We start from the raw sequence: 57,330 nt of genomic DNA, 5'->3' as shown, positions 1-57,330 counted from the left end.
GAGGTCTTCCCCGAGGGCGTGCTGTCCGTGCCGATGCGGGTCTACCTGGCGGTGGGCCGGTGACGCGGGGGAAGGTTTGAAGCGGGGGAGGGCCTCGGAGGAGAAGACGGTCAGGCGCCGGCCCGGGCGCAGGCCGGGCTCCGCCGACACGCGGGGCGAGATCCTGGCGGCGGCCAGGAAGGTGTTCGCGGAGAAGGGCTTCGACAAGGCGACCGTACGCGGCATCGCCAGGGAGGCGGGGGTCGACCCGGCCCTGGTGCATCACTATTTCGACACCAAGGAAGGCATGTTCGCGGCGGCCATGCAGCTGCCGATCACGCCGGAGGTGGTCGTCCCCCTGCTGCTCGCCGGCCCGCGCGAGGAGCTCGGCGAGCGCCTCGTCAGGATGCTCCTGGAGGTGACCGCCACGCCGGAGACCCGCGAGCCGATGGTGGCGCTCATCCGCTCGGCCATGACCAACGACCGGGTGCGGGTGATGTTCCGTGAGTTCATCTCGAACGCGCTGCTCCACCAGGTGGCCGACCGTCTCCAGGTGCCGCATCTGCGGATCGAGGCGGCCTTCGCCCAGATGTTCGGCGTGATCATGGGGCGCTATGTGATCGGGCTGGAGCCGCTGGCGAGCGCGAGTCATGACGAGCTGGTCGAGTTGCTGGCGCCGACGATCCAGAGGTACTTCACAGGGTAGAGCATTGTTCTGTCAGCGGCGGTGACCATAGGGTATGTCGCGTACCACGGCAATGTTACCCGTGGGTAGGATCGCAGTGGAGGGCTGCGAGGCGAGTGACCGTACGCTGACAGCCAACGTCGTCTGTGGGAGGACCCCGTGCTCTGGGTAGCCATCATCGGGCTTGTCATGACCGTCCTGGCGGTGGCCGTCGCCGGCCGCAGGGTGCTGTTCCTGTACAAGCTCGCGACCGTGGGGCCACCTGCGCCCGAGCGCGTCGAGTACGCCAGGACGCACGTGGCCGACGAGATCAAGGCGCAGCTCGTCGAGGTGTTCGGTCAGCGCAAGCTGCTCAAGTGGACCGCGTCGGGCGTCGCCCACTTCTTCGTCATGTGGGCGTTCTTCATCCTGCTGACCGTCTACATCGAGGCGTACGGCGCGATCATCCAGGGGGCGATCACCGGCACGCCCGACTTCCACATCCCGCTCATCGGCACGTGGGGCGCGCTCGGCTTCCTGCAGGACTTCATCGCGGTGGCCTGCCTGCTCGGCCTGGTCGCCTTCGCGGCCATCAGGATCAAGAACTCCCCGAAGGCGCTCGGCCGCCGGTCCCGTTTCTCCGGGTCCCACCTGGGCGGCGCGTGGCTCGTCCTGTTCATGATCTTCAACATCATCTGGACGCTCTTCCTGGCCCGCGGCGCGGCCGCCGCCAACGGCAACTTCCCCTACTCCTCGGGGGCGTTCGTCTCGCTCGCGCTCGGCGACGTGCTGCCGCGCAGCACGCTGCTGGAGGAGATCGGCCTTCTCCTGCACATCGGCTTCATGCTGGTGTTCCTGGTCATCGTGGTGAACTCCAAGCATTTGCACATCTTCACCGCGCCGCTCAACGTGCTCTTCTCCCGGCGTCCCGACGCCATGGGCGCGGCGGTCGAGATGCGCGTCGACGGCAAGCCGGTCGACTTCGAGGACGAGGACCTCGACCCCGAGCGGCTCGGCCGCGGCAAGATCGCCGACACCACGTGGAAGGGTTTCCTCGACTTCTACTCCTGTACGGAGTGCGGCCGCTGCCAGTCGCAGTGCCCCGCCTGGAACACCGACAAGCCGCTGTCGCCGAAGATGCTCATCCTCGACCAGCGCGACCACGCCTTCGCGGCGGCCCCCTACCTGATGGCCGCCGAGGCCGAGCAGCAGCACAAGGACACCGACGTGCTGGCGCTGCTGGAGAAGCCGCTGGTGGGCGAGGAGGGTGTGATCCACCCCGACGTGATCTGGTCGTGCACCAACTGCGGCGCCTGCGTCGAGCAGTGCCCCGTGGACATCGAGCACATCGACCACATCCTCGACATGCGCCGCTACCAGGTGATGGTCGAGTCGTCGTTCCCGTCCGAGGCGGGGGTGATGGTGAAGAACCTGGAGAACAAGGGCAACCCGTGGGGCATGTCCGAGATGAAGCGGGCCGACTGGATCGAGGAGCTCGACTTCGAGGTCGAGGTGGTAGAGGACACGATGCCCGCCGACGCCGAATACCTGTTCTGGGTGGGCTGCGCGGGCGCGCTCGAGGACCGCGCCAAGAAGACCACCAAGGCCGTGGCGGAGCTGCTGCACATCGCGGGCGTGAAATTCGCGGTGCTCGGCCCGATGGAGGCGTGCACCGGCGACCCGGCCCGGCGCCTCGGCATGGAATATCTGTTCAACATGCTCGCCCAGCAGAACATCGAGACGCTCAACGACGCGGGTGTGAAGAAGATCGTGGCGACCTGTCCCCACTGCTTCAACACCCTGGCCAACGAATATCCGCAACTGGGCGGCACGTACGAGGTCGTGCACCACACGCAGCTGCTGGCGAAGCTGGTGGACGAGGGCCTGCTCACCCCCGTCACGCCCATCGAGGAGAAGATCACTTACCACGACCCGTGCTTCCTCGGCCGCCACAACAAGGTCTATTCACAACCCCGCGACATCATGGCGAAGGTGCCGGGCGTCAAGACGCAGGAGATGCACCGCCACAAGGACCGCGGCTTCTGCTGCGGCGCCGGCGGCGCCCGCATGTGGATGGAGGAGCGGATCGGCAAGCGCATCAACACCGAGCGCGTCGACGAGGCTCTGACCACCGATCCTGACACCGTCTCGACCGCGTGCCCGTTCTGCATGGTGATGCTCGGCGACGCCATCAGCGAGAAGAAGAACAGTGGTGAAGCCAAGGAATCGCTCGAAGTCGTGGACGTCGCCCAGCTGTTGATCAAATCGGTCAAGGGCGCTTCCTGACCACCCCAAGTCGGACTCCTCCACAGCCCTTGTGGAGGAGTTCTGCACGTCAATAGGGGTGGGGAACAGCAAATCTGGCATCCACATAACGGGAAAATCACGGTAACCTCAACGTCGCATGGCTCTATTCGACGGGGAGGGGGCTCGTGATGGGCGTCGTGGTGACGGACGCCGAAGTCACTCTGGCCGACGTTCTCTCTCTCCGGCTTGCCATCGACGAACCACTGCAGGACGGCACCGAACTGGTGTTGAGGCACCGCACCACGGGGGTGGAACGCGACGTGCTGCTCGGCACACCAGGCGCGCGGGCACGCGAGGCCACGCTCGCGGTCTCGCTCGCGCCGCTGGAGCTCAGCGCCGGACGCTGGGACGCCTATCTGCGCCACGACGGCAAACGGGTCAGGCTCCGCAGCGTCGATCCCGGCTTCTCCCTCGACCATCTCGACGCGTACGCGCTGTGCAGGCGCACCCTCGCCTACCGCTCCTACCGCACCCGCAACGGCTACCTGGCGCTGAAGATCTCCGAGGCGGAGCCGGTGGCCGAGGTGCGGGCCATCTGGTTCAGGGAAGGCCGCTTCGAGGTGATGGGCCTGCTGGCCTACACCGGGCTGGAGGACGACGACTGCCGCCACGAGGCGATGCTGACCCTCGACCGCAGGCAGACGAGCGCCCGGGTGTCGGCCACGGCCACCGTGCAGGGCGTGCGCTTCCACGCGGCCGTCTCGCTCGTCGACGTCCTGGCGGCCGACCACCAGGAGGGGGAGGATCCCGCGAGCTTCGGCTCGTGGGAACCGGCGCTCCGGGTGGAGGGAGTGGCCACGCCGATGAAGCTGGGGGCGCGGCTCGACGACGTCGACGGAAAACGACGGCGGCTGCACTATCCGTCGGCCACGGTCGACGGCGTGCCGATCAGACCCTGCTACACCTCTGACGACGAGCTGCGGATCGAGGTGGGCGGATGAAGGTCAGCCTGGTCCTCACGTCCGCGTACGGCATGCGCGGCGACGTGCGCGCCACGCTCAACCTCGCCACCGCCCTCGCCGAACGCCACGACGTCGAGGTGATCAGCGTCAGGCGGCAGAAGGAGAAACCGTTCTTCCCCGTCGGCCCCGGCGTGTCCATGCGCAGCGTGATCGACGCCAGACCGGGGGTCAGGCATCTGCTGCCGCGCGGCCAGGTGCGCACCGAGGTGGCGCTCTGGCGGATGTTGCGCAATCTCAGGACCGACATCCTCATCACCACCAGGCCGGGGCTGAGCGTGCAGGCCGCCAAGCACGCGCCGCGCGAGATCCTCAAGATCGCCAGGGAGTGGGGGAGGCCGGCCGTGCCGGGCCCCGTCCAACGCTTCTACCCGCGCCTCAACGCCGTCGTGACGGCCACGGACTCCGCCCAGGAGGAGTGGGCGAAGCTCCTCAGCGGAGGGCCGCCCGTGCACGCCCTGCTGGACGCGCTGCCCGCCGGGCCGTGGCCGCGCTCGCGGATGGACAACAGGATCGTTGCGACCGGCGGGCGCCTGGTGGCGGTCAAGGCGTACGACCGGCTCATCAGGGCGTTCGCCATCATCGTGGACAAGCGGCCCGACTGGGCGCTGCGGCTCTACGGCGGCGGCCCTGAGGAGCGGCGGCTGCGCGCGCTCGTCAGCGAACTCGGCCTGCACAACCACGTCTACTTCATGGGCACGACCCCCGACCTGGCCGGCGAGTTCGCCAAGGCGTCGATCGTGGCCAGCGCCTCGCGCGGAGACGATCTCGGCATGACGGTGCTGGAGGCCATGGGCTGCGGGGTGCCCGTGGTGGCGCTCGAAGGGGCCAGGGGGGCGAAGGAGTTCGTCGCGACGGGCTATAACGGCGTGCTGGTGCCCGACGTCGAGGCCGACCCGCAGCCGTTCGCGGTGGCGCTGCTGGCGTTGATCGACGACGAGCGCAGGCGGCGTTCCCTCGCCGCGGGCGCGCTCGACACCGCGGTGCGCCACGCGGCCGACGAGGTCGCCGACCAGTGGGAGAAGCTGATCGCCGGCCTCAGGTGAGGTTCGCGGCGCGGCCCGGCTATACGGGTTACGGGTACCGTAGAAGCATGCATGGGTACAGCGGAGACAAGCAGGCCTATCTGACGCGACTCAGGCGGATCGAGGGGCAGATCCGGGGCCTGCAGCGCATGGTGGACGACGACGCCTACTGCATCGACGTGCTCACCCAGGTCTCCGCGGCCACGCGCGCGCTGCAGGCGGTGGCGCTGGGGCTGCTGGAGGAGCACATCTCCCACTGCGTGGCCGACGCGATCAACAACGGCGGCCCGGAGGCCGAGGCGAAGGTGAAGGAGGCCTCGGCGGCGATCGCCCGCCTCGTCCGCTCGTAGGGACCGATGGAGGCTAGTCCGTACGTAATGGGGACCTCGTCCGTACGTAGGAGACGGGTGGCGGGATGACTAGTTATGTGAAACCCCGGAAACCATCGTCCTGGACTCGGAGGAGTCAGGAACCCGGTTCCCGGGGCCAGAAATTAAATGATCTTTACTAGTGACTCGCTGAAGTCCGCAATCCGAGCGCGTCGTCGAGTTCGTCCAAGGTCAGCCGCCGTTCACTGACTGCCACGGCGGTGAGCACCTCGGCGTAGAGCGCAATCTCGTCCAACGCGACACGGTCGTGGACCCGAGAGTCCAGGTCGTTGTGCCCCACCGCGTCGTCCTTTCCTTCCGCAGCCCACACCCTCTTCGAGGTTACGGCGAAGACCCTTCAGGCGACATGGCCCATCGGGGTCATTCCTTTCCGCGCCATGGGGGCCCCAGGGGGATCATTTCCCGAGGCGCAGATCACAATTCAGCGAATTTCCTGTTATCGCAAGTGATGGAACGATATAGGCGGAGTTAGGGTGAAATATCGGTATTAGTGCTTTACGTGTGACCTGTGTGACGATCATCGCGTTGGTGAATGATCTTACGCACGAGTGCCGCCTGTCCCGCCAGCCCCCGCTCCGGCAGCTTGGCCCCCGTCAGCCTGCTCCACGCCAGCCCCATGGCGTACGCGGCCCCCAGCACCGCCGCCGTGCTCCCGCGGTCGGGCGGCGCGATCTCGGCCACCGGCGCGGGCGCCGTCGACACCCCGCCGGGCCGCCCCTGCACGGGGAAGCCGTCGGGCTCGGTCTGCTCCCTCGCCGAGGTGCCGGTGAGCCCGGCCCGCGCCAGTTCGTCGTACGCCATCCTGAGCCGGTGGTCCAGCAGCGCGGGCAGCACTCCCTGGGAGTCGGACAGGTCGGCGAGGAGTGTCGCCGCGGCCGCCGGCGGGCGGGGCGTGAACCGCAGCGTGTCCACGAGGTCGTAGACCGAGTGCGAGAAGTGCGCCGCGGGGTCGCTCTCCACGAGCGTCGCCCGGGCCAGCCGCGCGGGGCGGCGCCGCAACCACGCCTGGCGCAGGGTCTCCTCGTCCACGTGTGCGTCGTCGATGCCCTGGTGGCGCAGCATGGGCTCGACCATCGTGAGCAGGGCGAGCGCCCGCGGCCTGAACCGGGTGTCGGAGAGCAGGATCTGGGCCGTGTCGGCCATCACGGCCGCCAGCCTGAGCGCGGCCTTCGGCCGGCCCGCCCGCAGCCGTTCGGCCACGAGGGTGGTGAGGTCGAGCAGCGGCGGCGCGGGCAGCCAGCGCACCCACTCGTCCCCGGGCAGCGGGCGGCACAGATATTCGCCGAACACCGTGATGAGCCGCTCGTTGCCGTCGAACGCCGGCGCGTACGCGCACCACATGATCGTGCCCCAGACGGCGGCGACGGTGCTCGGCACGTCGGAGGCGAAGATCTCGCCGAAGGCGGTCAGCGGGTAGTCGAGCTCTGACTTGCGCCCGCCGGCCCGCAGCAGCACCCGCACCCGTTCCGTGAGGCTCTCGGACACGTCCGGGCCGATGAACGCCTGGGTCGAGCCCGGCTCCGCGTGGAAGTCGGAGCCCTCCGGGATCACCTCGTCGGGCAGCACCGCCGCGGGATGGCCCACCTGACGCGCCCGCGTGCCGCGCGGCGGCGGCGCGAGGAGCCAGCGGCCGTCGGCGGGATCGTGCAGGTGCCACCGGGCGTGGGCGCCGAACAGCCACCTGTCGCCGTCGGGGGTCACGAGGATCCTGGCCGCCAGGACGTGAGCGCGGTCGGGCGGCGAAAGCGCCTGCCAGCGTGGGTCTGCGACCATCGCCCGGATCTCGGCCTCCGCGGAGGTGAACACATCCCAAGGTCGCACGGCCGTCATCGTACTGGCCGTACCCGGCTTATCCATCGGCTTTTCACGGCAGAATGTTCCAGTATGAGGGCGAAGGTAGCAGGGGTGCTGGCGATCGTAGGCGTGCTCTCCGGTTGCGGCACGGGCGCGGCGGCGCCGCCGTCGCCGACCGGGCCCGGCGTGCTCACGCTGGAGAACGCCACGCCGCCGGCGCCCGGCGGTGAGGTGGGCGAGGCCACGACGGAGTTCAACGACGCCGCCGACCTGTCGATGTGGACCAAGCTGAGCAAGACCGAGAAGGACATCGACCGGATCGCCAAGCTCGACGTCGACAAGACCGCGAAGGGCTCGCTCTACATGGAGCCCAAGACCTCGGCCTGGTTCGACGGCTTCCGCGGCCCCTTCGTCTACCAGGAGCTGGCCGGCGACATCGTCATGCACGCCAGGGTCAAGGTCGAGGGCAAGGCGGGCGGCCGGCCGAAGCGCAAGTTCTCGCTCGGCGGCCTGATGGCCCGCCAGCCCGGCTCGTACGCCAAGCCCAACTGGGTGTCGATCACCACCGGCACCGTCGAGAAGCCCGGCCAGATCGAGGTGAAGTACACCAAGGACGGCAGCTCCAAGCCGGAGGAGCTGGCCGTCAAGGACGGTTGGGTCGAGCTCGTGCTGGCCCGGGTCGGCCGCGTGTTCGTCGCGCTCTACAAGGAGGAGAAGGGCACGTGGAAGGTGGGGCAGCGCTGGCCGTCCACCCTCCCCGACGTGCTGCAGTGGGGCATCACCGGCTACACCGACTGGGACAGCTACAACACGCTGAAGAAGGACGCGGACAAGGGCAACGCCAAGCAGGTCACGGGTCAGCCCGACCTCAAGCTGACCGTCGACTATGTGCGTTTCCTGCGGCCGGAGCTGCCCGACTACGCCGACCCGCTGAACAACGCGTCGGTGACGGACGAGGTGCTGATCAAAGCGATGACGCCGTCCGGTGCCTGAGTGCCTTGGCCGCGTAGTTGTCCGGCGTGCGGGCGAAGGAGTCGCGGTCGCCGTCGGTGAGCTCGCGCACGATCTTCCCCGGCACGCCGGCGACCAGCACGCCCGAGGGGATCTTCTTGCCGGGCCCGACCAGCGCCCCCGCCGCCACGAGGGTGCCCGCTCCGACGCGGGCGCCGCCCAGCACGATCGCGCCGATGCCGATCAGCGCGCCCGACTCGACGTGAGCGCCGTGGACCATGGCCTTGTGGCCGAGGCTCACCCGGTCTTCGAGGATCGCCGGCTCACCCGGGTCGGCGTGCAGGCAACACAGATCCTGTACGTTGCACTTTTCGCCGATTTCGATCCGCTCGTCGTCACCCCGGAGAACGGAGCCGTACCAGATGCTGGACGCTCGGCCCACCCGCACGCTGCCCACGACCACGGCACCAGGCGCGATGTACGCCTCGGGATGAATGTCCGGAGCTGCCCCGTTATCCAACGCTGCTATGTACATCCGTCACATCGTAATTCCTGCTCCGGGTATGGCGTTCGGGTTGCGGACGTGGGCAGATGGCAGGAAAGTCGTTTCCTGACGTCTCGTTGCCGAACCCTCACAACCCGCAGTTTTCCCCCGCCTCACGCAAACCACCCTTAGGTAACCCCCATGACAAACCAGCACGAGAGCCTCCCCGATCTGATGCAAGAGGACACCTTCGAAGTCGTGATGCGCGGCTACAACCGCCGTCAGGTTCACGACTACATGGTCCGTGTCCGAAACCAGGTACGTGATCTTGAAGAGCGGCTGGCGCGCGCGATCGATCAGGCCGAGCAGGGCCGTATCGAGCTGGCGGAGGCCAGGCGCCGCATGGTCGAGACGCCACAGAGTTATGAGGACCTCAGCCCTCGCCTCGCGCAGATCCTGCGGCTGGGCGAGGAGGAGGCCGCGGCCAAGCGTGAAGACGCCGAGGCCGAGGCCGCCAGCGTGCGCGACGCGGCCAAGTCGGAGTCCGAGCGCCTGGTGACGACGTCCCGCGAAACCGCCGACAAGATCCTTTCCTCCGCCCAGGCCGAGGCCGAGCGGCGGGTGAACGAGGCCACGCAGTCGGCGGAGCGGATGCTGGCCCAGGCGGGCGCCGACGCGGAGGAGCAGCTCACGGCGGCCCGCAACGAGGCGGAAGAGGCGCTCAGAGAGGCCAAGGCCGAGTCGGAACGGGTGCTCGCGGCGGCCCAGACACAGTCGGACCAGCTGCTGCAGAACGCCAACGCGCAGGCCGAGCAGCTGGTGACGGGCGCACGCGAGGAAGCCGACTCGATGCTGGAGTCGGCCAGGCAGCGCACCGCCACGCTCGACGAGCAGGCGGGCCGCCGGGTCGAATATCTGACCAACACGCACACCGAGGTCGTGCGGCGGCTGACCGAGGTCAGCACCGTGCTCGGCGACCTCATGCGCAGCGAGTCGGCCGCCGGGCCGCTGATCCCCGACAACGCGATGCCGCCCGCGCCGGCGTCCGGCGCGATGCCTGCCCCGGCGTCCGGCACCACGCCCGCGCCGGCTCCTGCGCCGGCTCCCGCTGGGCCGCAGGAGGACGTGCGGGTCGTCGTCGACGAGGACGACTCGGACAAGACCCAGAAGGTCAAGGTGTCCGACGACACCGAGGTGAACGTCATCCGTCTGTCCGAGGTGAACAAGTAGGGCCGCTGCCCGCCGTGGCGGGGAGACGACGGTGCTGAGCGGAAGCCTCCGCCCCCGATAGGGTCGGAGGCTTCCGCGTTCGTGGCCCCTCCGTGCCTGTGGTGGCCCGGTGCCGGGGCCGCCGAGACGCTGGACCCGGCACCGGGCTGCTCGTGGTGGCGCCGGTCGCTGTCGGCCGGCGTCAGGGAGGTGCGGGGCCGGCCCGCCACGAGTGCTGCTCGCCGGCCCTTCTCTCCTGGTCCCGGAGCTGGTCGCGCAGGCCCTCCGGGTCGTCCGCGTCGATGGTCATCGCGCATCCGGCCTCGCGCTGCGCCGCGCTGATCGGATGGTGTCTCGTGGCCCACCAGCGGCCCGCATCGCTCCGCCAGATGGTCCAGTGAGGGAATTCCCGGGCTATTTCGGCAAGATGTCGGTCAAAGGACATCTCCGTCCACCTTTCCCGGGCCCCCAGGCGAGGTTCCATCTCCTTAGAAGATGCTCCACCTCTCTAGAGAATTCTATGATCGTGACGGTCAGGTCAACCTTCCCGCTTGACAGATCACCTTGACCTAGGCATCGAAGTCGTACTGGAGTACGTACGCGGCGGAGTCCAGCACCATCTCGTTGACCTCGACGGGCAACCCTCCCGACGTGTACGCCGTGCGGGCGATCACGATCACCGGCGTGCCCCCCGGCAGGTCCAGCATGGCGCTCTCGCGCGGCGCCGGCATGCGGGCGCGCACCTCCTCGGTGAAGTGGGCGGGCGGCACGCCGAGGTCGCCCAGCCTGGCGTAGGCCCCGCCCGGGCCGGTGTGGGGAAGGGTGATCGCGCTGCCCTCCACCAGGTGGGCGGGGAAGAAGGAGGTGGACAGTTGCACGGGCCTGCCGTCGACGGAGTAGCGCCGCCTGCGCACCCAGACCTCCAGGCTGTCGAGTACGCTCGCCACCTCGTCGGACGCCTGCTCCAGCACCACCTCCACCCGGTCGACGTCGAAGGGACGGCCGCGCGCGTCGGCGTCCCAGATGGCCCGTCCCTGACCCCACTGCTCGCGTGACAGCCGGCGTGAGCCGTGCCTGCGGATCGGTTTGAACAGTCGCACGTAAACCCCCGAACCTCGTTTGGGTACTGCCAACCCTTCATTGATCAGTACGGCAAGCGCTTGCCTGGCGGTCGCCCGTGCGATTGCGTATTCGGCCATCAGCGCGTTCTCGCCCGGTAGTCGGTCCCCGTCGCGCAGTTCGCCGGACAGGATCCGGGCGCGGAGGCCGTCGGCGATGCGGCGATAGATAGGGGGCTCGTGGGGTACCGGGGATTCAGACACGTTTGATCACCCTCTGTCACCAACCAGGTTGTGGCGTCTCCAGAGAACTTGCCCCGTCTTGTCCACGATCGCACAGATACACAGGTGCGGTCGCGAGCTTCTTTTGAGCGGATCGTGCCCGTGTGGTGAATTCCGCGATGTTTTAGCGGTCCGTTACCGCGAAATGGTCACGGCCGGTACTCGACCGGCCCACCAGCGGCGAGTAACCAAAGCGAAGATCACAGCGCCCGTCGTGTTGAGGATGACGTCGTCCACAGAGGAGAAACGGCCCAGCCGCAGGGCGTACTGGAGCACCTCGACGAGGACCGAAAAGCCCGCGGCGACGGCCGCAACGCGGGTTGTCGAGGACATCGCCCGGCTGCGCACCGGCAGCAGCGCCCCGAGCGCCGCGAAGACCAGCAGATTGCCCCCGACCTGGACCAACACCGCCTGCCACGGTGCCCGGGTCAGGTCCGCGAGGTCGGTGAACGGGACGAGACTGAAACCCGTCTGACCTGTGGACGGAGTGAGGATCATCCAGATCCACGGCGTGGTCCCGGTCACGATGCCGACGTCGGCGACGGAGGTGCGCAGGGCCGTGTGATGCCCGGCCCTGGTGCGGTGGCGGAAGAGAAGCAAGCTTGCTAGCAAGGCCAGGGGGAGCGCAAATGTACCAGCAATAATGACTGGTCCCCACAATTCCCACGTCCGCGCCATCCGACCATGATCGCGGGCGATCAAGGGGTACCGGAAGATGTCCATCCGGACAGGGTCATCCACCGAGACGATGCGATCGAAGGCTCCGTGTCCCCGGGCCACCCGTGGTCCATCGACCGCACAGCGATCTATACAGAGAGATGGAGGAGAGTGTTGTGCTGACCCATTTCATCGGTGGCCTGCCGGTGGCCGCGGGCAATCCGTTCCCCGTCCATGATCCCGTGACGGGCGCGGTGGTGCGGCAGGCGCACGAGGCCGACCCGGAGGTGGTCGACCGTGCGGTCCGGGCGGCCAGGGAGGCGGCGCGCGACTGGGCGGCGCTGCCCGTCGGCGAGCGCGCCGGATGGATGCGCCGCCTGGCCGACGGCATCGAGTCCCGCTTCGACGACCTGGTGGCGGCCGAGGTCGCCGACACCGGCAAACCGTACGAACAGACCCGCACGCTCGAAGTCCCTCGCGGCATCGCGAACTTCCGCGCCTTCGCCGAGATCGCCGCCCAGCGCCCCGACGAGGCCTTCCACCTGTCCGGCGTGCTCAGTTACACCGTGCGCAGGCCGCTCGGGGTCGTCGCCGTGATCGTGCCGTGGAACCTGCCGTTCCTGCTCATGACCTGGAAACTGGCCCCCGCGCTCGTCGCGGGCAACACAGTGGTGGTCAAGCCCTCGGAGGCAACACCGGGTTCGGCGGCGGTGTTCGCCGACATCTGCGCGGAGGCCGGCCTGCCGCCGGGCGTGGTCAACGTCATCTTCGGCTATGGTGCGTCGGGTCAGCTCCTCGTCGAGCACCCCGGGGTCGACGGCGTGACGTTCACCGGCTCGACCAGGACGGCCGCCACGATCATGAAGACGGTGGCCGACCGGGTCAAGCCGATCTCGTTCGAGCTGGGCGGCAAGAACGCCGGGCTGGTCTTCGACGACTGCGACCTCGACCGGGCGGTCGACGGCGCCGTGGAGTCGGTCTTCACCAACGGCGGCCAGGTCTGCCTGTGCACCGAGCGGCTCTACGTGCAGCGCTCGATCTTCGAGGAGTTCTGCGCCAGGCTGGCGAGCCGGGCCCAGGAGGTCGAGCCGCAGCCGATGATCTCGCTGGAGCACCGCGACAAGGTGCTCTCCTACTACGCCCTGGCCCGCTCGGAGGGAGCCAAGGTGCACACCGGAGGCGGCGTCCCCGCGTTCAACGACCACCGCGATTCCGGATATTTCGTGGAACCGACGGTTGTGACAGGTTTGTCGGAATGGTCGAGGTTCAATAGGGAAGAGATCTTCGGGCCCGTCTGCCACGTCGCGCCCTTCGACAGCGAGACCGAGGCGATCGACCTGGCCAACAGCAGCGACTACGGACTGGCGGCCACGCTCTGGACCACTGGTCTCGACCGGGCCCACCGGGTGGCGCAGCGCCTGGAGGCCGGGCTCGTCTGGGTCAACACCTGGTATCTGCGCGACCTGCGCACCCCGTTCGGCGGCGTGAAGCTGTCGGGCATCGGCCGGGAGGGCGGCACCCAGTCGCTCGACTTCTACTCTGAACCCACCACGATCACCATCAAACTGGAGCAACCCGATGTATGACGAATGGTCACAGGCCGTGGACGCACGCTCCCAGGCCGCCGACCGGCTGCTGGAGGCCGCGCGTACGGGCAAGCCGTGCCCGCCCATCAGGGACCTGGTCAGTACGGCCGCCGACGGCTACGCCGTACAGGAGATCAACACCCGGCGGGCGCTCGACGAGGGGCGGCGGCTCACGGGCAGGAAGATCGGCCTGACCAACAAGGTGCTGCAACAGCGCATGGGCATCGACCAGCCCGACTTCGGCATGCTGTTCGCCGACGCGTCCTACTGCGACGGGCTGCCCGTACCCGTGAGCAGGTTCGTGCAGCCGCGCGCCGAGGCCGAGGTCGCGCTGGTGCTCGGCCGTGACCTGAGTGGCGGGCCGTTCACGGTGGCCGACGTGATCAGGGCGGTGGAGTTCGCGCTGCCCGCGATCGAGATCGCCGACTCCCGCATCGCCGACTGGGACATCACCCTGGCCGACACGATCGCCGACAACGCCTCCGCCGGGGCGTACGTGCTGGGAGGCACGCCCGTCCCCCTGAAAGGGGTCGACCTGCGTGCGGCCGGGATGACCATGACCAGGGGCGGCGAGGAGGTGTCGACCGGCTCCGGCGCCGACTGCCTGGGCCACCCGCTCAACGCCGCCGTCTGGCTGGCCACCCGGCTGGGCCGCACGGAGTACGCGCTGCGCGCCGGCGACGTCGTGCTGACCGGCGCGCTCGGCCCCGTGGTGCCCGTCGAGGCCGGGGACGAGTTCGAGGCCCGCATCGACGGGCTCGGCTCCGTGCGCGGGGTGTTCACGGCGTGAGCCCGCACGACCAGGCCGTCTCGCGTGAACCTGTCGTTCCGCCCGGTCCGGCGATCTCGCGTGAGCAGTGCGTCGCGCTCGACGCCGGCGACCCGCTGCGGCGCTTCAGGGACGAGTTCGTGTTGCCCGAAGGGGTCGTCTACCTCGTCGGCAACTCGCTGGGCGCGCTGCCCCGTCGCGTCGCCGAGCGGGTGCGCCGCGCGGTCGAGGAAGAGTGGGGCGGGCAACTCGTCGGCGGCTGGAACCACTCGGGGTGGTTCGAGCAGCCGGTGACGGTCGGCGACCGGCTGGCCCCGCTGATCGGCGCCGGCCCCGGGCAGGTCGTGGTGGGCAACACCACCTCCATCGCGGTCTTCCAGGCGGTCGCGGCGGCGCTGCGGCTGCGCCCCGACCGCCGCGTGATCGTCTCCGACGTACGGAACTTCCCCACCGACCACTACATGGTGCAGGGGCTGGCCGGGCTGCTCGGCGGCTACGAGCTGCGCGACGTCGCGGAAGGGCGCTTCGACGACGCGGCCGTGGTGCTGCTGGCGGAGGTCGACTACCGCACCGGCGCCCGCCACGACGTGCCCGCGGTCACCGCCGAGGTGCAGGCGGCGGGGGCGCTCATGGTGTGGGACGTGTGCCACAGCGTGGGCGCCATGGAGGTGGACGTGTCGGCTGCCGACTTCGCGCTCGGGTGCACGTACAAGTATCTGAACGCCGGGCCGGGCGCGCCCGCCTTCCTCTACGTCAACCCGCGCCACCACGCCGCCGCCGAGAACGTGTTGTCCGGCTGGAACGGCCACGCCGAGCCGTTCGCGTTCGAGTCCGGCTACCGCCCGGCCGAGGGCGTCAGGCGGTTCGCGGTGGGCACCCCGCACGTGTTGTCGCTCGCCGCCCTCGACGCCGCGCTCGACCTGTGGGAGGAGGTGCCGATGGCGCAGGTGCGGGCCAAGAGCATGGCGCTGACCTCTCTCTTCGTGGACCTCGTCGGCGACGCGCTGAAGCTCGTCTCACCGGCGTACGCCGCCGCGCGCGGCAGCCAGGTGAGCTTCCACCACCCCGACGGCTATCCGGTGATGCGGGCGCTGATCGACCACGGCGTGCACGGCGACTTCCGTGCCCCCGACCTCCTCAGGTTCGGCTTCGCGCCGCTCTACGTCGGCTACGCCGACGTCCACGACGCCGCCGTCACGCTGCTGGAGGTGCTGGACAAGAAGTTGTGGCTGGACGAGAGGTACGCCAGGCGGCTGGCCGTCACCTAGCCTCGTCGAGCTGCTTGACCGCGCGTTCGGGGGCGATCGCCCGGTAGCTCTCCTCCACCCAGTCGAGCAGCACCTCGGTCTCCGGCAGCTCCGACAGGAACGGCACGGTCACCCAGCCCGCCCTGCCGAGCCCGTAGCCGCTGGGCTGCGCCCCCTCGACGGTCAGCGCGTGGCCGTGCGCCTCCGACAGCAGCTTCACGCCGAACGTCGGGTCCCACTTCTCGGTCTGCTCCTCCAAGCCGAGGAAGAGGAACACCTTCTTGTTCACCTTGATCACCGTCTCGCCCCACGGGTGGGCCTCGTGGCTCTCGGGCAGCCCGAGGGCGAACGCGCGCAGCTCCTCACGTACGTCATGCCAGTCGCTCATGTCCGCACGTTACCCCGGAACTCGTCGAGCCTGTGTTCGATGCGCTCCCTGACCAGGTCTCGCGCCTCCATTCGGGGCACGCCGGACATCAGCAGCCGGTCGTAGTCGGTGTCGAGATGCCGGATGGAGGCGATCACCGCGAGCGTGATGGCGCTCTCGTCGAGCGCTCTGGCCGCCGCCGACCGGCCGACCCGGCCGCTGCCACGCTGGCCGGCGTGCTCGGCGATCTCCCGCGCCCGCGGCTCGGGGCAGTGGGGGAACAACCTGGCGATTTCGGCCGCCATCCTGGCCTGGAACTCGACGTCCTGCTCCGCCCTGCGTACGCGGTCGCGTTCCCTGCGGCGCAGGCGTACCTCCTCGTCGGCCAGGCAGCGCTCCTCGGCGGCGGCCAGCGCGGCCTCCTCCACCAGCAGCCCCATGCGCTGGTAGACCTTGCGCCGCCGGTTGTAGCGGACGACCACCGCGGACAGGCCGCTGCCCTGCTTGGCCCGGCGGCTGAGGGCCGCGTCGCCCGACGGCAGGAACATCAGGTGGTCGAGGTCGGTGCAGGTGAGGCAGTGCGGCCGGTCGTCCTCCATGATCAGGTAGGGGCCGGTGTCGCCGCAGGCCGCGCACGTCCAGTCGTCGAGCGGGGCCACCGCCACCAGGTCGGGCGGTTTGCTCCGCGCCTCGATGAGCCGCCGCACGCGGGCCTCGCTGAGATCGGGCGAGAGCCAGTGCACGCGGAACGTGTCCTGCCCGTCCTTCGAGGTGAAACGCAGCTCGCGGCGGTCGCGGGTGCCGGCCGCGTACGGCATGTCGACCGGCCGCAGCCCCTTGGCCGTGGCCCACTCCCGCAGCAGGACGGCGGCGGTGAGCAGGCGGTCCTCGTCGACGGCGGCCAGCTCGGCCAGCGTGGCCGCCCTGCCCTGCCGCCAGACGTCGACGTGCCTGGTGTGCAGCCAGCGCAGGCCCGTCACCACGTCGATGAAGGTCACGTATTTCCTGGCGGTCAGCGCGATCTCGGCCGCGTCGGCGACCCTGCGCGCCAGCTTCGGCCTGCTCGCCCCATCGGTTCGACTCACGTACCCCAGTGTCCCGCGCCCTTTGTCGTGAGATGGCGAGAGCCGCAGCATTCCTTTTCGCCATAACGGCAAGTAACCCCTTCGGACCTGGCCCTGGAGGAGAATGTGCGTTCGATCTGGCCCGCCCTGTTCATGCTGGCCACCTCGTGTGGCGTGGCGGAAGAGGGCATGCAGCCCGTCGTCACGGGCTCGTTCGGCAGCAAACCGGTCGTCGCCATCCCGGAGGGGAACCCGGGCCACACGCCGCGCATCGTGGTGTTGTCGGTGGGCAGCGGCCGGCGCACGGTCCCGGGTGACGTGGTGCTCGCAGACGTCGACATCCGGCGCTGGTCGGGCAACGAGCCCTACCTCAGCACCCACGATGGACACCAGCCCACCACTGTGGTCTTCGACGGCAGGCAGGTGTCGGAGACGTGGCGGCAGTCGCTCATCGGCCGGCCGGCCGGCAGCAGGGTCATGCTGATCAGCCCCGCCGCCGACGCTCTCGGCCCCGACCTGCCGCTGACCGGCTTGGCCCCGGCGGACACGCTGGTGCTGGTCTTCGACATCCTGGGCGGCTACCCGCCCGACGCCCGGCTCGTCGGGCGTACCCTGCCGGTCGTGCCCGCCGACCTGACGCCGGCCGCGAGGCCGCGCGTCCTCATCGACGGATCAGGCCCGCAGGTCGTGGCGGGCGCGAGAATCGTGGTCCAGTACGTCGCCGCCTCCTGGCCGTCGCGTACGGTCGTCGACTCGTCGTTCCGCAGGGGTGGGCCCAGCGCGTTCACCCTGGAGGAGGGCTCCGTGCCCGCGGGCTGGACGGACGCGCTGGACGGCCTGCGCGTCGGCAGCCGGGTGGCCGTGCCGTCCCCTGGGCCCGCGCCCATGGTCTACGTCGTCGACGTGGTCGACACGATCGCGCAGGCGTAGGCCGGGCGGCGCGCCACCGCCCGGCCCGGTCCTAGTCGCAGTGTTCCCAGGGGCTGTCGTACTTGACGCCGCCGGCCGAGCCGCCCCACTTGACGCAGGTGCTGGGCGCGGACGCGGTCACCGGCCCCGCGTAGTAGGAGAAGTTGCCCGAGTCGGTCTTCCTCGCACTGCCCTGCACCTCCAGGTAGGCGCTGGTCGCCGTGGCGGAACCCAGCGACTTCGACTTCAGCGTGACCACGCAGTTGCTGCGGTTGCCGCTGTTGTAGAGCAGGTAGACGGTGCCGTTGCCGCCGAGCCCGGCCGAGTCGATCACGTTGAAGCCCGAGCCGCAGACCTCCTGCGGTGAGTACGGGTTGCTGGAGCCGCCGCAGTTCTTGCTGGCCAGCGTCTGCTGTGGGTAGCCGAAGGTCTTCCCGTCGAAGACGGCCCGCTGAATGTTGGCCGGGTAGCTGCTTCCCTTGCGTACCTCGTAGTGGAGGTGAGGCTTGATGTTGTTGCCCGGCTTGCTGGTGTTGCCCACCGTGCCGATCTTCTGGCCCTGGGAGACGGACTGTCCCTGGCTGACCGATCGCGCGTTCAGATGGGCGTAGTACGTGGACCAGCCGGATCCGTGGTCGATCTTGACAAGGTTGCCGAAGCCGTTCGTCGAGCCCTGGTGTGCCGAGATCACCACGGTGCCGGCCGCGGCGGCCACCACAGTGTCGCCGAGGTCGGCGTCCGCGGTGCTGCCGCGGTTGAAGTCGATCTCGTACGAGCGGTGCGCGCTGCTGGCGCTGGAGTTGCCCGTCCAGGACTGGCCGCAGGGGAACGGCAGCTGGAAGTTGGTCGCCAGGATCTGCGCCTCCTCCGACTCCGGCGCCGGGTCGGCTGCGGCGGCCGACGTCGTTGCAAGGCTGAATAACAGCGCGATGCCCGCGACCATTGCTCCGCTGAGCTTCATGGGGTGATCCTTTCCCGTGGGATCTCTGAGACAAGGGTCTGCATTGGCCGCACATAAATCGTCCAAAACCAATACAAGGGCTGTCAGGCCTCTGTAGAGGAGCTGCTGCGGATGTCGATCACCTTCCACGTGCTCGGGCCGCTCGAGGTCCGGTCCGCCGGACGTCCCGTCCGGATCTCCGGCAGGAAACCCCGCCTGCTGCTCGCCACACTGCTGCTGGACGCGGGCCGGGTGGTCGGCGCCGACCAGCTCGTCGAGGTGCTCTGGCCGCATCGCCCGCCGCGTTCGGCGCAGGCCAACGTGCGTACCTATGTGAGCGCTCTCAGGTCGGAGCTGGGTCGCGGGCACTTACGCGCCGACGGCTGCGGCTACGCGATCGACGTGGCCGACGGCGCGCTCGACCTGCTGGCCTTCGAGAAGCTGGTGGACCGGGGCGAGTACGCGCAGGCGCTCGCGCTCTGGCGTGGAGCGCCGCTGTGCGACCTGCCGGGCAGCCCCGTCTGGGACCGCCGTCTCGAACTCCTCCACCAGGGACGCCTGCGCGCCGCGGAGGCCCTGATCGACCGCCGGTTGGAGCGCGGCGACCACGACGGCGCGATCTCCGAGCTGCGCGGGCTGCTGGCCGAGCACCCCTACCGGGAGGACCTGTGGCGCCGCCTGGTGCTCACCCTGCACAGGGGCGGCAGGAAGGCCGAGGCCCTGCGCGTTTACGCCACCGTCAGGGGCCGGCTCGTGGACGAGCTCGGCGTCGAGCCGGGCGCGGAGCTGCGCGGGGCGTACGAGCTGATCCTGGCGGACGACACGCTGCCCGCCACACCCCGGCAGCTTCCGCCCGATCTGCCCGACTTCACCGGCAGGGCGGCCGCCATGGCCGAGCTGGCCGGGCCGTTCTCCGTCGCGGTGATCTCCGGGCCGCCCGGCGCGGGCAAGTCGGCGCTGGCCGTGCACGCCGCGCACACGCTGTGCCCGTCCTTTCCCGACGGGCAGCTCTACCTGGAGCTGGACGGCAGGGATCCGGGCGACCTACTGGCCGAGGCGCTCAGAGCCCTCGGCGTTGAGGCCGCGCCGCCCACCGTACGGGAACGTTCGGCTCTGTTCAGGTCGCTGCTGGCCGAGCGGCCCATGCTGGTGGTCCTGGACGACGCCCGCGACGCCCACCAGGTGCGGCCGCTGCTGCCCGGCAACGGCAGCGCGGTGATCGTCACGAGCAGGCGCCGCATCACCGAACTGCCGGGCGCGGTACGGATCCAGCTCGGCCGGCTCGGCCAGGAAGAGGCGCTGTCGCTGCTCGGCGACATCGCAGGCGAGGACCGGGTGGCCCGCGAGCGGGAGGCCGCGCAGGCGATCGTGGCCGCCTGCGAGTGGCTGCCGCTGGCCGTCAGGAACGCCGGCGCGCGGCTGGCCGGCCGGCCCGGCTGGTCGCTGGCGGTGCTGAGGCAGCGGCTGGAGGACGACTGCCTCGGCGAACTGCGGGACGTGCGGGCCACCCTCGACCACGGCTACACGCGCCTGCCCGACGAGGCCGCCCGCATTCTCGGCACGCTCGGCCGGCTCGGCGAGCCCGCCCAGCCGGGGTGGGTGATCGAGGCCGCGCTCGGCAGGCACGGCGCGCACGACGTCACCGACCTGCTGGTGGACGTCAACCTGCTCGACCTGGTCGGCACCGACCCCGTGGGCCAGCCGCGCTACCGGGTGCCCGGCCTCATCGGCGGGCACGCGCTCAAGCGCGGCGGCGCGACGTCCGGCGTACGGGGTGAACCCGGCGGGCTCGACGCCCTGTCCAGGGTGCTGGCCGCGTGGACGGCGATCACCGAGCACGCCATGGCGCGGCTGCCGACCACCGTGTTCACCCTCACCGCGGCCAGGGCGCCGCGCTGGCGGCTTCCGGAGCGCACGCTCGAACGGCTGACCACCGACCCGGTCGCCTGGTTCGAGGCCGAGCACGAGGCGCTGGCGGGCGCGGTGGACGTGGCTGCCGAACTGGGCCTCGCGGAGTCGGCGTGGGCGCTGGCCGCGGCCATGGTGCCCTGCCTCGACCTGCGCTGCCACCTCGGCACGTGGCGGCGTACGCACACCTCCGCGCTGGCCGCCGCCCGCGCCGCCGGCGACGCGTACGGCGAGGCCGCCATGCTGAGAGGGCTGGCCCAGGTCAGCCTCTACCAGGACCGGTACGAGGAGTCCGCCGAAGGCTTCACCCGGTCCCTCCAGATATTCCACGACCTGGGCGACAGCCGGGCCGAGGCCACCTCCCTCTGCGGCCTTGGCGCGGTCAGCCAGTTCCGCGGCCGGCACGCCCGCTCCCTCTCCCACTTCCGGCACGCCCTGGCCATCTTCCTCGCCACCGGCGACAGGCAGGGCGAGGCGTACACCCGCCAGGCCATCGGCCGGGTCTGCCTCAAGTCCGGCGACCTGGCCCAGGCGTCGGAGTCGCTGGACCAGGCCATGCGGCTGGCCCAGGAACTCGGAGATGCCCACCGGGAAGGCTGTGTGTGCGTCCAGATGGGGCACTTGCACCGCGCGATGTCGTTCCACCGGCACGCGCTGGAGATCTTCGAGTCGCTGGGGGACCGGCACTGCGGGGCGTACGCGCTGCAGAGCCTGGCCGGGCTCCAGGCCGAACGCGGGGACCTGGCACGGGCCTCCACCGGGCTCGAACGCTCGCTGGAGATCTTCCAGGAGCTCGGCGACCGCAGCGGCGAGGCCTCGACCACCGAACTGCTCGGCGAGCTGCACCGTTCGGCGGGGCGTACGGGGCTGGCCCTCGACTACCTCCGGCACGCCAGGGCCCTCCGCCGCGACCTTCCCGCCTGAACCGCCTGCTTGAAGCCCTCCGGCCGGGGTGCGGGGTCAGGGAGGGCAGGTCGTCCTCTTCGCCGGGGACGCAGGCTGATGGTCATGATCGGGACACTATGCGACGTACGAGACGTCTGAACCGTGATTCCTGCGGCGGCGAGGCGTCCAGGGCGGCGAGCGCCTCGGCGGCGGACGGCCGCTTGGCGGGGGAGTGGTCGAGCATCCGGCGCACCACCTCGGGCACGTCGGGCCCGTGGGCGTCGGCGCTGGTCGGGAGCTGGCCGGTGAGGAGCTGGTAGGCGATGGCTCCGGCGGCGTAGACGTCGGAGGCGGTCGTCATCCGGTCGGGGCGTTCCTGGCACTCCGGCGCCACGTAGTGGGCGTCGAGCACGTTGCCCAGTTCGTGGGCCACGGTGTAGTCGCGCGGCCCCGGCTTGGCGTAGTCGAACCCGGTCAGCACCGCGTGCCCGTCGTCGGTGACCAGCACGGACGCGGGCGTCAGCGCCCGGTGCACGACGCCGTTGGCGTGCGCGTGCGCCAGCCCGCGCAGCAGATCCCTGATCACGCCGAGTCTGGCGCCCCGGCCCAGCGACAGGTGCAGGGCCTCGCCGTGCACGTCGTCGAGCACCAGCACGAACCGGCTCTCGTCGTCGATGGCGAAGAAGTCGCGCGGGCGCACCACGCACGGGTGCGGCGGGATGCGGGCCAGGGTCTGGTAGGCGTTGGCGATGCGCTGCCGCTCGGCCGCCCGCGCCTCGTGGTCGGCCAGCGGATCGGCCTGGTAGACCCGGAGCAGCACGGTCTCACTGCCGGGCAGTGTCACGTTGAAGGCCCGGTATTCGGTGATCTTCGCGTCGCCGCCGAGCTGCTCCTCGACCTCCCAGTTGCCGTATCTCGGCGGGGCGGTGCTGCGGCGCACGGTCTGGTTGAGCGCGTCGAGGATCGCCGTCATGTACGGCCTCGCGTCGGGGCTGCACCCGCGCCTGACCCGCGAGGCGTCGCTCAAGGTGGCCAGCAGCCCCGGCAGGTCGGTGACGTTGACCGCGTCGCGCCCGGCCGGATCGACCAGCTCGGCGTCGGGCGAGGTGAGCACGACCAGGCAGTCGACGTAGACTCGCTCCAGCTGCGTGGCCTGCGACACCAGCAGCCCTTTCAGCGCCTTCGCGGTGCCGCGCAGCTTGGCCACGGGGGAGCCGAACGCCTCCCTGCGCGGCGGGAACCAGCGCGTGCCGGACACCTCGATGCGCCCCCGGGTGCCCTTGACGTCGACGACGACCAGCGAGTGGCCGGTCAGTACGATCAGGTCCACCTCGAAGACGTCGTGGCCGCGCGACAGCTCGATGTTGTGCAGCAGCAACCAGTCGGCGGGTGCGTGATCTCGCAGATAGGCGATCACCCGCCGTTCGGCGTCGTTGACTGGACGTCCCCCGCCGACGATCTCTGCCATGCGGTCCATCCTCGCACGGGAAGCAATTGACAGCATACTGTCCTAATGCCAATATGCTGTCATGAAACCCGTCATTCACCACGCCGTGTACGGCACCTTCGCCGACTGGGAGACCGGGCACGCCACCGCCCACCTGCGCAGCGAGCGTTTCCACCGCGAGCCCGGCGGCTACGCGGTCGTCACGGTCGGCCCGTCCACCGACCCCGTGGTCAGCATGGGTGGGCTGCGCGTCGCGCCCGACCTCGCACTCGACCGCCTCACCCCCGAGGGCAGCGGGCTCCTCATCCTGCCCGGCGCGGACCTGTGGGACTCCGGCGACGAGCTGGCGCCGTTCGCGCGCAAGGCCAGGGAGTTCCTCGACGCGGGCGTGCCGGTCGCCGCCATCTGCGGCGCCACCGCCGGTCTCGCCCGCGAGGGGCTGCTGGACGATCGCCGCCACACCAGCGCCGCGGTGCGGTATCTGCAGGGTCAGCCGGGTTATGCGGGCGCCCGGCACTACCTCGACCGGGACGCGGTGCTCGACGGCGGCCTCATCACGGCCGGCCCCACGGAGCCGGTGGCCTTCGCCAGGGAGATCCTCCGTCGGCTCGACACCTGCCGGCCCGAGGTGCTCGACGCGTGGTTCCGGCTCTTCGGCAGGAGCGACGCCTCGGCGTTCGAGGTCTTGATGGCCGCATGAACGGCTCTGCCGATCTCCTGTCGGGGCTGGCACTTGAGACGTTCCGCCTCAACGGCCAGTTCCTCCAGGTGGCCGAGGGGCTCGCCCGGCCGGCGGGGATGACGGCGGCGTGGTGGCAGGTGCTGGGAGCCGTGCTGCGCGAGCCGCTGCCCGTCGCCGGGATAGCCCGGGTCATGGGGATGAGCAGGCAGGGTGTGCAGCGCATCGCCGACCTGCTGGTGGAACGGGGCCTCGCCGAATACCGGCCCAACCCCGCGCATCGCCGGGCCAAGCTGCTCCAGCCGACGGCGGCCGGCCGCGAGTCCATCGACAAGATCACACCCGCCCACCAGCAACTCGCCGACCGCCTCGTGGCCGAACTGGGCGCCGAAACCGCCCACGAATGCCTGGCGGCTCTCCGCCGGCTCTCCGCCGCCCTCGACGACCTTGACACCTCCTCGTAACGGCTCTTGGTCCGCCCCGAGCTGGCGGACCACCTCACCGGTACTCGTGACCTGCGGTCGCAGGCGGACTCGCCCGGAGCGTCCAGCGCGGTTTGAACACCGACAACACCGTCGAGACGACGAGCATGACGCACTGCGCGACCAGCGCGGCCGTCTGGCCCCACTGGGCCGGGGCGGCGGCCGCCGCGCCCCCCTCGGTGGCGGCCGCCATTCCTTCGGGATCGAACACGAACATGCCGATGCAGATCACCGCCACGAGCAGCCCCAGCTTGACCGTCACCCAGTAATAGCGAAACAGCCCCCAATGGCTGCTCAGGCCCAGCGTGATGCCGGTGGCCAAGGCGATGAGGCTGAGCGGTATGCCGCCCGCGAACACCAGGTTCGGCATCAACCGGTAGGCGGCGTGCGCCAGTGCGGGATCGTTTGTCAGCGCCGCCGCGCCATTCAGCACCACCAGCCCCCACACCTCGCCGAGGAGGGCGACCGACGCGATGATGTGGACGGTCAGGACCGTCCTGCGGATAGGTGGCCGCATGGATCTCACCTGCCTCGGGATTCGGCAACTCGACGACCATCGTCACCGCTCCGCCCGCGCCGTACGTCCCTCCTGGGGAGGTGATCGGGGTACGCCCGGCGGCGTACCCCGAGTCCCAAGTTTCGGGTGATCCTTCCCTAAACAGGAGTGAACGAAAGGACCATCGGCCACGCGGGCAGCCAAAACGAATATCCATGCGTGGTCTGCCGGCGGCGTATATATGTGGCGCGTCGGCGAAGAGCGGGAAAATCCGACGCCAAGAAACCCGGGTTTCCCCTTGACCTCCGGGAGGGCATTCCGAGTTGCGGTTTCCGCTGCCTGCCGCGATCGTTATGGGCGGCACCTCACAGCCCTGCAAAAACGACTATGGCGCCGGAAATTCCGCGCCTATCCATGGAGGAAACCAATCATGATCCGTCGCATTCTGGCAGGTGCAGCAATCGCGGCCGCCGCGTTCGGCTTCTCCGCCGCCGGAGCTTCCGCCGACGTTCCCAACCCCCACAATGAGGGGCAGAACATTCTCAGCCAGCTGAGCGCCCTCGACGACCTGACCGCGCTGAACGACGTGCTGAACGACTCGGTCAAGTACGTCGACGTCCTCACCCTGCTCCACCTGAACGACATCGACGCCAGCGTTCTGAGCAACCAGAAGAACGTCGGCGACGACAACTGACGGTTCCTCACGCGCGTAGGCAGGAAGCCGATCGGCGACTCCCGTTCCGCATGAGGGGAGCCCGCCCGGCCAAGGTCGGCCTTCCCTGACGCCCTGAGGCGAACCGGAAGAACGGGTCGTGGATATTCGCGAGTCCACGGCACGGGCTTGGTGGCCACCAGGCTTTCAGCGCCGCGCGGCTCGGGTCGATCACTGCAGGACGACCCGGGCCGCGCGGCCGCTCATGACGTTCACTCGTGTTCCGCGCCGGCGAGGTTGGCGGCGCTCTCGCTCGGCCGCACGATCCCGAGGAAGGTCCGCCGGTCGAGCGGATCGATCCGTACGAAGGCGCCGGTGTACGGCGCGTGCACCATCCGCGTCGCGTCCACCGCCAGGGCCACGTGCTCCGGCCCGGCGCTGCTCCGGTCACTGTCGTAGAAGACCAGGTCACCGGGTTGCACGTCCTGCCTGGCGATCCGTACGCCCGACCGCCGCTGCTCGGACGTGGTCGTGCCGATCAGCACGCCGGCCCGCGCCCACGCGTACTCGGTGAGCCCCGAGCAGTCGAATCCCCTGACCCCTGCCCCTCTCCCGACGCCGTGGCCGGGCCCGCGCACACCGCCGCCGCCCCACGAGTACGGGACCCCGATCATCTCGATCGCCGCCCGCACCGCGATGGCGCCGGCCGGCGAACGCGCGGCGACGATGTCCGCAGCAGTGCGGCAATGGCCCTGCGAATGTCCGCCGCATCTTCGGGCGGCCAGCGCGGGTGCGGAATGCATGGTGCCCAGAATGGTCAGGGCCAGCGTGATCGGCAGCGGTGGCGGTGTTCTTTTCATGGCATATTCAGTGCTCCCGTGACTCGTCGGCGTGCGGCCCACGCCAGGACGTTTCCGCCGGGAGCATTCCGCCATTCCTGTGGGGACGAAACGCCCTTGGGACATGCGGGGTGCACGTATGGCGATAAGATGAAAAATCGCGTGCGTTCCACTCCGGATAAATCGGGACAGGTCCAGATGTACCCGAACGGGCCGTGAACGGCGGCCAAGGAAACGGGGCACGCATTTGACTTTGACTTAGCTAAGCCCGGTTGCGGCGTGCCGGTGGGCGCGAGATTGTTATTCACGAAAACTCGCGGCCCCTGTGCGAGCGAATCCGAAGACGCGCATTCCGCGCCGATTCCGACGAAGGAGAAGTAGAGAAATGATGCGTCGCATTCTTGCCGGTGCAGCCATCGCGGGCTTCATGCTGGGCTTCTCGGCCACGAGCGCCTCGGCGGACGTTCCCAACCCCTACAACAAGGGCAAGCAGATCCTGAGCCAGCTGAGCCTCGCGGACGACCTCACCCTGCTCAACGACGTCGGCAACGACTCCGTGAAGTACATCGACGTCCTGACCGCGGGTCACCTGCAGGACATCGACCTCAGCCTCCTCAGCAACCAGGAGAACGTCGGCGACGACAACTGAGCCGTCCGAGGTGGCGGCGGTTCCCGCGTACGCCCTGACCTGGGGCCGCACCGGTAGCCACGAAGCCGTGGCGGCACCTTACCGGCGCCAAGCCCCTGGACGGCGCGGTGCGAGAGAGAACTCCCGCCCACCTCGTCGCCTCCGGACGGGCCGGTCCGTCATGCCCGCAGCCGGCGCGGGCACGCCCGGCCTGTCCGGAAAGCGTTAACCGTCATAATATCCCCGCGATTCGGTGTTTTTACATTGATATTTACATAGCCCCACAAACCTCGTGTAGCCTTGGTTCTGGTCAACCGCCAGACGTTCCTGGTGGTCATACCCTGCAGGGAGCATTTCGGCATACAACCCCCGAGTTCGTGTTGGGGGGTGCGGGGAGTGTGAGCGGCGTCGAAGAGCTGCTGCTTTATCAGGATGAGCAGCTGAGCATCGTGGTGCGCAGGGCGCCAGGAGCGCCGGACGTCTCGCTGGTCGGTGAGATCGACGCAACCAACAGCTCCGCCGTGGCCGGCGCCCTGGCCCGCTGCCGCCGAGGCTCTTATGTCGTCGTCGACACCGGCGAACTCACCTTCATCGACGTCTCAGGCCTGCGCGTGCTCGTCATGCCGACCCTGCCGCCCTCGCAACGGTGGATCCGGCTGCACAACGTCACGCCGTACCAGCAGCGGCTGATGCGCATGATGGGATGGTATTACCAGCCGCGCATCCACGTCCCCACCTAACCCCGGCCGGCGGTGACGACGGCCGCCGAGGTGCCGAGCCCTGTGGGGCCGCCCAGCCGCCACCGCGGCGGCGCCTTGTGCCGGCGCAGCGTCTTCTCGTCGTAGCGGAAACATCCGCGATGCCAGTTGAGGATGGCGGCCAGCCAGTCGTGCAGCTCGGCCACGAACCCGTCGAGATCCCGTCTGGCCTCCGCGTCGAGCCCGAAGTCCTCGCACACGAGCGGCAGCTCGTGCTCCACGATGTGCTCGAACTGCCGCACCCGCGAGGCCATCAGATCGTTGACGATGGCCACCGCCGCCGGGTAGTCGCAGTCGAAGAAGTTCTGCACCACCAGGACGCAGTTGTGCACCTCGCCCTCGAACTCGATCTCCTTCTGGTACGAGAAGATGTCGTTGAGCAGGCAGCCCGCGTCCATCATGGCGTTCGCCAGCGCCACCATCGGCCCGCTGGCATAGACCTCCTCCGGGATGCCCTTGCTGTGCCGCAGCCGGCACAGGCTCATCGTCAGGTCGGAGCCGAAGGTCAGCCTGCGCATCTCGATGTAGTCGACCGGGTCGGGGATGTGGTGGGCCAGCTCGTTGGCCAGCTCCCACAACCAGCCGTCGCACATGTCCTCGATCGCCTTACGCAGCTTGCGGCGGTCGGCGAGCGGCATCGGCGCCGTCGTGCGCGCCCACAGGTCGGCCAGCGAACGCTCCAGCGCGCTCGCGGGCAACGTCGCGGGCACGCCCTCGATCGGCATGAACTCCCCGAACCTGGCCACCGCGACCCGGGCGGCCGCGAGATTGCCCGACCTGCCGAAGACGACGGGAAAGTAGTCGTCGCCGTATGTGCCCCAGGCCAGCCAGCACGAGGCCAGGTCCAGCTCTTCGAGCGAGGCGTCGGGATGCAGGCCCGCCGCGCAGAGCGGCAGGTCGTAGTCGACCAGCTTCTCCTCGTCCCACACCGCCGAGCCCACCACGCCCGGCTGGGCCTCTAGTATGCCCATCTCCGTGCACCACGCCACGGTGTTACGCCGGGAGGCGTCGAGGTGCGGCGACAACCGCAGCTCGAACGGCACATAGAGCTCGGGCACGATCGACGGCCCCACCTTCTGACGCGGCACGTGCGTGAAGTTGCGCAGCCGCTTGGCTCCCAGCAGGTCGACCAGGGACGACATGCCGAGCGGCCGGGTCGCCGTCGCCCGCTTGTTCATGTACCTGCTGGAGCGCATGTGCCACTCGTGCCCGCCAGACTGCCAGTCCTGCAGCCCCTTGACGTACGCCAGCACACCGGCCGCGCTGAGCGGGTCGATCGCGTTCTCCACGAACAGCGGCCCTAGCTCCGTGCACGTGGTGTGCTCGAACTGGTGCAACCGCGAGGTCAGCAGGTCGTTGACCGCGTCGGCGGCTTCCTGCGTCGTGCAGCCGAGGAACTTCTCCAGCACCAGCACCCCGTTGCTCAGCTCACCTTCGTCCCTGACCTCCCGCTCGTAGGAGAACAGGTCGTTGCGCAGGTGGACGGCGTCGGAGAAGGCGTCACGCAGCACCCGCATCGGACGCGAGGCCGCGATCCGCTCCGGCACCTCGGCCCCGACCGCGTGCTCGACCAGCCCCGCCGACCAGGGCGCGCCGCCGACCTTGCGCCGCATCTCGATGTATTCGACCGGGTTGGCCACCCGGCCCATGTTGATGTTGGCCAGCTCCCACAACGACTCGTTCAGCAGGTTGCGCGTGCTCTCGGCGAACCGCGCCCGCCAGTCGGCCGACATGCCGGGCACCGTACGGACCCACAGGTCGGCCAGCCCCGCCTCGACCGGGTTGGCCGGTTCCGGCATGGTCAGGTCGCCGCCCATCGGCATGAAACGCGGCAAGCGGTCGAGGTACGCACGGCCGCCCGCCAGGTCGCCGGTGCGTTTGAACACCTCGAGGAAGTGGTCGTCGAAGAAGAAGACCCACACGTACCAGTCGGTGATCAGGCAGAGCTCGGCGCCGTCGCAGTCGGGATGGGTATAGGCGCACATCAACGGATAGTCGTGGGCGTCGAGGTCGGCCTCCTCCCAGACGCCCGAGCCTTCGAGCATGCCCATGTCGCGCGCCCACCGTTTGGAGTGGTCGCGGGCCTCCTCGAGATGCTGGTTGAGCCGCGCGGGATACGGCATGTAGAAGTCCGGAAGTTCGAACGGCTGACTCATGGTCACTCCTTCATCAACGAGCCACCTCGACGTTCTCCAGCACGCCGAGCGCGTCGGGCACCAGGACCGCCGCCGAGTAGTAGGCGCTGACCAGGTAGGAGGCGACGGCTCGGGTGTCGATGCCGGTGCACCGCACGCTGAGCCCAGGCTCGCGCTCGTCGGGGACGCCGCTCCGGCGCAGGCCGACGACGCCCTGGTCCTCCTCGCCCGTACGCATGACGAGGATCGAGGTGGTGCCCGCCCGGCTGATCGGAATCTTGTCGCACGGCAGGATGGGCACGCCGCGCCACACGGTCAGCCTGGCGCCGTGGAGCTCGGTGCTGCCCGGATAGACGCCCGCGGCGGTGCATTCGCGGTGGAAGGCGGCGATGGCCCGTGGGTGGGCGAGGAAATAGCGGGACTTCCTCCTGCGGCACAGCAGCTCGTCCAGGTCGTCGGGCCCCGGAGGGCCGGTGCGGGTGTGGATGCGCTGCCTGGGATCGGCGTTGTGCAGCAGGCCGAAGTCGCGGTTGTTGACCAGCTGGTGCTCCTGGGACTCGCGTACGGCCTCGATCGTCAGCCGCAGTTGTTCCTCGGTCTGGTCCATCGGGTTGTTGAACAGGTCGGCGATCCGGGTGTGCACGCGGAGCACGGTCTGCGAAACGCTCAGCTCGTATTCACGCGGGCCCGGGTCGTAGTCGGCGAACGTGCCGGGCAGCGCGGGCTCGCCACGGTGCCCGGCGGCGACGGCGATCTCGGCCTCGCCCCACTTGTTCTGGGCTCTGGCCCGGCAGATGCGGTGGCGGGCGAGCTGCGCGCTCAGAGCCGGCGACCGCTCGGCCAGCGTGCGGAGCTCGGTCCAGGGCAGGGCCAGCACCGTACACGCCGTCATCGCCTCAAGCGTGAACTCCCACTGCCGGTGCTCGTCGCCGGCGTGCTCGCCGCCGGCCAGCGTGCCGAGCGTCACCGGGTCGCCGTAGGGGCCCGTGCCGATCCTCGCCGCCTTTCCGTGCGCGATCAGCAGCAGCTCGTCGGCCGGTCGCCCGGCGCGCACGATCGTCTCGCCCTGCGCGTATTCCCGCTGCTCGAACCGCCCCGCGAGCTCGTCGAGCACGGGGTCGTCCGCGAGCCCGCGCAACTGCGGCAGCTCCGCCAGGCTCGGCGGGACGACACGGAAGCGGGCGCCCGTGGTGACGAAGCCGACCCGGCCGCCGCCGACCGCGTACGTCAGCCGCCGGTTCACCCGATAGACGCCGGCCGCGACGTCCACCCACGGGAGCACCCGCAGCAGCCAGCGGGGAGAGATCTCCCGCGTCTGCGGAGGCGTCTTGGTCGTCGTCGCGAGCCTGCGGGCCGCCGCCGTGTCGAGGCTCAGCCGCTGGTCGGTCTCCGTCAACACGATCACCACCAATCACTGGGACCCTGAGCGGGTCAGCCGTTCCTGCCGAGTTCGACGTCCTCCAGGAGCCCGAGCGCGTCCGGCACCAGGACCGCGGCCGAGTAGTAGACGCTGACCAGGTAGGAGATGACGGCCTTCTCGTTGATGTTCATGAAGCGGACCGACAGGCTGGGCTGGTATTCGTCGGGGATGCCCGTCTGGTGCAGGCCGACGACGCCCTGGTTCTCCTGGCCGGTGCGCATGAGCATGATCGACGTGGTGCGGGCGCCGCTGACCGGGATCTTGTTGCACGGGAAGATCGGCACGCCCCGCCAGGCCGGCACGCGGTGCCCGTTGACCTCGCTCGCCTGCGGGTAGACGCCGCGCTTGCTGCACTCCCTGCCGAAGGCGGCGATGGCCTGCGGGTGCGCCAGGAAGAACGCGGGCTCCTTCCACACCACGGACAGCAGGTCGTCGAGGTCGTCGGGCGTGGGAGGGCCGGAGCGGGTGCGGATGCGCTGGCCGAAGTCGGTGTTGTGGAGCAGGCCGAAGTCGCGGTTGTTGACCAGCTCGTGCTCCTGGCGCTCGCGCAGCGCCTCGATCGTCAGGCGGAGCTGCTGGTCGAGCTGGCTCATCGGCTGGTTGTACAGGTCGGAGACCCGGCTGTGCACCCGCAGGACCGTCTGCGCCACGCTCAGCTCGTACTCGCGCGGGCTCTGCTCGTAGTCGACGAAGGTGCCCGGCAGCACGGCCTCGCCGGTGTGGCCGGCCGACATGTCGATCGCGGCCTCGCCATAGTCGTTCTGGGCGCGGTCGACACTGGTGCGCCGGTTCTCCACGTGGGCGCGCAGCTCGGGCGAGCGCTCCAGCACCTGCTCGAAGTCCTGGCGGGAAAGGGTCAGCACGGTGGTGGCGGTCTTGGCCCTCGCGGTGAACCCGAACTCGCCGCCGCCTGTCAGGACCTGCTCGCCGAGGTGGTCACCGTCGGCCAGGACGCCGAGGTTCTGCTCGTCGCCGTAGGCGCCGCGGCTGACCTTGCCCACCCGGCCGTGGGCGATCAGCACCAGCCGGTCGACCGGGCCGCCCTCCGTCACGATCTTCTCGCCGGCCTCGATCTCCTGTTGCGCGAAGCGATCGGCCAGCGCCTGGAGCACCTCCATGTCGTCGAAACCGCGTAGCACGTGCAGCTCGGTGAGCTCGGCGGGGATGACCCGCACGTCGGAGCCGGTCGTGCTGAACGTGATGCGGCCGTCGCCGAGGGTGTAGGTCAGCCGCCGGTTGACGCGGTACACCCCTCCGGAGCACTGCACCCATGGCAGCAGCCGCAGCAGCCACCGCGAGGTGATCTCCTGCATCTGCGGGGGCGTCTTGGTTGTCGTGGAGAGTTGCCTGGCCGCATCGGTGCTGAGGCTGAGCTGCCCCGTGCCGTCCTCCGGGGCGTGGGACTGGGTCGTTTCTGTCATCGTGCACCACCAATCTCGTTAGGGTTCGCGTGGGGATCTGAGCTCGGGCGGAAGCGAAAAGGTGAGGGTCTCCTCGGTCAAGGTCACCTCCTCGACGTCGGCGTATCCGCGGGCGGCGAGCCAGCCGAGTAATTCCTCGACCAGCGCCTCCGGCACGGACGCGCCGGAGCTGACCCCGACGGTCCGCACACCCGCGAGCCACCGCTCGTCGGCGTCGGAGGCCCTGTCGACCAGATAGGCCGCGCCGGCGCCCGCGTTGACGGCGACCTCGGCCAGCCGGCGGGAGTTGGAGGAGTTGGCCGAGCCGACGACGATGACCAGGTCGCAGCTGGAGGCGATGCCGGTGACGGCCTCCTGGCGGTTCTGGCTGGCGTAGCAGATGTCGTCGCTCGGCGGGTCGGCCAGGCCGGGGAAGCGACCGCGCAGCTCTTCGACGGCGCGCATGGTCTCGTCGACGGCCAGGGTGGTCTGCGACAGCCAGCCCACCGGCGCCGAGCCGTCGGCGGTGACGTCTTCGGTGCGGGCCGGATCGACGACGTGGATGCGGCCGGGGGCCTCGCCGACGGTGCCCTCGACCTCCTCGTGCTCGGCGTGGCCGATCAGCACGATCTCGTAGCCCGCCTCGGCCATGCGCACGGCCTCCTTGTGCACCTTCGTGACCAGCGGGCAGGTCGCGTCGATCGTCGCGAGCCCGCGCAGCCGAGCCTCCTCCTTGACCGCGGGCGCGACGCCGTGGGCCGAGAAGACGACGAGCGCGCCGTCGGGGACCTCGTCGAGCTCGTCGACGAAGACCGCGCCGCGCCTGGTCAGGTCGTGGATCACCGACGTGTTGTGCACGATCTGCTTGCGCACGTAAACGGGTGGCCCGAAGCGGTCGAGCGCCTCTTCGACAGTGGTGATCGCACGTTCGACGCCCGCGCAGAAGCCGCGCGGGGCAGCGAGAAGTACCCGTCCCATCGGGATGCCCCTTCGAATCGTCACGTCGTACGGTGTGCGAGCCGGTCGGCCAGCACGGTCAGTGCCTGTTGCGCCTCCGGCTTGATCTGGGCCGCGGTCAGCGCCGCCATGGCCGCGCTCACGCGCTCCTCGATCATCGACTCGACCTTGGCCGGCGCCCCCGTGTCGGCCAGGATCTGGCGTAGCTCCGCTGCGCGCTCCTCCGACAGCTCGGGGTCGCCGTGCCAGCGTCTGAGATGCGCGAGCTGGGCGGGCGTTGCGTGCTGCACGGCGTGCGCGTACATGACCGTGTGCTTGCCCTCGCGCAGGTCGTCGAGCGCCGACTTGCCGGTCTCCGACGACGTGCCGAACGTGCCCAGCATGTCGTCGCGGAGCTGGAACGCCTCGCCGAGCGGCAGGCCGAAGTCGGAGTAGGAGTCGAGCAAGTCGAGCGAGGCGCCGGCCAGGGCGCCGCCGATCTGCAGCGGGCGCTCGACGGTGTACTTCGCGGTCTTGTAGCGGATCATGGTGAGCGCCTCGTCCACGCTCGCCCCTGAGCGGAGCTGGCCGAGGATGTCGAGGTACTGGCCGCTGATGACCTCGGTGCGCATGGCGTCGAACAGGTGGTGCGCGGCGCGCAGCCGCGGCGGCTCGGCCCCGCACGACGACAGCAGCGCGTCGGACCAGGCGAGGCTGAGCGTGCCCAGCAGGATGCCGCCCGCCTGTCCGAACGCCTCCGCGCCCGGGCCCGTGTGCAGCTCGGCCAGGTTTCTGTGCACGGTCGCCCGGCCCCGGCGCAACTGGCTGCCGTCCATGATGTCGTCGTGGATGAGCAGGCCCGCGTGGCACAGCTCCAAGGCCGCGGCGGCGCTGATGATCTCGTCGCAGTCGTCGCCGCCCGCGCCGCGCCAGCCCCAATAGCACAGCTGCGGCCTGATGCGCTTGCCGCCGCTCAGGATGAAGTCGGTCAGCAGCCCGTAGGCCGCCTCCACACCCGGGTCGGAGACGGGGGCCCGCCAGTCGTCGAGGAAGGCGGACAATCTCCGGTCAACGCGTGCAGCGAGGTGGTGCTGGGTGAAGCTCACCGGCATGCGAACGGCTCCTTATCGCTCCGACCGAGTCGCTACCAATAGTTAGTCACCCAATACGGAGAGTGTAAAGTGTCTTTTGGTACTGGCGTTGTGATCGACCGGGCCACTACCGCTCGCTGACACGCGGCAGACGTCTTCCGCGCCGCAGGCCGCCACCGTGCCCGCCGGGCCGCCTACCTGATCAGACCGCCCGCGCGCGGTCCCGCCGGGTTTCGCGCTCCCGGCGTGGGGCAGCGAGGTCGCATGAGAGTCGTGGTGGTGGGAGCCACAGGAAACGTCGGCACGAGCCTCGTACGCGCGCTCGCCGCGGACAGCGGCGTGAGCTCGATCGTCGGGGTCGCCCGCAGACTGCCCGGATGGCGGGCCGACAGCACCGACTGGCGGCAGGCCGACGTGGCGAGCGACGACCTGGTGCGGATCTTCGACGGCGCCGACGCGGTGGTCCACCTCGCCTGGTTGTTCCAGCCGACCAGGGATCCCGCGACGACCTGGCGGGCCAACGTGCTGGGCAGCATGCGGGTGTTCAGGGCCGTGGCGGAGGCCGGGGTGCCCGCGCTGGTCCACGCCTCTTCCGTGGGGGCGTACTCTCCGGGGGCGAAGGACCGGCCGGTGGACGAGAGCTGGCCTACGCACGGCTGGCCGGGCGCCGCGTACGGGCGGGAGAAGGCCTATGTGGAGAGGGTGCTCGACGTATTCGAGCACGACCACCCGGGCATCCGCGTGGTGCGGATGCGGCCCGGCTTCATCTTCCAGCGGGTCGCCGCCACCGAGCAGCGCCGGTTGTTCGGCGGGCCGTTCGTCCCCCGGCGGCTGATCAGGCCGGGCGTGATCCCGTTCGTCCCCGACATCCCGGGGCTGCGGCTGCAGGTGCTGCACGCGCGGGACGCGGCGGAGGCCTTCCGGCTGGCCGTCACCAAGGACGTACGCGGCCCGTTCAACCTCGCCGCCGAGCCCGTGCTCGACCCGTACGACCTCGCCGAGATGCTCGGCACCCGCACCGTGCGCGTGTCGTCGCAGATGGCCAGGGCTGCCGTCGCGGCCGGCTGGCGGCTGCGGCTCGTGCCGGCGTCGCCGGGGCTCCTGGAGCTGGCATTGAGCATCCCGCTCATGGACGTGCGCCGGGCCAGGGACGTGCTGGGCTGGACGCCGGAGTACTCGTCGCAGGAGGCGATGGGGGAGTTGTTCCGCGGGCTGCGCGACGGCGCCGGCATGGACACCGGGCCGCTCGCCCCCGACCGCGGGCCGGTACGCCGGATGCGCGAGCTCGCCACCGGCGTAGGAGGACGCCCCTGAGCCGATGACCCGTGACCACGCCAGAACAGACCTTCAGCGGAACGTCGTGCCCCCCACATATTGCGCGTCGGCGACCAGGCGAGGTGGGAGGCCTGCCATGCGCACCCTGTTGACCCAGCCCTTCACGCTCGACGACGTCTCCACGCTGCGCCGGTCGGTGGCCTGCTGTGCGGAGCGCTCGGGGCTGAGCGGCTCACGGCTGGAGGACTTCGTGCTGGCCGTGCACGAGAGCGTGGTCAACGCCGTCGAGCACGCGGGCGGGCACGGGCACCTCAGGCTGTGGACGGTCGACGGGGTCATCCACGCGGAGACCACCGACAGCGGTACGGGCATCCCCGAGGAGTACCTCGACCGCCACCACCTTCCGTCGGACTTCGCGGCGTCGGGCAGGGGGATCTTCCTGATCCGCGAGTTGTGCGACGCGGCCGAGTTCCGCACCGGCCCGCGCGGCACCACCGTCCGGCTCACCATGCGGTTAAGGCCACGCGTTCGCGGAGCCGGGGAGAAGATCGGGTTCACGGCCTCCGGGAGGCCGGGGGCGGGCGGCTCCATGTGGTGATCCCGGGCCGTCTGACCTGGCGGGGGGACGGGTAGGCTCGGGGGGACGGAAAGGGATCACCACGTGAGCGCCGACACACCCTCGCTCGGGATCATCTCCCCGGTCCGGCGCATCGGGCGGCGGGAGTTCGACTTCGAGCGCCAGGTCGCCATCATGGCCATCGTCAACAGGACTCCCAACTCCTTCCACGACCGGGGCCGCACCTACGCGCTCGACGGCGCTGTCGCGGCGGCGCGCAAGGCCGTCGCCGAGGGCGCCGACTGGGTGGACGTCGGCGGGTTCGCCTTCAGCGCCGACCAGGAGCAGATCCCGGCCGAGGAGGAGATCGAGCGGGTCGTGCCGGTGATCGTCCAGGTCAGAGCCGTCACGGATGCAGTGATCTCCGTCGACACGCACAGGGCCGAGGTGGCACGGGCTGCCATCAAGGCCGGCGCCGACGTCATCAACGACACCAACGGCCTGCGCGAGCCCGGCATCGCGGAGACCGCGGCGGCGACCGGCGCCAGCGTGGTCGTCACCCACAGCCTCGGCGGCCCCGGCCGGCGGATCGCGCGGCCCAGCTACGCGGACGTCGTCACCGAGGTGGCCGCGTTCCTGCGCGAGCGGGTCGAGTTCGCCCTGAAGGCGGGCATCGCGCCCGACCGCATCATCATCGACCCCGGCCACGACCTGAACAAGAACACCTACCACTCGCTGGAGCTCACCCGCCGGCTCGACGAGATCACCTCGATGGGCTACCCGACGCTGGTGGCGCTGTCCAACAAGGACTTCATCGGCGAGACCCTCGACCGCCCTCAGGGCGAGCGCACCGAGGGCACGATCGCGGCCAACGTCGTCGCGATCCTCAAAGGCGCCCGCGTCCTGCGGGTGCACGACGTGGCCGCGACGGTCGCGTCCGTACGCATGACCGAGGCCGTGCTCGGCTGGCGCGGCCCGATCGCCCCCGCCCACAACCTGTGACGTGAGGAGAGCCGCACGTGACCGAGCGCAAGCCACCAGGGATGCCCTACGAGAGCTGGATCGACCGGCAGATCCGCGAGGCGGAGGCGCGCGGCGAGTTCGACGACCTGCCGGGCAAGGGCAAGCCGCTGCCCGGCCTCGACCGGGATCCGGGCGAGTTGTGGTGGGTCAAGCAGAAGGTGGAGAGCGAGGGCCTGTCGATGCCCCTGCCGCCCACGCTGGCGCTGCGCAAGGATGCCGAGCAGGCGCTGGCCGAGGCGCGGGGCGCCCGTACGGAGGCCGAGGTGAGGCGCGTCATCGAGGGCATCAACGGCCGCATCCGCAAGGCGATCAGGACGGGGTTGTCGGGCCCGCCGCTCAATCTGATGCCCTACGACGTCGACGGGATCGTCTCGGAGTGGCGCAGGGCGCGGGGCGTGACGTGAATGGGGCCCGGGCGGCACTCTCGTGCGCCCGGGCCCCTCTCGGGCGGGCGGGGGATCCGGGTCAGGCGGATCCCACCGGCCTGCCGGGCCTCAGTTGATCGGAGGGTAGGCGTTCGCCAGCAACTCGCGGAACTGCGCCGAGAACCACTGGCCCGAGATCGGCGCGTCAGGCAGCGCGCCCGTCAGGTTGTTGCCGTTGAGGTCGTTGCCGGTGTAGGTCGGGTCGCACATCCGGTCGAACCGCTTGCCCTCGTCGTTGTCGATCTCCTCGCTGGAGCCGTCGGACTCGCCGGGAGGCTTGACCCAGACGTAGGCGTCCAGACCGCTCGCCGGGCTGGCGGTCGGCCGCTCGCCCATGCCCGCGCCGCTCTGGTTGCACCAGTTGCCGGCGTGGATGCGCTGGTCGACACGGGACTCCTCGACGAACTGGTTGACGTCGGTCGACGAGCTCGGGCCGCTCGGGCGGTCGGGGCCGCCCCAGCCGTTGCGCGAGGTGTCGATCAGCATGCCGAGCCCGCTCCTGAAACCCTTGGCGATCAGGCGGTCGCGCAGGTCGCGGGCGAACGTGAGCTCGTCGATGTAGTAGTTCCAGTCCACCCAGTCCGACTGGCGGACGGAGGTGCCGTTCACCGTCGTGTTGACGGTGAAGTGGGGTTCCGTGGTGATCGAGTAGTTGGCGGTGTTGACGATGAAGCCGTCCACGCTGTCCACGCCGGCCTGGGTGCCGGCGACGGTCTCGTGGAACAGGTCGACCGCGGGCTGGAAGTTCGAGTCCCAGCCCAGCCAGGCGTGGTGGGCGGCGTCGACGTAGGTGTAGACGTTGGAGATGGCGTGCAGCTGGTCGAGCGCGTAGCGGACGCCGTCACGGTAGCCGCCGGGGCCGTTCGCCTCGCGGCAGTCCTCGAAGGCGTCGATGTTGGTGACCAGGTTCGGCAGCGAGTCGGGCTCGATGATCGTGACGATGCGCAGGTTGGCGTACTGCGGGTCGTCCAGGATGTCGGCGATGGGGTTGATGTACTCGTTCTTGTAGCGGTTGAACCCGTCCTCCGAGATGCGCAGCTCGCCGTTGGAGGCCAGCGCCGCGCAGTCGCGGTTGGGCAGGTTGTAGATGACGACCTGGATGGTCAGCGGCGCGGAGCCGTTGGCGGCGTCCTGGCTGACGGCCTCGTCGAGGTGCTCGCGCAGGCTCATGGCGTCGGCGGAGCCGCCGATGGCGGCGATCCTGTCCATCCACACGGCGGTCGAGACGTCGGCCACCGCGGATCCGCCGGGCTCGGCCGCGGCCTTGGCCGACCAGTTCGGGTTCACGTAGCCGGTGGCGCCGGCGTACGGGTTCTCGACGTGCTGGCCGGGGTTGGGGCCGCCGTCGTCGTCGGCCTCGGTGGCGGTGACCGTCCGGGAGGTCAGGCCGGCTGAGGCGACGGTGAAGGCGCGGGTGCCGTTGGCGGTGTCGGAGTCCTGGGCCGCGGCCAGGGTCACGGTCTGCGGGGTGTTCCAGTTGGAGGTGGTGAAGGTCAGCGAGCCGCCGGAGCCGACGGTCAGGTCGGCGTCGCCGCTGCCCGCCGCCGAGGTGACGGTCACGCTCGACGCCGGCTGCTGGGCCAGGCGCACGGTGTACGTGCCGGTCGAGCCCTCGGGTACGGTCACCGACGTCGGCGAGACGATGATCGACTGTTCCGTGGTGGCGTCGTCGTCCACCTCCGTCGCGGTGACCGTGGTGCCGGCGACGCCGGTGCCGGTGACGCTGAAGGACGCCGTGCCCGCCTGGGTGTCGCTGTCCTGGGCCGCGGCCAGGGTCACGGTCTGCGGGGTGTTCCAGTTGGACGGGGTGAAGGTCAGCGAGCCGCCGGAGCCGACGGTCAGGTCGGCGTCGCCGCTGGTGCGGGTGGTGGTGACGGTGACGTTCGAGCTGGGGGCAGAGGAGAGCCGGGTCGTGAACGTGGCGGTGCCGCCCTCGTTCACGGCGACCGCGCTGGTCGAGGTGGTCACCGTCGGGTTGGCCGGGGTGGTGCCGCCGCAGGTTGTGTCGTTGACGCTGAACGACGTGGGGTCGGGGTTGCTGCCCGTCCAGGTGCCGTTGAAGCCTACGGAGACGGACGCGCCGGCGGCCAGCCCGCCGTTGTAGGACATGCTGGTGCCGGTGACGCGGGTGCCGGACTGGCTCCACTGGGCGCCCCACCCGCTCGGGGTGTACTTCTGACCCGTGGTCGGGTAGTCGAAGGCCAGCGTCCACGAGCTGAGCGCGTCGCCGGTGTTCTTCAGCGTGATGTTCGCGGTGAAACCGCCCTGACCAGGGCTGCTCGTCCACGAATTGGCGGAGTAGGTCACGTCGCAGGCGACCGCGGCGCTCGCGGCCGTGCTCTGGCCGACGACGAGGCCCAGGGCCGCGACGCTCACGGCGGTCATGGTCACGGCCCATTTGCGGAGGCCGCGTTGGAGTCTCACGAGCGATCATCTCCAGTGCTAGGTGGCTGGGAGCGCTCCCATGGTGAGCCGGACTCGCGGCTGTGTACAGGGCCCCGCTCCCGCCGGGCTCTCCGCCGCCCCGCATGCTCGCCGAATGCCCCATGACGGGGGTGAAACTTTCATCCCGGGCAGCCTGGTGAGAGGAAGCGTGGGGGTCGCCGGGAAGCCGTTCCGTTGACATACGCCGGAGCGCATCCACAATCCATCGTGGGAGCGCTCCCACACCCCCTACTCCCTGGAGACCCCGTGAAGTACAGACCTCCCCCCATCCTGACGCGCTTATCGAGGCGACTGGCCGTGGCCACGACCCTCGTCCTCGTGGCGAGCGCGACCGCGGCCGTGGCCGCCGCTCCCGCCCAGGCGGCCGTGGCCTGTGACGTCACCTACACGACCAGTCAATGGACGAGCGGCCCCGACCAGGGCGGTTTCACCGCGAACATCACGCTGAAGAACACCGGCGACGCGCTCAGCTCGTGGACGCTGGCCTTCGACTACCCGACCACGGGTCAGAAGTACACCCCGAGCGGGTGGGGCGCCCAGTGGAGCCAGGCCGGCACCCGCGTCACCGGCGCCAACATGCCGTGGAACGGCAACCTGGCCGCCGGCGCGTCCGTCTCCGTAGGCTTCAACGGCACCTGGACGGGCAGCAACCCCGACCCCACGTCGTTCAGCGTCAACGGCACCACCTGCGGCGGCGAGGGCAGCAACGCCGCCCCCACCGTGTCGCTGAGCTCGCCGTCGGCCGGCCAGACCTACACCGCACCGGCGAGCGTGGCCATCGCGGCGAACGCGGCCGACTCCGACGGCACGATCTCGAAGGTCGACTTCTACCAGGGCTCCACCCTGCTCGGCACCGACAACTCGGCGCCGTACGCCTACAACTGGACCGGCGTGGCGGCGGGCAGCTATTCGATCACCGCACGGGCCACCGACAACGGCGGCGCGACCACGACCTCGGCGCCCGTCGGGATCACCGTCACGCAGAACACCGGCCCCGCGCTCGTCGTCAGCCCCACCACCTTGTCCGTGCCCGAGGGCGGCACCGCGAGCTTCGGAGTGAAGCTGTCGCAGGCGCCCTCGGCCAACGTGAGCGTCTCCGTCGCCCGCGCCAGCGGCGACGCGGACCTCACCGTCTCCAGCGGCGCCACCAGGCAGTTCACCACGTCCAACTGGGACACCGAGCAGAACGTCACGCTCGAGGCGGCCGACGACTCCGACACGACCAGCGGCTCGGCAGTCTTCCGGGTCGGCGCCACCGGCTACGACCCCGTCGAGGTCACCGCCAACGAGGCGGACAATGACGTCGGCGGCGGCAACGAGTACGTCCAGCGCTTCGTCGAGCTCTACAACGAGCTGCACGACCCGGACAACGGCTACTTCTCGCCCGAGGGCGTGCCGTACCACTCGATCGAGACGTTCATGGTCGAGGCGCCGGACCACGGGCACGAGACCACGTCCGAGGCCTACAGCTACTACCTGTGGCTGGAGGCGGTCTACGGGCAGGTCACCGGCGACTGGTCGAAGTTCAACGACGCGTGGACCTCGCTGGAGACGTACATCATCCCGTCGACGGAGGACCAGCCGACGAACGCGTTCTACGACCCGTCCAAGCCGGCCACGTACGCCTCCGAGCACCTCGACATCAGCAACTACCCGACCGAGATGGACACCGGCGTCACCGTGGGCTCCGACCCGCTGGCCAGTGAGCTGCAGAGCGCGTACGGCACCCGCGACATCTACGGCATGCACTGGCTGCTCGACGTCGACAACACCTACGGCTTCGGCCGCTGCGGCGACGGCACGACCAGGCCCGCCTACATCAACACCTACCAGCGCGGCCCGGAGGAGTCGGTCTTCGAGACGATCCCGCAGCCGTCCTGCGACACGTTCGAGCACGGCGGGCCGAACGGCTACCTGGACCTGTTCATCGAGGACAGCGCCTACGCCGAGCAGTGGAAGTACACCAACGCCCCCGACGCCGACGCGCGGGCCGTGCAGGTGGCGTACTGGGCGCTGACCTGGGCCAAGGAGCAGGACAAGGAGTCGGAGATCTCCGAGACGGTGGCCAAGGCCGCCAAGATGGGCGACTACCTGCGCTACGCGATGTACGACAAGTACTTCAAGCAGCCCGGCTGCACCAGCCCCTCGTGCCCGGCGGGCTCCGGCAAGAACTCCGCCGCGTACCTGCTGAACTGGTATTACGCCTGGGGCGGCGCGACGGACTCCAACGCGGGATGGGCTTGGCGCATCGGCTCCAGCCACAACCACGCCGGCTACCAGAACCCGTTCGCGGCCTGGGCGCTGTCCAACGTGGCCGAGCTCAAGCCGAAGAGCGCGACCGGCGCGTCCGACTGGAGCACCAGCCTGACCCGCCAGCTGCAGTTCTACACCTGGCTGCAGTCGGACGAGGGCGGGATCGCCGGCGGCGCGACCAACAGCTGGGAGGGCCACTACGGCACCCCGCCGAGCGACCTGCCGCGGTTCCACGGCATGACCTACGACTGGCAGCCGGTCTACCACGACCCGCCCTCGAACCAGTGGTTCGGCTTCCAGGCCTGGACGATGGAGCGGGTGGCCGAGCTCTACAACGTCACCGGCAACGCCGACGCCAAGGCACTGCTCGACAAGTGGGTGGAGTGGGCGCTCGACAACACCACCGTCAACGCCGACGGCAGCTACGAGATCCCGTCGACGCTGCGGTGGAGCGGCGCGCCCGCGGGTGACTTCTCCGCCACGTCCGGAATGCCACCGGCCAACCCGGACCTGCACGTGACCGTCCTGGACCACACGCAGGACGTGGGCGTCGCCGGTTCGTACGCCAAGGTGCTGATGTACTACGCGGCCAGGGCGGACCACGCCGAGGCGCGTGACACGGCCAAGGCGCTGCTCGACGGCGTCTGGGCGAACCGCGACGAGGCCGGTGTGTCGGTGCCGGAGACCAAGGCCGACTACCGCCGCGTCACCGACCCGGTGTACGTGCCGCCGGGCTGGAGCGGCGAGATGCCCAACGGCGACCCGATCAACGAGGACTCCACGTTCCTCTCGATCAGGTCGTTCTACGAGGACGATCCCGACTGGCCGAAGGTCGAGGCCTTCCTGAACGGCGGCGAGGCTCCGGTCTTCAACTACCACCGGTTCTGGGCGCAGGTGGACGTCGCCGTCGCGCTCGCCGAGTACGGGCGGCTCTTCCCGTGAGAAGGGCAGCCTTCATAGCCGCGGTGTCGCTGGTCCTGCCCCTGGTGACAGGGGCGGGGCCGGCGGCCCGCGCCGCCGAGCCCGCCTTCGCCTACGGCGAGGCGCTGCAGAAGTCCCTGTGGTTCTACGAGGCCCAGCAGTCGGGCGAACTGCCCGGATGGAACCGCGTCTCCTGGCGCGGCGACTCGGCCATGAACGACGGCGACGACGTGGGCGTGGACCTCACGGGCGGCTGGTACGACGCGGGCGACCACGTCAAGTTCGGCTTCCCGATGGCGTTCTCCGCCACCATGCTGGCCTGGGGCGCGGTGGAGTACCGCGACGCCTACGAGGACTCCGGCCAGCTCACCCACCTGCTGAACAATCTCAGGTTCGTCAACGACTACTTCGTCAAGGCGCACCCGTCGCCGAACGTGCTCTACGGGCAGGTCGGCAACGGCGGCACGGACCACGCCTGGTGGGGCCCGGCCGAGGCGATGGGGATGGAGCGGCCGGCGTACCGGATCGACGCCTCGTGCGGCGGGTCGGACCTGGCGGGGGAGACGGCGGCGGCGATGGCGGCCTCCTCGATCGTCTTCCGCCCGACAGATCCGGCGTACGCCGACACGCTGGTGACGCACGCCAAGCAGCTGTACTCCTTCGCCGACACCGTCAGGAGGAAGTACACCGAGTGCATCACCGACGCCTCCAGCTACTACAACTCCTGGAGCGGCTACAACGACGAGCTGGTGTGGGGCGCGATCTGGCTCCACCGGGCCACGGACGACGCCTCCTACCTGGCCAAGGCCGAGGCCGGCTACGACGACCTCGGCAACGAGCCGCAGACCAGCACCAAGTCGTACAAGTGGACGATCGCCTGGGACGACAAGTCGTACGGCGCATACGTGCTGCTGCACAAGCTCACCGGCAAGCAGCGCTACCTCGACGACGCCAACCGCTGGCTCGACTGGTGGACGGTCGGCGTGAACGGCTCCAAGGTGGCGTACTCGCCCGGCGGGCAGGCCGTGCTCGACCGGTGGGGCTCCCTGAGGTACGCGGCCAACACCGCGTTCGCGGCGCTCGTGCACAGCGACTCGATCACCGACGCGACCCGCAAGGCCCGCTACCACGACTTCGCGGTCAGCCAGATCGACTACGCGCTCGGCGACAACCCGCGCGGCTCGTCGTACGTGATCGGGTTCGGGAACAACCCGCCGGAGAACCCGCACCACCGTACGGCGCACGGCTCGTGGAGCGACCAGATCACCAACCCCGAGCGGACCCGCCACACCCTGTACGGCGCCCTCGTCGGCGGCCCGCCCGCCCCGGACGACGCCTACACCGACGAGCGTGACGACTACGTCATGAACGAGGTCGCCACCGACTACAACGCGGGCTTCACCAGCGCGCTGGCCCGGCTCTACCAGGAGTACGGGGGCGCACCCGCGGCGGGTTTCCCGCAGGAGGAGACCCCGGACGGGCCCGAGCTCTTCGTCGAGGCCGGTGTCAACGCGACGGGTCCGGGCTTCACGGAGATCAAGGCCATCGTGCGCAACCGGTCGGCCTGGCCCGCCAGGGTGTTGTCCGACGGTTCGTTGCGCTACTACTTCACCCTCGACGGCTCGACGACGGCCTCGCAGATCACCGTGTCGTCGGCCTACACGCAGTGCGCGCAGCCCACGCTCCACGCGGAGCGGCGAACGCTCAGGCCCGAGAGCGGTAGCTTGCGTGACCAGCGAGGGCCAAGTGAGCGCGACCATCAAACCGCGGGCGGCTCCACGTACTACGTGCGCATCGACTGCTCGGGCGAGGACATCGCCCCGGCAGGACAGTCGCAGCACCGCAGGGAGGTGCAGTTCAGGATCTCCAGCGCGGGCACGTGGGACCCGGCCGACGACTGGTCGTACCAGGGCATACCCACCACGCCCGGCGCGACGCCGGAGAGAACCGAGCGCATCACCCTGCACAGCGGCGACTCCACGATCTGGGGTGAGCCCCCTGGTCCGGACGTGGAGGACGACACTGCGCCCAGCAAGCCGGGCACGCCCGCGGTCTCCGCGATCACGGGTTCGACCGCCAGGCTCGGCTGGACGTCCTCCACGGACAACGTGGGAGTGGCCGGCTATGACGTCTACCTGGGGTCCACCAAGGTAGGCACGGCCACGAGCACGTCCTACGACCTGATCGGGCTCACCCCTTCCACCGAGTACACCGCCCACGTGGTGGCCAGGGACGCGGCGGGCAACTCCTCGCCGCCGTCCGGCGCCGCGACGTTCACCACCTCGGACACGCCAGCGCCCACCAGCGGGTGCACGGCGGAGTTCGAGGTGACGAACTCCTGGGGCGGCGCGTACCAGGCCGAGGTGACGGTGCGCAACGGCGGCACGGAGGCGATCGGCGGCTGGCGGGTCGCCTGGACGTCGCAGGGCTCGATCACCCAGCTCTGGGGCGGCAGGCACACCGTCTCCGGCTCGGCCGTCACCGTCGCGAACGAGGCGTGGAACGGCTCGCTCGCCCCCGGTGCCTCGGCCACGTTCGGCTTCGTCGCGAGCGGAACCGCCGCCACACCGGATCCGATCAGCTGCACTCCCGCATGAGCGGCGTCTGCCGCGCCTGCGCCATCTGACCCCGGGTCGAACCCGTCGGCCCCCGGCTGCGTATGAGGAGGTGAGGCTAAGCACCATTCCTGCCTTGTGACACATCCCGCCCGGATGGGACGGACGCGGCCCGATACCTCCAGTCGGCGCCGCGTCCGTTCGTGTTCCGTCACCTGGCAGAGTCGGCCTGCGCGAAGCGTTCCTTCGCCGCCTCGATGGCGGCGTCGCCGGAGAAGCCCGCGAACGCCTCCTCGTGGTAGCGCGGGGGGATGAGCCGCCTGACCCGCTCCGGGTAACCCACCCCCGCCTCGGGCACCTTGACCATGGGCGGGATGCCGAGGCGTACGGCGATGGGCCCCGAGGCGCGTACGGAGACCGACCACTCGCTGCTCTCGCCGGTGATGGCGCACAAATGGCGGGCGTAGACCCACTTCACCTCGACGAGGGAGGACGCGTTCGCCGGTTCGGTCCCGAAGGGCTCCACGGCGCACACGACGTTCGACTCGAAGTGGTGGCCGTGTGCGTGGTGCTCGCCGGCCGAGGCCTGTTCCAGGATCATGGTCACCTGCGCGGCGAGCTCGTCGTTCAGCTGGGCGGAGGGCTGCCTGCCCGCGAGGAACATCACCCCGGCCAGGGTCAGGCCGGCCAGGGTGACGGTCGCCGCGACAAGCCCGCGACGCGTTCTGATCACGGACTGGTGCAGGTCAGGGTGGGTGCGGGGTTGGGGATGGAGCCGGTCGCGTTGAAGCCGAACGAGGTGGTCGCGTCCGGCGCCAGCTGACCGTTGTAGGTGGCGTTCTTGACGGTCACGTTGGGTGGTTGCCCGGACAGGACGCCGTTCCACGGTGTGCCGTCGAAGGCCTGGCCGCCGCTGTAGGTCCAGGAGACCGTCCAGCCGTTCAGCGCGCTGTCGCCCGTGTTGCGCACGGTCACCTCGCCCTGGAAGTGGCCGGCCCAGCCGTTGTCGGTGGCCTTCCACGTCGCGGTGCAGCCGCTGTCACCGGGAGGCGGGTCGGTCGGCGTGACCGTGGGGTCGGGATCGGGGCCCGGCGTGCCGCCGCCGGGGCCGACTCCGGTCACTTCGCCGTTGCCGCCGTCGAAGACGACGTCGGAGCAGCTGTAGAAGTTCTCGTTGCTGTCGGAGCGGATCCAGTGGGTGAAGATGATGTGCCGCCCGCTCTTGCCGGACGGGAGCTGGGCGTTCCAGTAGTAGTAGCCGAGCCCGCCGGGGCCGCCGTTCTTGGGCGGGTCGGTGACGCTGCCGAACGGCTCCAGGTCGGACCACTTGAGCGGGCCGTTCGGGTTCCAGCCGTTCTTGGTGATGTAGTAGTTGAAGTCGCCGGGGTGCTCGGCCCAGTTGCTGTGCCGCATCTGGATGTCGGCGCCCGCGGTCAAGTGGGTGAGCGGCCAGTCGGAACGGACCGCGTTGTAGGCGGAGAAGTCGTAGGGCCCGCCGGTGCCGCCGCTGCAGATCTGCCCGTCGGGGATGAATCCGCTGGTCCGTCCCGCGCCGTCGGAGCGCAGCACGGCGAACCAGTTGTACAGAGGGGTCGTTCCGCTCTGCGCGACCGCGTCGGCGCAGGCGGGGTTGTAGGGCTGGATCTGGCCGTTGTCCCGCAGGCCGTCCTGCCAGCACAGGAACGTGCGGCTGCCGGGGAACATGGTCACGCCGTGGGCCTGTGCCGGTGAGGGCACCATCAGGACACTCGTGATGAGAACCATGACGGCGGTGATCGCCGCCGACTTGAACCATTTCATGGGGGGATTCCCTTGTGCTGACGACAGAGGAGAACCTGCCCATGACCAGCCCGCCCGGCCAGCGCATTGAACCACGGGCGAGGCCGGGCCGACAACGCGCCGTGAAACTTTCAACCGATCCTGGTCACGGGCCTCGGCGTGATGTGCCCGCCGTAATCAGGCGTGCCGGAATAGTGCAGGCTGGGAGCGCTCCCAGTACACTGCCAGAAATGCGGGAGCATGAGGCACGCGCTCGCGCGGCCGTGCTTTGCGAGGGGCGCGGCCGCGCGTAGGAGGGGTACGGCTGGTGCTGCCGTACCCCTCATCAATTCGCGCCGAGGGCGGCCTCGATGTCGTCGAGCCTGGCCTCCAGCTCGCTCAGGCAGGCAGGCGCCAGCCGGCCCTCCCGCATGCGGTCGGAGAGCTTGACGCGCAGGCGCTGGGTCCCGCCCGACGCCGCGGGGCCGTGCGGCGCGACGAGAGCGTTCAGCACCTGGTTGAGGTCGAGCACGACGTCGGCGTCCGTCGCTCCGCACGGCGTCCTGTCCTCCAGCGTGGTCCTGAAGCCGGCCACCGCCTGCTCGACGGTGATCGCCGTGGCCGGCGAGCTCTCGACCAGCGCGGAGGTGGGCGACGGCCGTGGCGGCGCGGCATGCTGCGGTGACCGTAGCTCCGAGTGCTGGAACCAGAGCAGGAGCGACAGCGCGACCGTCGCGGAGCCCGCGACCGTGAGCGCGCGCCTGACATGCCGGCCCAGGGTGGCCGCGCCGAGCGCGGCGGTCAGCGCCGAGACGATCTCCGCCGCGGCCGGCCGCTCCTCCGGCCGGTGCGCCAGGCAGCGCTGGCACAGCGTGGCGACGGCGTAGGGCACGCCGGGCACCCGGGGCGGCGGCGCCGTCCTCCTGGCCGCCTCGATCTCCTCCCACGTCGTCTCCGGGTACGGGGTCCGCCCGGTGAGCATGGTGTGCAGCAACACGCCCAGGGCGTACACGTCGACCGCGGGATGGGTGGGAGCGCCCTGCAGCCGCTCTGGGGCGACGTAGGGCGGGGTGCCGCGGTCGTCGTCGGGGTCGCCCGCCCAGGCCGCGATGCCGAAGTCGAGCAGTTTGGGGCCGTCGGCGGTGAGCAGCACGTTCTCGGCCGTGACATCCCTGTGGACCAGGCCGCGGGCGTGCCCGGCCATCAGCACCCTGGCCAGCCGTAGCGCGATGGCCGCGGCCTCGGTCCACGGCAGCGGGCCCTGCTCGACGCGCTCGCCCAGCGGCGTGCCGTCGAGCAGCGGCATCACCACGAAGGCCGCGACCCCGCCGCCCGTGGTGACGGTCTCGCCGTAGTCGTAGATCGCGATCGAGTCGGGGTGGAAGAACCTGGCCGCGGCGCGTGCCTCGCTGCGTACGCTGACGCGCTCGCCGTGGTCGGCGTGGAGCGACGAAGTGAGCACCTTGACCGCGACCATCCGGTGGAGGGACTGGTCGAAGGCACGCCAGATGACCGACATGCCCCCGCGGGCCAGCGGATCCAGCAGCAGATACCGGCGGGCCAGCACATCCCCAGGCTCAAGCCGACTCACGGACGACCAGTTCCGTGGGGAGAACGGGGTCGATGCCCGTGGCCCCCGTCAGGAGTAGCCGGGTGGCGACCGTGGCGAGCTCCTCGACGGGCTGGCGGACGGTGGTCAGCGTGGGAACGGTGTGCTTGGCGACGGGGGCGTCGTCGAACCCGATGACCGCCACGTCGGTCGGCACCCTGCGCCCCGCCCTGCGCAGCGCCTGGATCGCTCCCGCCGCCATCAGGTCGGAGGCGACGAAGACGGCGTCGAGCCCGGGAGCGTGGCGTAACAACCACTGCATGGCGTGGGTGCCGGACGCGGCGGTGAAGTCGCCGTAGGCCACGGGCACGTCGGGTGCGCCCGCCGCCTGGAGGGTGCGTACCAGGCCGTCCAATCGGTCACGCGCGGCGGGTAACGAGGGCGGGCCGCCGATGGCGGCGACGTTGCGGCGGCCGGCCAGCAGGAAGTGCTCCGCCGCCTGGCGGCCGCCGTCGAGGTTGTCGACGTCGACGTAGGGGAGTTTGAGGTCGTGGGGCGGGCGGCCGATGTTGCACACCGGGATGCCCGCGGTCGATAACTTGATCGCCAGCGGGTGGCGCTCTCTCGCGCCCACGATGAGCACCGCGCCCGACAGGGCGGGCAGCGTGGACGACGTGGGCGGGACGGTGGTCACCATGAGGTGGGTGCCGTGTTCGGTGATCACGCTGCCGGCCGCCGAGAGAAGTCTGGCGTAATAGGGTTCGGAGAAAAGGCGGGGCAGGTGGTCACAGATCACCGCCGTGACCCCGTCGGCCATGGTTTTCGCAGCAGTTCCCCGTGGTGCGCGTTGCCGTACGTAGCCCATTCGGGATACGGCGTCGTAGACTTGGCGGCGGGTCGAAGTGCTGACCCGCACCGAGCCGGTGAGGACTCGTGATGCGGTCGCGGGGGAAACCCCTGCAGCGGCCGCCACTTGTGCCAGTGTGGGCTGCTCGGTCATGGAGCACCTCGCGGAAAGATCCCTGGGAGCGCTCCCACGTTACCAATGTTTCGCCGTTGTTAATAGGGCCTTTGCAAGGAGTGCGTCCTGCTGTACGGACGCACTCCCATTCCCTCAGTTCAACGGTTCGCGGAACGCCGCAGGCCCTGCCATTTCGCTGGACCCATTCCGCATTTCCGGGTTTCCGTTCGTGTCACCCGAGGTCCACGTCCGCGTCCTCAAGCTCGGCGTCGGCCTCGCCGTCATCGTCGGACTCCGACCGGTCGGGCTGCACGGGCTGGCAGCTCCCGCCGCAGCCGCCGAAGCGGGAGGTGTTCATCGGGTGGAAGTCGGTCTCCGGCACGCCCTTCAGCGCTCCGATCATGGTGTCCTTCCAGATCGGTCCCGGGATCGAAGCGCCGAAGACCGAGCTGTAGTAGCGGCCACCGATGGTGACGCCGTTGAGCTTGTGCTGCTGCGCGCCGCGCGTGTCGCCGATGCTGACCGCCCCCGCCAGATCCGGGGTGTACCCGGCGAACCAGGCGGCTGCCTGGTCGTCCGTGGTGCCGGTCTTTCCGCCCGCGGGACGGCCGATGCCGCCGACGCCGCGCATCGTGCCCTTGGTGAAGACGCCCTCCAGGATGTACGACGCGGCGTCCGCGACCTCGGCATCGAAGGCCTGCTTACAGTCGGGCTTGTACGTCTTCACCTTGCCGTAGCGGTCGGTGATCTTCGTGATGGCCATGGGCTTGCAGTACTTGCCCCTGGCGCCGATCGCCGCGTAGGCGGTGGCCACGGTCACCGGGTCCATCTCGTTGGTGCCGAGGGTGAACGTCTCGAACTCCGTCAGCGGCAGCCCGTCGGAGCGTTCGATGCCCAGCGACTTGGCCGTCTTGATCGTGTCGCACAGCCCGACCTTCTGCTCCAGCGCCACGAAGAAGGTGTTCACCGAGCCCCAGGTGCCGGTGGCCAGCGACTTGAAGCCGCCGCCGCCCCCCTCGGCGTTGGTGACGGTGTGACTGGGGTCGCCGATGTTCTCGCCCTTGCAGTTCTTGAACGCGGAGTAGGAGGGCGCGCGGTAACCGCTGCCGGTGCTCACCCCGTCGTTGATCTTCATGCCCTCCTTGAGCGCGGTGAGCAGCGTGAAGACCTTGAACGTCGAGCCCGCCTGGAAGCCGGTGCCGCCGCCGTGCAGCGCGTTGGCGACCACGTTGTACGACATCTCGTTCTTGCGCTTGTTGTTGCCGTACTTGCGGCTGGCGGCCATGGCCTTGATCGCGCCCGTGCCCGGCTCCACCAGGGCTTCGGAGGCGACCGCCTTGTCCGAGGCGAAGACGTGCCTCCTGATGGCCCGGTCGGCGGCCTTCTGCATCCTCGGGTCGAGCGTGGTCTGGATGGTCAGGCCGCCCCGGTTGAGGAACTGGGTCCTGGCCTTCTTCGTCGCGCCGAAGATCTTGTTGCTGAGGATCTCGTTGCGCACGTACATGCAGAAGTACGGGTATTCGCTGGCCCCGCAGCCGCCGGGCAGGGGCTGGCCCTTGTCGAAGCCGAGCTTCTCGGTCTTGGCCTCCTTGGCCTGCTCGGGCGTGATCTTGCCCAGCTCGGCCATTCTGTCGAGCACCACGTTGCGCCGGTGCAGCAGCCGCTGGCGCTGCTCCCTGCCGAGGTTGGGGTCGGTCGCGTTGGGGTCCTGCACGGCGCCGGCCAGGGTCGCGGACTGCACCAGGTTCAGGCTGCCGGCGTCGACCCCGAAGAAACGTTTGGCGGCCGCCTCGACGCCGTAGGCACCGGCCCCGAAGTAGGCGATGTTGAGGTACTTCTCGAGGATCTGGTCCTTGGTGTACTTCTCCTCGACCGCCATCGCGTATCGCAGCTCCCTGAGCTTGCGGGCGTAGCTGGCCTCCAGCGCCGCGTTCTTCTCCTTCGTGGTGGTGGCCGAGTTGAGCAGCACCTGCTTGACGTACTGCTGGGTGATGGACGAGCCGCCCTGGGCGATGCCGCCCGAGCTGAGGTTCTTGGCCAGGGCCCGGATGGTGCCCTCGATGTCGATCGCGCCGTGCTCGTAGAAGCGGAAGTCCTCGATCGAGATGACGGCCGTCTTCATGATCTCGGCTACGTCGGCGAGCTTGACGTTCTCCCGGTATTCCTCGTAGAACTGCGCGATCTGGTTGCCCTTGGCGTCGAGCACCGTCGTCTTCTCGGCGAGCGGGGGCTCCTTGAGCTCCTCAGGTTTGATGCCGAGCTCTTCCGATGCCGAGACGAACATCGCGCCCGTGCCTCCCACCGCGGGCAGCGCGATGGCCGCGGTCACCACGCCTGCAGCGACCGCCGCACCGGTCAGGCGCGCGATACTCGACATACGGGACATGCTGGCAATACCTCCCCCTCTTGGCATTCGGGTGCATCCTAAACCCAGCCATGACCTGTTCCATGTAAAACCTTGGACCCCGTGGGGCGAGAGTTAGTTCGCGCTGGAGAGCTGGTTTTCCCGTTTTCATAGGCATATCCGACGTTCGTGCTGCATGAGCCCCCTGTGCGGGCTGTGGCGATCTTTCTCCTCGCGATCGGCCGATTTCCACCAGCCGAGGGCAAAGAAGCGTGTTGTCTGGCGGGTCCCCCGCCACCCGTCTGGCAACGTCGGCCAGGGCGTTTCCTGCTGGCCTTGGTGGAGGGTCTTATGCGTGGTGTCGGAGATGGCGCGGACTTCGACCGTCTGCTCTCGGCCGCCAGATCATATTGGGGAGACGCTCCCAGCGGTGACGGCTGCGTCGTGGCGGAGGCGTACGACGACGACATCAGGAGCGTGACGCGCACGCTGCTCGTCGCCAGGGCCGTGTGCGACCTGCTCGCGGCGCGGCTGGTCGTGCTGACCGGCCCCGAGTGGCGGGGCCTCGCCGAGGCGTTCGGCGCCGCGGACGACGTCCAGCCGCGGCTGCCGCCCGTCGCGCTTGTCACCGGCTGCGCCGACCGCGCGGTGCCCAGGGACGTCCCCGTCGTGCACGTCCACGGCACCGGGTCGGTGAAGGCGTACACCATGTTCCCCGACCAGGGCCCATGCTCCTTCTTCGACGAGCTGCCCGCCAGGGTCGGCGCGTTCTTCGAACGGCACGTGTGGCCGCACAGGGACACGATCAGGCCAGGCGCGGAACGGGTCGCCTGGCGGGCCAAGACCGGATACCAGCTCCGTACGGACACCGAACGCCGCCAGCTGCGCTATTACGGCTGCGCCCGCCTCGGCATCGACGCCGACCGGCCGACGATCGCCGTGTTCGGCCACACCCCGGGGCAGGACACCGAACTGTACGACGCGACGGCGGAGTTCGCCGCGTCCGATGAGTCCGCGAACTGGCTGTTCCTCGACCCCGTCGCCAACGGTCACTCCCGGGTGAAGTGCGTCACCGGCGCCCTGTCCACCAACATCCTGTGGAGCGTGACGGACGTGGGCGTCACCTTCAGGGACAGCGACCTGCCCGCCTTCGGCATCCCCGTCATCCAGGCCGGCTGGTCGGAGGGCAGCGCCTGCGGCGCCACGTACCTGGCCCGTTCGCCCGACGGCCACCGCGCCCTGCTGGAGGAGGCCATCGGCAGGCACGCCAAGGGCGAGTCGTTCCTCGGCCCCGAGCAGCGCGAGCGCGCCCGCCTGTGGCTCTGGCTGCGCCGCTGCGGCGCCGACGTCCCCACCCACCTCCTGCCGCACTGGCAACACGGAGCGGAGGACCACGCGCGTGCGGTCGCCGTCAACCTCCGGCACGTCGAACGCGACGGCGACCCCCTCTACCGAGCCGTAGCCCGCATGTGGGAGCGGCGCGAGCCCGTGCTCACCCGATTCGACTTCAACGACCCGGCAGCGCTGGCCACCACCATCACCCCCGAGAGGAGCATCCGATGACCGGCAGCACAGGATCCGACACCGACCTCGACCAGGTGATCCTGCCCGCCATACCGCCCGTGCACCTGCTCAGCGGGCAGGTCCCCTCCCTTCAGGTGACCGACCGGCTGCACAGGGGCAGCCACATCGTCGGCAGATTCGAGACCTCCGGACTGGCCGGGTTCAAGGTCGCCGCACAGGGGCGCCCGCTGCGGGTGCTGCTGACGCTGTCCGCCGACGACCGGTCCGTGAGCGGCTGGCACACCGGCAAACCCGCGCCGGGCGGCCCGCTGACGCGGCTCGTACAGATCCGCTCCCAGGGCCGGCTGCGCCAGTGCGTCCTGCTGAAAGGCCGGCGCTCGCACGCCAAGGTCGCCTTCGACCTCGCGGCCGAGGAGATCCCCGACGACGGCCTCGTCTGCATCGAGGCGCTCGACATCATGGAGGGCGACGGCATCGGCGAGGAGGTGCGCCGCATCGTCTCCAAGCGCATCGCCCCCGACGGGGTGGCCGGCGTGCGCCTCGACAAGGTCGTGCTCGACGAGCCGCCCGAGGTGGACTTCGACCCTGACACGCTCGACGGCTCCCGCTGCGAGCTGTCCACGCTGATCAGCGCCGGCGGTCTCGCCAACCTCAACCGGCAGGGCGTACGCGTGCTGCGGGCCGGCATGTTCGTGGTCAACCCCGTGCTGAAGGACACCTTCGGCGCGACCGGCCGCGTCACGCTGAGGCTCGGCACCAAGGCGGAGACGGCCAGCCTCATCCCCGCGTCGTGGCGCCGGGTCAACAGCGAACTGCGCTGGCTGCGGCACGCCACCAAGAAACTCCTCGGCACGGCGGGCCCCAGGGTGGAGCGGGTGCTCAACGTCAGGGACGGCGAGGCCGTGGAGTTCGAGCAGCGGGCCTGCGGCAACGTGACGGAGCTGGAGCTGTCCAGTCCGACGACCTCCCCGCTGCTGGTCTTCGTCGCCTCCGGCCGGGGCGCGCAGGCCACCCTGGAGTCGGGCACCTCGCACTAGCCGTACCAGCGAAATCCGACATCATCCGTGAGAACGCCGTGCTGAGGGCAGTCTGTATGGATGACCGAGCGCGGATTGCGAATCGAAGCCACCCGATACGTGCACTGCACGGTCATACGCGCAAGCGGCGAGCTCGACCATGACGGCAGGGTCAGGCTCAGCACGTGCATCACGTCCGTGTGGGACTGGTCCGCGGGCCCCGTGCTCGTGTTCGACCTGCACGACCTGGACTTCTACGACTCGTCGGTCATCGGGGTACTGGCGATGGCGATGCAGCGCATGGAGGAGGAGCGCAGCGGTGGCGAGATCATCCTCGTCCAGCCGGACCACCACCTGCTGTCGGTGCTGCGCCTGACGGACCTGCTCTCCCACGTGGAACTGGCCGACAGCGTCGAGCAGGTCGTGGCCGAGCTGATGGTGCGGGCGGGTGACGAGTCGTCAGGACGGGCTCCGCCGCGCGTGGTCCTCAGGGGCTCCGGCCGCGACAGGCGAGGCTGAGCGAGACGGGCTCACGTACGGCGAGCCGCCCCGCGCCTCAGAGTCCGTACGTCTCCAGCAGCCGCAACCACACCTCGCTGACCGTCGGGAATGACGGCACCGCGTGCCACAGGCGGTCGAGCGGCACCTCGCCGGTGACCGCGATCGTGGCGGCGTGCAGCAACTCGGCCGCCCCCGGCCCGGCGAACGTGACGCCCAGCAGCACTTTCCTGTCCTCGTCGACGACGGCCCTGGCCTGGCCGCGGTAGCCGTCGCCCAGGAGGTAGGCGCCCGTGACCGCGCCCATGTCGTAGTCGACGGCCCGCACCCGGAACCCGTCCGCGCGGGCCACCGCCTCCGTACGGCCCACCGCGCAGATCTGGGGGTCCGTGAACACCACCTGAGGGGCGCCGTAACCGCCCGCCACGTCGCGCATCGCGGGCAACTCGTCACCGCCAGCCCGCGCGGCAATCACGTCGCCGCACACCCTGGCCTGATATTTGCCCATATGCGTGAGCAGCGCCCGCCCGTTGACGTCGCCCACGGCGTACAGCCAGCCGTCGGAGACCCCGGTCGCCCGCATGCTGTCGTCCACCTCGATCGGAACGTCGTCGGGCAGGCCCACCGTGCCGAGCCCCACGTCGCGGGTGGCGGGCCGGCGCCCCGTGGCCACCAGCACCTCGTCGGCCTCCAACGGTGGCCCCTCCGGCAGGTGCACCGTCACCTTCCCGCCGGGCTCCGGCCGCTCCACCCGGCTGACCTGGATGCCGGTGCGCACCTCGATGCCCGCCTCCGCGAACGAGCGGGCGAGCAGGTCGCCGGCGAACGGCTCCATCCTGCTCAGCAGCCCGTCGCCGCGCACCACCAGCGTGGTCTGACGCGCGCCGAGCCCGTGCATGGCCTGCGCCATCTCGCACGCCACGACGCCGCCGCCGAGCACCACCAGCCGCTCGGGGACCACGCTGGTCTCCGTCACCTCGTGGCTTGTCCACGGAGCCGCCTCGGCCAGCCCGGGGACGGGAGGCACGACCGGCGAACTGCCCGTCGCCACGACCACGGCATGCCGGGCCGTCAGCACCCGCTCGCCGCCGTCCGCCAGGGCCACGCGCACCCGCCGGGGACCGTCGAGCCTGCCGCGCCCGCGTACGAACTCGGCCGGCACGCTCTCGATCCACCCCACCTGTCCGGAGTCGTCGAAATGGCCTACAGCCTCGTCACGGCGGGCCAGCACCGCGGCCACGTCGATGGGCGCGAGCTCCAACCCGGGAACGCGCGCCACCTCACCCGCCAGATCGACCGGCCGCAGCAGCGCCTTGCTCGGCACGCACGCCCAGTAGGAGCACTCGCCGCCGGCCAGCCGCTCCTCGACGACCGCGGCCGTCAGACCGCCGCGCACGGCCCGGTCCACGACGTTCTCCCCAGTGGGACCGGCGCCGATCACGACGACGTCGAACTCGTCAGCCACCCATGCCTCCCAAGCAATCGTCGGACGTGAGGAAACTCTTTCACGCCAGGGCGCCTTCTGACGCGAACCACCTGGCCCGCCGACGGGGTGAGAACCCTTTCATCTCGTGCTCATGGTGGTCCAACCGGCGGCGCCGAGCCTGAAGGCAGGCCGCGGACGGACCGCGGCGAGCACATCGGGAGGCATCCACATGGCACAGGAATTGCGGCGAGCCCTGCTCGCGACCGCGCTCACCCTCGGGCTCGGCGCCGGCACGATCTCCCTGACCGTCCCCGCCCAGGCGGCGGCCGTCCCCACCGTTTCCCTCACGACCGCCGACGACGATGACGGTGCTCCGCGGGGCGGGGTGGACACGGGGCTGGGCGG

Annotated in this window: 50 protein-coding genes (1 of these 50 only partly in view); 27 read left to right on the top strand and 23 right to left on the bottom strand. The window is 70.0% G+C overall.

Annotation, left to right across the window (positions count from 1 at the left end; all coding sequences use genetic code 11):
* The 6 genes from GUY59_RS12700 to GUY59_RS12675 all read left to right on the top strand — a co-directional run.
* On the top strand, positions 1-63 hold the 3' portion of the coding sequence (locus GUY59_RS12700) for a class I SAM-dependent methyltransferase (protein ID WP_252374927.1). It extends 711 nt beyond the left edge of the window; 63 of the gene's 774 nt are visible here — the last part of the coding sequence; its start codon lies beyond the left edge, outside the window; its stop codon occupies positions 61-63.
* 13 nt (positions 64-76) lie between these two features.
* The gene (locus GUY59_RS12695) at positions 77-685 is read left to right on the top strand and encodes a TetR/AcrR family transcriptional regulator (protein WP_138200837.1); all 609 of its coding nucleotides are present in this window, start codon (positions 77-79) and stop codon (positions 683-685) included.
* A 138-nt stretch (positions 686-823) separates the two neighbouring features.
* Positions 824-2,929 carry a (Fe-S)-binding protein gene (locus GUY59_RS12690; protein WP_138200838.1) on the top strand — a complete coding sequence of 702 codons (2,106 nt, stop codon included), beginning with the start codon at positions 824-826 and terminating at the stop codon, positions 2,927-2,929.
* Positions 2,930-3,078: 149 nt separating this feature from the next.
* The gene (locus tag GUY59_RS12685; RefSeq protein WP_138200862.1) at positions 3,079-3,891 is read left to right on the top strand and encodes a hypothetical protein; all 813 of its coding nucleotides are present in this window, start codon (positions 3,079-3,081) and stop codon (positions 3,889-3,891) included.
* Positions 3,888-4,955 (top strand): glycosyltransferase, encoded by a 1,068-nt coding sequence (locus tag GUY59_RS12680; protein WP_138200839.1) that lies wholly within the window; start codon positions 3,888-3,890, stop codon positions 4,953-4,955. Before GUY59_RS12685 ends, GUY59_RS12680 begins: the two co-directional genes overlap by 4 nt.
* 47 nt (positions 4,956-5,002) lie before the next feature.
* Entirely contained in the window at positions 5,003-5,284 is a 282-nt protein-coding gene (locus GUY59_RS12675) for a metal-sensitive transcriptional regulator (RefSeq protein WP_132334374.1), read from the top strand.
* Between the two features lie 157 nt (positions 5,285-5,441).
* On the opposite strand, the gene GUY59_RS47440 is transcribed toward GUY59_RS12675, so the two are convergent.
* Entirely contained in the window at positions 5,442-5,603 is a 162-nt protein-coding gene (locus GUY59_RS47440; RefSeq protein WP_165959714.1) for a hypothetical protein, read from the bottom strand.
* 215 nt (positions 5,604-5,818) lie between these two features.
* Positions 5,819-7,153 carry a hypothetical protein gene (locus GUY59_RS12670; protein ID WP_138200840.1) on the bottom strand — a complete coding sequence of 445 codons (1,335 nt, stop codon included), beginning with the start codon at positions 7,151-7,153 and terminating at the stop codon, positions 5,819-5,821.
* Between the two features lie 75 nt (positions 7,154-7,228).
* Between GUY59_RS12670 and GUY59_RS12665 the strand changes: the two genes are divergently transcribed.
* Positions 7,229-8,110: a DUF1349 domain-containing protein gene (locus GUY59_RS12665; RefSeq protein ID WP_138200841.1), complete on the top strand. Its 882-nt coding sequence runs from the start codon at positions 7,229-7,231 to the stop codon at positions 8,108-8,110.
* On the opposite strand, the gene GUY59_RS12660 is transcribed toward GUY59_RS12665, so the two are convergent.
* Entirely contained in the window at positions 8,082-8,603 is a 522-nt protein-coding gene (locus tag GUY59_RS12660; protein WP_132334371.1) for a gamma carbonic anhydrase family protein, read from the bottom strand. The genes GUY59_RS12665 and GUY59_RS12660 overlap by 29 nt on opposite strands.
* A gap of 150 nt (positions 8,604-8,753) precedes the next feature.
* Between GUY59_RS12660 and GUY59_RS12655 the strand changes: the two genes are divergently transcribed.
* Positions 8,754-9,782 carry a hypothetical protein gene (locus tag GUY59_RS12655; RefSeq protein WP_138200842.1) on the top strand — a complete coding sequence of 343 codons (1,029 nt, stop codon included), beginning with the start codon at positions 8,754-8,756 and terminating at the stop codon, positions 9,780-9,782.
* Between the two features lie 548 nt (positions 9,783-10,330).
* On the opposite strand, the gene GUY59_RS12645 is transcribed toward GUY59_RS12655, so the two are convergent.
* Together GUY59_RS12645 and GUY59_RS12640 are read right to left on the bottom strand one after the other, a co-directional pair.
* Positions 10,331-11,083 carry a GntR family transcriptional regulator gene (locus GUY59_RS12645; RefSeq protein WP_132334368.1) on the bottom strand — a complete coding sequence of 251 codons (753 nt, stop codon included), beginning with the start codon at positions 11,081-11,083 and terminating at the stop codon, positions 10,331-10,333.
* A gap of 153 nt (positions 11,084-11,236) precedes the next feature.
* Complete coding sequence (locus GUY59_RS12640) at positions 11,237-11,824, bottom strand: VanZ family protein (RefSeq protein ID WP_201760786.1); 588 nt, start codon at positions 11,822-11,824, stop codon at positions 11,237-11,239.
* 110 nt (positions 11,825-11,934) lie between these two features.
* Between GUY59_RS12640 and GUY59_RS12635 the strand changes: the two genes are divergently transcribed.
* The 3 genes from GUY59_RS12635 to kynU are packed head-to-tail and all read left to right on the top strand — an operon-like array spanning position 11,935 to position 15,381.
* A complete protein-coding gene (locus tag GUY59_RS12635) occupies positions 11,935-13,344 on the top strand; it encodes an aldehyde dehydrogenase family protein (protein WP_252374928.1) in 1,410 nt (469 codons plus the stop codon).
* Positions 13,337-14,134, top strand: coding sequence for a 2-keto-4-pentenoate hydratase (locus tag GUY59_RS12630; protein ID WP_138200844.1), 798 nt, complete (start codon positions 13,337-13,339; stop codon positions 14,132-14,134). Before GUY59_RS12635 ends, GUY59_RS12630 begins: the two co-directional genes overlap by 8 nt.
* On the top strand, positions 14,131-15,381 hold the full coding sequence (kynU, locus tag GUY59_RS12625; RefSeq protein WP_252374929.1) for a kynureninase: 1,251 nt from the start codon (positions 14,131-14,133) through the stop codon (positions 15,379-15,381). The genes GUY59_RS12630 and kynU overlap by 4 nt, the downstream gene beginning before the upstream one ends.
* On the opposite strand, the gene GUY59_RS12620 is transcribed toward kynU, so the two are convergent.
* On the bottom strand, positions 15,374-15,748 hold the full coding sequence (locus GUY59_RS12620) for an MmcQ/YjbR family DNA-binding protein (RefSeq protein ID WP_138200845.1): 375 nt from the start codon (positions 15,746-15,748) through the stop codon (positions 15,374-15,376). The genes kynU and GUY59_RS12620 overlap by 8 nt on opposite strands.
* Positions 15,745-16,812, bottom strand: a complete 1,068-nt coding sequence (locus GUY59_RS12615) for a DUF2293 domain-containing protein (RefSeq protein WP_252374930.1) — start codon at positions 16,810-16,812, stop codon at positions 15,745-15,747. The genes GUY59_RS12620 and GUY59_RS12615 overlap by 4 nt, the downstream gene beginning before the upstream one ends.
* 105 nt (positions 16,813-16,917) lie before the next feature.
* On the opposite strand from GUY59_RS12615, the gene GUY59_RS50680 reads away from it, so the two are divergent.
* Entirely contained in the window at positions 16,918-17,721 is an 804-nt protein-coding gene (locus GUY59_RS50680; protein ID WP_138200847.1) for an FKBP-type peptidyl-prolyl cis-trans isomerase, read from the top strand.
* A 31-nt stretch (positions 17,722-17,752) separates the two neighbouring features.
* Here GUY59_RS50680 and GUY59_RS12605 read toward each other — a convergent pair whose 3' ends face one another.
* Complete coding sequence (locus tag GUY59_RS12605; protein WP_138200848.1) at positions 17,753-18,661, bottom strand: M23 family metallopeptidase; 909 nt, start codon at positions 18,659-18,661, stop codon at positions 17,753-17,755.
* Between the two features lie 111 nt (positions 18,662-18,772).
* Here GUY59_RS12605 and GUY59_RS12600 point away from each other — a divergent pair, with 111 nt between their 5' ends.
* Positions 18,773-21,472: an AfsR/SARP family transcriptional regulator gene (locus tag GUY59_RS12600; RefSeq protein WP_138200849.1), complete on the top strand. Its 2,700-nt coding sequence runs from the start codon at positions 18,773-18,775 to the stop codon at positions 21,470-21,472.
* An 82-nt stretch (positions 21,473-21,554) separates the two neighbouring features.
* Here GUY59_RS12600 and mads6 read toward each other — a convergent pair whose 3' ends face one another.
* Positions 21,555-22,901 (bottom strand): methylation-associated defense system protein kinase MAD6, encoded by a 1,347-nt coding sequence (mads6, locus tag GUY59_RS12595; protein WP_138200850.1) that lies wholly within the window; start codon positions 22,899-22,901, stop codon positions 21,555-21,557.
* Between the two features lie 61 nt (positions 22,902-22,962).
* Between mads6 and GUY59_RS12590 the strand changes: the two genes are divergently transcribed.
* Positions 22,963-23,580: a type 1 glutamine amidotransferase family protein gene (locus GUY59_RS12590; RefSeq protein ID WP_138200851.1), complete on the top strand. Its 618-nt coding sequence runs from the start codon at positions 22,963-22,965 to the stop codon at positions 23,578-23,580.
* Positions 23,577-24,023: a MarR family winged helix-turn-helix transcriptional regulator gene (locus tag GUY59_RS12585; RefSeq protein WP_138200852.1), complete on the top strand. Its 447-nt coding sequence runs from the start codon at positions 23,577-23,579 to the stop codon at positions 24,021-24,023. The genes GUY59_RS12590 and GUY59_RS12585 overlap by 4 nt, the downstream gene beginning before the upstream one ends.
* Positions 24,024-24,057: 34 nt before the next feature.
* Here the strand turns inward: GUY59_RS12585 and GUY59_RS12580 are convergent, their stop codons facing one another.
* A complete protein-coding gene (locus GUY59_RS12580; protein ID WP_138200853.1) occupies positions 24,058-24,558 on the bottom strand; it encodes a DUF2269 family protein in 501 nt (166 codons plus the stop codon).
* Positions 24,559-24,967: 409 nt separating this feature from the next.
* On the opposite strand from GUY59_RS12580, the gene GUY59_RS12575 reads away from it, so the two are divergent.
* Positions 24,968-25,231, top strand: coding sequence for a hypothetical protein (locus GUY59_RS12575; RefSeq protein WP_132334356.1), 264 nt, complete (start codon positions 24,968-24,970; stop codon positions 25,229-25,231).
* Positions 25,232-25,461: 230 nt separating this feature from the next.
* Here GUY59_RS12575 and GUY59_RS12570 read toward each other — a convergent pair whose 3' ends face one another.
* Entirely contained in the window at positions 25,462-26,049 is a 588-nt protein-coding gene (locus GUY59_RS12570; protein WP_201760785.1) for a C40 family peptidase, read from the bottom strand.
* 364 nt (positions 26,050-26,413) lie between these two features.
* Between GUY59_RS12570 and GUY59_RS12565 the strand changes: the two genes are divergently transcribed.
* On the top strand, positions 26,414-26,677 hold the full coding sequence (locus tag GUY59_RS12565) for a hypothetical protein (protein ID WP_132510843.1): 264 nt from the start codon (positions 26,414-26,416) through the stop codon (positions 26,675-26,677).
* 377 nt (positions 26,678-27,054) lie between these two features.
* Positions 27,055-27,396: an STAS domain-containing protein gene (locus GUY59_RS12560; RefSeq protein ID WP_161714516.1), complete on the top strand. Its 342-nt coding sequence runs from the start codon at positions 27,055-27,057 to the stop codon at positions 27,394-27,396.
* Here the strand turns inward: GUY59_RS12560 and GUY59_RS12555 are convergent.
* Genes GUY59_RS12555 through GUY59_RS12535 form a run of 5 tightly spaced genes read right to left on the bottom strand, consistent with a single transcriptional unit; the run spans position 27,393 to position 34,417 of the window.
* Entirely contained in the window at positions 27,393-29,570 is a 2,178-nt protein-coding gene (locus GUY59_RS12555) for a terpene synthase family protein (RefSeq protein WP_138200856.1), read from the bottom strand. The two genes, GUY59_RS12560 and GUY59_RS12555, sit on opposite strands and share 4 nt — an antisense overlap.
* Before the next feature lie 13 nt (positions 29,571-29,583).
* A complete protein-coding gene (locus GUY59_RS12550; protein WP_138200865.1) occupies positions 29,584-30,945 on the bottom strand; it encodes a family 2B encapsulin nanocompartment shell protein in 1,362 nt (453 codons plus the stop codon).
* 35 nt (positions 30,946-30,980) lie between these two features.
* Positions 30,981-32,390, bottom strand: a complete 1,410-nt coding sequence (locus GUY59_RS12545) for a family 2B encapsulin nanocompartment shell protein (RefSeq protein ID WP_138200857.1) — start codon at positions 32,388-32,390, stop codon at positions 30,981-30,983.
* A gap of 18 nt (positions 32,391-32,408) precedes the next feature.
* A complete protein-coding gene (locus GUY59_RS12540) occupies positions 32,409-33,347 on the bottom strand; it encodes a 4-hydroxy-3-methylbut-2-enyl diphosphate reductase (protein WP_138200858.1) in 939 nt (312 codons plus the stop codon).
* A 20-nt stretch (positions 33,348-33,367) separates the two neighbouring features.
* Complete coding sequence (locus GUY59_RS12535; protein ID WP_132334349.1) at positions 33,368-34,417, bottom strand: polyprenyl synthetase family protein; 1,050 nt, start codon at positions 34,415-34,417, stop codon at positions 33,368-33,370.
* 243 nt (positions 34,418-34,660) lie between these two features.
* On the opposite strand from GUY59_RS12535, the gene GUY59_RS12530 reads away from it, so the two are divergent.
* The 4 genes from GUY59_RS12530 (at position 34,661) to GUY59_RS12515 (ending at position 37,654) form a co-directional block, all read left to right on the top strand.
* Positions 34,661-35,710 carry an NAD-dependent epimerase/dehydratase family protein gene (locus GUY59_RS12530; RefSeq protein WP_138200859.1) on the top strand — a complete coding sequence of 350 codons (1,050 nt, stop codon included), beginning with the start codon at positions 34,661-34,663 and terminating at the stop codon, positions 35,708-35,710.
* 97 nt (positions 35,711-35,807) lie between these two features.
* On the top strand, positions 35,808-36,269 hold the full coding sequence (locus GUY59_RS12525; protein ID WP_138200860.1) for an ATP-binding protein: 462 nt from the start codon (positions 35,808-35,810) through the stop codon (positions 36,267-36,269).
* A gap of 63 nt (positions 36,270-36,332) precedes the next feature.
* Positions 36,333-37,229 carry a dihydropteroate synthase gene (gene folP, locus GUY59_RS12520; protein ID WP_212746305.1) on the top strand — a complete coding sequence of 299 codons (897 nt, stop codon included), beginning with the start codon at positions 36,333-36,335 and terminating at the stop codon, positions 37,227-37,229.
* Between the two features lie 17 nt (positions 37,230-37,246).
* Positions 37,247-37,654: a J-domain-containing protein gene (locus GUY59_RS12515; protein ID WP_138206190.1), complete on the top strand. Its 408-nt coding sequence runs from the start codon at positions 37,247-37,249 to the stop codon at positions 37,652-37,654.
* A 90-nt stretch (positions 37,655-37,744) separates the two neighbouring features.
* Here the strand turns inward: GUY59_RS12515 and GUY59_RS12510 are convergent, their stop codons facing one another.
* Positions 37,745-40,060 carry a glycoside hydrolase family 6 protein gene (locus GUY59_RS12510; RefSeq protein WP_138206194.1) on the bottom strand — a complete coding sequence of 772 codons (2,316 nt, stop codon included), beginning with the start codon at positions 40,058-40,060 and terminating at the stop codon, positions 37,745-37,747.
* A 357-nt stretch (positions 40,061-40,417) separates the two neighbouring features.
* Between GUY59_RS12510 and GUY59_RS12505 the strand changes: the two genes are divergently transcribed.
* Positions 40,418-43,315 (top strand): glycoside hydrolase family 48 protein, encoded by a 2,898-nt coding sequence (locus GUY59_RS12505; protein ID WP_252375156.1) that lies wholly within the window; start codon positions 40,418-40,420, stop codon positions 43,313-43,315.
* Complete coding sequence (locus GUY59_RS12500) at positions 43,258-45,891, top strand: glycoside hydrolase family 9 protein (protein ID WP_138206188.1); 2,634 nt, start codon at positions 43,258-43,260, stop codon at positions 45,889-45,891. The genes GUY59_RS12505 and GUY59_RS12500 overlap by 58 nt, the downstream gene beginning before the upstream one ends.
* Before the next feature lie 169 nt (positions 45,892-46,060).
* Here GUY59_RS12500 and GUY59_RS12495 read toward each other — a convergent pair whose 3' ends face one another.
* From GUY59_RS12495 to GUY59_RS12475, 5 genes are all read right to left on the bottom strand, one after another.
* Positions 46,061-46,582, bottom strand: a complete 522-nt coding sequence (locus tag GUY59_RS12495; protein ID WP_138206186.1) for a hypothetical protein — start codon at positions 46,580-46,582, stop codon at positions 46,061-46,063.
* A complete protein-coding gene (locus GUY59_RS12490) occupies positions 46,579-47,649 on the bottom strand; it encodes a lytic polysaccharide monooxygenase auxiliary activity family 9 protein (protein WP_138206184.1) in 1,071 nt (356 codons plus the stop codon). The genes GUY59_RS12495 and GUY59_RS12490 overlap by 4 nt, the downstream gene beginning before the upstream one ends.
* 304 nt (positions 47,650-47,953) lie before the next feature.
* Entirely contained in the window at positions 47,954-49,174 is a 1,221-nt protein-coding gene (locus GUY59_RS12485) for a serine/threonine-protein kinase (RefSeq protein WP_161714515.1), read from the bottom strand.
* Between the two features lie 10 nt (positions 49,175-49,184).
* Positions 49,185-50,156, bottom strand: coding sequence for a LacI family DNA-binding transcriptional regulator (locus tag GUY59_RS12480; RefSeq protein WP_138206180.1), 972 nt, complete (start codon positions 50,154-50,156; stop codon positions 49,185-49,187).
* Positions 50,157-50,349: 193 nt separating this feature from the next.
* Positions 50,350-52,494: a transglycosylase domain-containing protein gene (locus GUY59_RS12475; protein WP_138206178.1), complete on the bottom strand. Its 2,145-nt coding sequence runs from the start codon at positions 52,492-52,494 to the stop codon at positions 50,350-50,352.
* A gap of 318 nt (positions 52,495-52,812) precedes the next feature.
* Between GUY59_RS12475 and GUY59_RS12470 the strand changes: the two genes are divergently transcribed.
* From GUY59_RS12470 to GUY59_RS12460, 3 genes are read left to right on the top strand one after another with little or no spacing between them, the layout of a single operon-like run.
* A complete protein-coding gene (locus GUY59_RS12470; RefSeq protein ID WP_138206176.1) occupies positions 52,813-54,024 on the top strand; it encodes a hypothetical protein in 1,212 nt (403 codons plus the stop codon).
* A complete protein-coding gene (locus GUY59_RS12465; RefSeq protein WP_138206174.1) occupies positions 54,021-55,022 on the top strand; it encodes a hypothetical protein in 1,002 nt (333 codons plus the stop codon). Before GUY59_RS12470 ends, GUY59_RS12465 begins: the two co-directional genes overlap by 4 nt.
* Before the next feature lie 60 nt (positions 55,023-55,082).
* Positions 55,083-55,520 carry an STAS domain-containing protein gene (locus GUY59_RS12460; RefSeq protein ID WP_138206172.1) on the top strand — a complete coding sequence of 146 codons (438 nt, stop codon included), beginning with the start codon at positions 55,083-55,085 and terminating at the stop codon, positions 55,518-55,520.
* A gap of 37 nt (positions 55,521-55,557) precedes the next feature.
* On the opposite strand, the gene GUY59_RS50675 is transcribed toward GUY59_RS12460, so the two are convergent.
* Positions 55,558-56,964 (bottom strand): dihydrolipoyl dehydrogenase family protein, encoded by a 1,407-nt coding sequence (locus GUY59_RS50675; protein ID WP_138206170.1) that lies wholly within the window; start codon positions 56,962-56,964, stop codon positions 55,558-55,560.
* Positions 56,965-57,330 lie beyond the last annotated feature (366 nt).

It is taken from the genome of Nonomuraea sp. K271 (assembly GCF_009908215.1).
GTDB lineage: Bacteria > Actinomycetota > Actinomycetes > Streptosporangiales > Streptosporangiaceae > Nonomuraea > Nonomuraea longispora.
Note: the sequence above shows the minus strand (reverse complement) of the source record. Positions and strands in the feature narration are given on the sequence as shown.

Excerpts from the sequence above, each read along its gene's own strand:
- GUY59_RS12685 (WP_138200862.1), top strand. The coding sequence starts at position 3,079 with ATGGGCGTCGTGGTGACGGACGCCGAAGTCACTCTGGCCGACGTTCTC.
- GUY59_RS12680 (WP_138200839.1), top strand. The coding sequence starts at position 3,888 with ATGAAGGTCAGCCTGGTCCTCACGTCCGCGTACGGCATGCGCGGCGAC.
- GUY59_RS12675 (WP_132334374.1), top strand. The coding sequence starts at position 5,003 with ATGCATGGGTACAGCGGAGACAAGCAGGCCTATCTGACGCGACTCAGG.
- GUY59_RS12670 (WP_138200840.1), bottom strand. The coding sequence starts at position 7,153 with ATGACGGCCGTGCGACCTTGGGATGTGTTCACCTCCGCGGAGGCCGAG.
- GUY59_RS12660 (WP_132334371.1), bottom strand. The coding sequence starts at position 8,603 with ATGTACATAGCAGCGTTGGATAACGGGGCAGCTCCGGACATTCATCCC.
- GUY59_RS12655 (WP_138200842.1), top strand. The coding sequence starts at position 8,754 with ATGACAAACCAGCACGAGAGCCTCCCCGATCTGATGCAAGAGGACACC.
- GUY59_RS12640 (WP_201760786.1), bottom strand. The coding sequence starts at position 11,824 with ATGGACATCTTCCGGTACCCCTTGATCGCCCGCGATCATGGTCGGATG.
- GUY59_RS12630 (WP_138200844.1), top strand. The coding sequence starts at position 13,337 with ATGTATGACGAATGGTCACAGGCCGTGGACGCACGCTCCCAGGCCGCC.
- GUY59_RS12620 (WP_138200845.1), bottom strand. The coding sequence starts at position 15,748 with ATGAGCGACTGGCATGACGTACGTGAGGAGCTGCGCGCGTTCGCCCTC.
- GUY59_RS12605 (WP_138200848.1), bottom strand. The coding sequence starts at position 18,661 with ATGAAGCTCAGCGGAGCAATGGTCGCGGGCATCGCGCTGTTATTCAGC.
- GUY59_RS12600 (WP_138200849.1), top strand. The coding sequence starts at position 18,773 with ATGTCGATCACCTTCCACGTGCTCGGGCCGCTCGAGGTCCGGTCCGCC.
- mads6 (WP_138200850.1), bottom strand. The coding sequence starts at position 22,901 with ATGGCAGAGATCGTCGGCGGGGGACGTCCAGTCAACGACGCCGAACGG.
- GUY59_RS12590 (WP_138200851.1), top strand. The coding sequence starts at position 22,963 with ATGAAACCCGTCATTCACCACGCCGTGTACGGCACCTTCGCCGACTGG.
- GUY59_RS12585 (WP_138200852.1), top strand. The coding sequence starts at position 23,577 with ATGAACGGCTCTGCCGATCTCCTGTCGGGGCTGGCACTTGAGACGTTC.
- GUY59_RS12580 (WP_138200853.1), bottom strand. The coding sequence starts at position 24,558 with ATGCGGCCACCTATCCGCAGGACGGTCCTGACCGTCCACATCATCGCG.
- GUY59_RS12575 (WP_132334356.1), top strand. The coding sequence starts at position 24,968 with ATGATCCGTCGCATTCTGGCAGGTGCAGCAATCGCGGCCGCCGCGTTC.
- GUY59_RS12570 (WP_201760785.1), bottom strand. The coding sequence starts at position 26,049 with ATGAAAAGAACACCGCCACCGCTGCCGATCACGCTGGCCCTGACCATT.
- GUY59_RS12565 (WP_132510843.1), top strand. The coding sequence starts at position 26,414 with ATGATGCGTCGCATTCTTGCCGGTGCAGCCATCGCGGGCTTCATGCTG.
- GUY59_RS12555 (WP_138200856.1), bottom strand. The coding sequence starts at position 29,570 with ATGAGTCAGCCGTTCGAACTTCCGGACTTCTACATGCCGTATCCCGCG.
- GUY59_RS12545 (WP_138200857.1), bottom strand. The coding sequence starts at position 32,390 with ATGACAGAAACGACCCAGTCCCACGCCCCGGAGGACGGCACGGGGCAG.
- GUY59_RS12540 (WP_138200858.1), bottom strand. The coding sequence starts at position 33,347 with ATGGGACGGGTACTTCTCGCTGCCCCGCGCGGCTTCTGCGCGGGCGTC.
- GUY59_RS12535 (WP_132334349.1), bottom strand. The coding sequence starts at position 34,417 with ATGCCGGTGAGCTTCACCCAGCACCACCTCGCTGCACGCGTTGACCGG.
- GUY59_RS12530 (WP_138200859.1), top strand. The coding sequence starts at position 34,661 with ATGAGAGTCGTGGTGGTGGGAGCCACAGGAAACGTCGGCACGAGCCTC.
- GUY59_RS12525 (WP_138200860.1), top strand. The coding sequence starts at position 35,808 with ATGCGCACCCTGTTGACCCAGCCCTTCACGCTCGACGACGTCTCCACG.
- GUY59_RS12510 (WP_138206194.1), bottom strand. The coding sequence starts at position 40,060 with ATGACCGCCGTGAGCGTCGCGGCCCTGGGCCTCGTCGTCGGCCAGAGC.
- GUY59_RS12490 (WP_138206184.1), bottom strand. The coding sequence starts at position 47,649 with ATGAAATGGTTCAAGTCGGCGGCGATCACCGCCGTCATGGTTCTCATC.
- GUY59_RS12480 (WP_138206180.1), bottom strand. The coding sequence starts at position 50,156 with ATGACCGAGCAGCCCACACTGGCACAAGTGGCGGCCGCTGCAGGGGTT.
- GUY59_RS12475 (WP_138206178.1), bottom strand. The coding sequence starts at position 52,494 with ATGTCGAGTATCGCGCGCCTGACCGGTGCGGCGGTCGCTGCAGGCGTG.
- GUY59_RS12470 (WP_138206176.1), top strand. The coding sequence starts at position 52,813 with ATGCGTGGTGTCGGAGATGGCGCGGACTTCGACCGTCTGCTCTCGGCC.
- GUY59_RS12465 (WP_138206174.1), top strand. The coding sequence starts at position 54,021 with ATGACCGGCAGCACAGGATCCGACACCGACCTCGACCAGGTGATCCTG.
- GUY59_RS12460 (WP_138206172.1), top strand. The coding sequence starts at position 55,083 with ATGACCGAGCGCGGATTGCGAATCGAAGCCACCCGATACGTGCACTGC.